Annotated in this window: 47 protein-coding genes and 4 pseudogenes (1 of these 51 running past the window's edge); 15 read left to right on the plus strand and 36 right to left on the minus strand. The window is 72.3% G+C overall.

Features of this window, described 5'->3' with window-relative positions; genetic code table 11:
* Positions 1-402: 402 nt before the first annotated feature.
* From B085_RS0131520 to B085_RS51155, 5 genes and pseudogenes are all read right to left on the minus strand, one after another.
* Complete coding sequence (locus B085_RS0131520; RefSeq protein ID WP_026251647.1) at positions 403-2,088, minus strand: ribonuclease J; 1,686 nt, start codon at positions 2,086-2,088, stop codon at positions 403-405.
* Between the two features lie 123 nt (positions 2,089-2,211).
* Positions 2,212-3,111 (minus strand): 4-hydroxy-tetrahydrodipicolinate synthase, encoded by a 900-nt coding sequence (dapA, locus tag B085_RS0131525; RefSeq protein WP_018562602.1) that lies wholly within the window; start codon positions 3,109-3,111, stop codon positions 2,212-2,214.
* Positions 3,112-3,279: 168 nt separating this feature from the next.
* Positions 3,280-3,729 (minus strand): annotated as a pseudogene (gene thyX / locus B085_RS51145) (FAD-dependent thymidylate synthase); the annotation flags it as partial.
* Between the two features lie 3 nt (positions 3,730-3,732).
* Positions 3,733-4,659: pseudogene (locus B085_RS51150) on the minus strand (HNH endonuclease); the annotation flags it as partial.
* Positions 4,639-4,926: pseudogene (locus tag B085_RS51155) on the minus strand (FAD-dependent thymidylate synthase); the annotation flags it as partial. The pseudogenes B085_RS51155 and B085_RS51150, both read right to left, overlap by 21 nt.
* A gap of 167 nt (positions 4,927-5,093) precedes the next feature.
* On the opposite strand from B085_RS51155, the gene B085_RS0131535 reads away from it, so the two are divergent.
* Together B085_RS0131535 and argB are read left to right on the plus strand one after the other, a co-directional pair.
* Complete coding sequence (locus B085_RS0131535) at positions 5,094-5,642, plus strand: hypothetical protein (protein WP_018562604.1); 549 nt, start codon at positions 5,094-5,096, stop codon at positions 5,640-5,642.
* Between the two features lie 220 nt (positions 5,643-5,862).
* Positions 5,863-6,747 (plus strand): acetylglutamate kinase, encoded by an 885-nt coding sequence (gene argB / locus B085_RS0131540; protein WP_018562605.1) that lies wholly within the window; start codon positions 5,863-5,865, stop codon positions 6,745-6,747.
* Positions 6,748-6,764: 17 nt separating this feature from the next.
* Here argB and B085_RS0131545 read toward each other — a convergent pair whose 3' ends face one another.
* The 6 genes from B085_RS0131545 to eccD all read right to left on the minus strand — a co-directional run bounded on the left by B085_RS0131545 (position 6,765) and on the right by eccD (position 13,914).
* On the minus strand, positions 6,765-7,217 hold the full coding sequence (locus B085_RS0131545) for a hypothetical protein (protein WP_018562606.1): 453 nt from the start codon (positions 7,215-7,217) through the stop codon (positions 6,765-6,767).
* A 40-nt stretch (positions 7,218-7,257) separates the two neighbouring features.
* Positions 7,258-8,010: a 4-hydroxy-tetrahydrodipicolinate reductase gene (gene dapB / locus B085_RS0131550; RefSeq protein ID WP_018562607.1), complete on the minus strand. Its 753-nt coding sequence runs from the start codon at positions 8,008-8,010 to the stop codon at positions 7,258-7,260.
* Between the two features lie 51 nt (positions 8,011-8,061).
* On the minus strand, positions 8,062-9,438 hold the full coding sequence (locus B085_RS0131555; RefSeq protein ID WP_018562608.1) for a M16 family metallopeptidase: 1,377 nt from the start codon (positions 9,436-9,438) through the stop codon (positions 8,062-8,064).
* Entirely contained in the window at positions 9,435-11,660 is a 2,226-nt protein-coding gene (locus B085_RS0131560) for a polyribonucleotide nucleotidyltransferase (protein WP_018562609.1), read from the minus strand. The genes B085_RS0131555 and B085_RS0131560 overlap by 4 nt, the downstream gene beginning before the upstream one ends.
* Positions 11,661-11,951: 291 nt before the next feature.
* Positions 11,952-12,239: a 30S ribosomal protein S15 gene (gene rpsO / locus B085_RS0131565; protein WP_018562610.1), complete on the minus strand. Its 288-nt coding sequence runs from the start codon at positions 12,237-12,239 to the stop codon at positions 11,952-11,954.
* Between the two features lie 205 nt (positions 12,240-12,444).
* Entirely contained in the window at positions 12,445-13,914 is a 1,470-nt protein-coding gene (gene eccD, locus B085_RS0131570; protein WP_026251649.1) for a type VII secretion integral membrane protein EccD, read from the minus strand.
* Positions 13,915-14,208: 294 nt separating this feature from the next.
* Between eccD and B085_RS0131575 the strand changes: the two genes are divergently transcribed.
* Positions 14,209-18,159 (plus strand): type VII secretion protein EccC, encoded by a 3,951-nt coding sequence (locus tag B085_RS0131575; RefSeq protein ID WP_018562612.1) that lies wholly within the window; start codon positions 14,209-14,211, stop codon positions 18,157-18,159.
* A 90-nt stretch (positions 18,160-18,249) separates the two neighbouring features.
* Here the strand turns inward: B085_RS0131575 and B085_RS44395 are convergent, their stop codons facing one another.
* Entirely contained in the window at positions 18,250-18,672 is a 423-nt protein-coding gene (locus tag B085_RS44395; RefSeq protein WP_018562613.1) for a hypothetical protein, read from the minus strand.
* Between the two features lie 233 nt (positions 18,673-18,905).
* On the opposite strand from B085_RS44395, the gene B085_RS0131585 reads away from it, so the two are divergent.
* A complete protein-coding gene (locus B085_RS0131585; RefSeq protein WP_018562614.1) occupies positions 18,906-19,415 on the plus strand; it encodes a cupin domain-containing protein in 510 nt (169 codons plus the stop codon).
* Positions 19,416-19,459: 44 nt separating this feature from the next.
* On the opposite strand, the pseudogene B085_RS51740 reads toward B085_RS0131585, so the two are convergent.
* Both B085_RS51740 and B085_RS0131590 read right to left on the minus strand, forming a co-directional pair.
* A pseudogene (locus tag B085_RS51740) lies at positions 19,460-19,807 on the minus strand (VOC family protein); the annotation flags it as partial.
* Positions 19,735-20,241 carry a GNAT family N-acetyltransferase gene (locus tag B085_RS0131590; RefSeq protein WP_018562615.1) on the minus strand — a complete coding sequence of 169 codons (507 nt, stop codon included), beginning with the start codon at positions 20,239-20,241 and terminating at the stop codon, positions 19,735-19,737. The pseudogene B085_RS51740 and the gene B085_RS0131590, both read right to left, overlap by 73 nt.
* Before the next feature lie 135 nt (positions 20,242-20,376).
* On the opposite strand from B085_RS0131590, the gene B085_RS0131595 reads away from it, so the two are divergent.
* Both B085_RS0131595 and B085_RS0131600 read left to right on the plus strand, forming a co-directional pair.
* Positions 20,377-20,781: an SRPBCC family protein gene (locus B085_RS0131595; protein WP_037732880.1), complete on the plus strand. Its 405-nt coding sequence runs from the start codon at positions 20,377-20,379 to the stop codon at positions 20,779-20,781.
* Between the two features lie 18 nt (positions 20,782-20,799).
* A complete protein-coding gene (locus B085_RS0131600) occupies positions 20,800-21,495 on the plus strand; it encodes an alpha/beta fold hydrolase (protein ID WP_018562617.1) in 696 nt (231 codons plus the stop codon).
* Between the two features lie 205 nt (positions 21,496-21,700).
* Here B085_RS0131600 and B085_RS49695 read toward each other — a convergent pair whose 3' ends face one another.
* Genes B085_RS49695 through B085_RS0131625 form a run of 5 tightly spaced genes read right to left on the minus strand, consistent with a single transcriptional unit; the run spans position 21,701 to position 24,970 of the window.
* Positions 21,701-21,853 (minus strand): hypothetical protein, encoded by a 153-nt coding sequence (locus B085_RS49695; RefSeq protein WP_158689861.1) that lies wholly within the window; start codon positions 21,851-21,853, stop codon positions 21,701-21,703.
* A gap of 8 nt (positions 21,854-21,861) precedes the next feature.
* Complete coding sequence (locus tag B085_RS45990) at positions 21,862-22,488, minus strand: hypothetical protein (RefSeq protein ID WP_018562619.1); 627 nt, start codon at positions 22,486-22,488, stop codon at positions 21,862-21,864.
* 21 nt (positions 22,489-22,509) lie between these two features.
* Positions 22,510-23,190 (minus strand): hypothetical protein, encoded by a 681-nt coding sequence (locus B085_RS0131615; protein ID WP_018562620.1) that lies wholly within the window; start codon positions 23,188-23,190, stop codon positions 22,510-22,512.
* Entirely contained in the window at positions 23,190-24,623 is a 1,434-nt protein-coding gene (locus tag B085_RS0131620; RefSeq protein WP_018562621.1) for a putative T7SS-secreted protein, read from the minus strand. The genes B085_RS0131615 and B085_RS0131620 overlap by 1 nt, the downstream gene beginning before the upstream one ends.
* Positions 24,620-24,970 carry a type VII secretion target gene (locus tag B085_RS0131625; protein ID WP_018562622.1) on the minus strand — a complete coding sequence of 117 codons (351 nt, stop codon included), beginning with the start codon at positions 24,968-24,970 and terminating at the stop codon, positions 24,620-24,622. Before B085_RS0131625 ends, B085_RS0131620 begins: the two co-directional genes overlap by 4 nt.
* A 321-nt stretch (positions 24,971-25,291) precedes the next feature.
* Between B085_RS0131625 and B085_RS0131630 the strand changes: the two genes are divergently transcribed.
* The 3 genes from B085_RS0131630 to B085_RS0131640 all read left to right on the plus strand — a co-directional run bounded on the left by B085_RS0131630 (position 25,292) and on the right by B085_RS0131640 (position 29,183).
* Positions 25,292-25,729, plus strand: a complete 438-nt coding sequence (locus tag B085_RS0131630) for a hypothetical protein (protein ID WP_018562623.1) — start codon at positions 25,292-25,294, stop codon at positions 25,727-25,729.
* 95 nt (positions 25,730-25,824) lie between these two features.
* A complete protein-coding gene (locus B085_RS0131635; RefSeq protein WP_018562624.1) occupies positions 25,825-28,065 on the plus strand; it encodes a WXG100 family type VII secretion target in 2,241 nt (746 codons plus the stop codon).
* Between the two features lie 56 nt (positions 28,066-28,121).
* Positions 28,122-29,183 carry a hypothetical protein gene (locus B085_RS0131640; protein ID WP_018562625.1) on the plus strand — a complete coding sequence of 354 codons (1,062 nt, stop codon included), beginning with the start codon at positions 28,122-28,124 and terminating at the stop codon, positions 29,181-29,183.
* Between the two features lie 85 nt (positions 29,184-29,268).
* On the opposite strand, the gene B085_RS0131645 is transcribed toward B085_RS0131640, so the two are convergent.
* From B085_RS0131645 to eccB, 7 genes are all read right to left on the minus strand, one after another.
* Entirely contained in the window at positions 29,269-30,600 is a 1,332-nt protein-coding gene (locus tag B085_RS0131645) for a S8 family serine peptidase (protein ID WP_051102221.1), read from the minus strand.
* An 86-nt stretch (positions 30,601-30,686) separates the two neighbouring features.
* Positions 30,687-32,144, minus strand: coding sequence for a hypothetical protein (locus B085_RS0131650; protein ID WP_026251650.1), 1,458 nt, complete (start codon positions 32,142-32,144; stop codon positions 30,687-30,689).
* Positions 32,145-32,196: 52 nt separating this feature from the next.
* Positions 32,197-32,514, minus strand: a complete 318-nt coding sequence (locus tag B085_RS0131655) for a hypothetical protein (RefSeq protein WP_018562627.1) — start codon at positions 32,512-32,514, stop codon at positions 32,197-32,199.
* Between the two features lie 22 nt (positions 32,515-32,536).
* On the minus strand, positions 32,537-33,802 hold the full coding sequence (gene mycP, locus B085_RS0131660) for a type VII secretion-associated serine protease mycosin (RefSeq protein ID WP_018562628.1): 1,266 nt from the start codon (positions 33,800-33,802) through the stop codon (positions 32,537-32,539).
* A gap of 115 nt (positions 33,803-33,917) precedes the next feature.
* On the minus strand, positions 33,918-34,208 hold the full coding sequence (locus B085_RS0131665) for a WXG100 family type VII secretion target (protein ID WP_018562629.1): 291 nt from the start codon (positions 34,206-34,208) through the stop codon (positions 33,918-33,920).
* A 74-nt stretch (positions 34,209-34,282) separates the two neighbouring features.
* The gene (locus B085_RS0131670; protein WP_026251651.1) at positions 34,283-34,609 is read right to left on the minus strand and encodes a WXG100 family type VII secretion target; all 327 of its coding nucleotides are present in this window, start codon (positions 34,607-34,609) and stop codon (positions 34,283-34,285) included.
* A 229-nt stretch (positions 34,610-34,838) separates the two neighbouring features.
* A complete protein-coding gene (gene eccB / locus B085_RS0131675; protein ID WP_018562631.1) occupies positions 34,839-36,371 on the minus strand; it encodes a type VII secretion protein EccB in 1,533 nt (510 codons plus the stop codon).
* Positions 36,372-36,637: 266 nt separating this feature from the next.
* Here eccB and eccE point away from each other — a divergent pair, with 266 nt between their 5' ends.
* From eccE to B085_RS0131690, 3 genes are all read left to right on the plus strand, one after another.
* Entirely contained in the window at positions 36,638-37,975 is a 1,338-nt protein-coding gene (gene eccE, locus B085_RS0131680; RefSeq protein ID WP_018562632.1) for a type VII secretion protein EccE, read from the plus strand.
* A complete protein-coding gene (locus tag B085_RS0131685) occupies positions 37,975-38,820 on the plus strand; it encodes a hypothetical protein (RefSeq protein ID WP_018562633.1) in 846 nt (281 codons plus the stop codon). The genes eccE and B085_RS0131685 overlap by 1 nt, the downstream gene beginning before the upstream one ends.
* Positions 38,821-39,138: 318 nt before the next feature.
* Entirely contained in the window at positions 39,139-41,673 is a 2,535-nt protein-coding gene (locus tag B085_RS0131690; protein WP_018562634.1) for an SCO5717 family growth-regulating ATPase, read from the plus strand.
* A 75-nt stretch (positions 41,674-41,748) separates the two neighbouring features.
* Here B085_RS0131690 and B085_RS0131695 read toward each other — a convergent pair whose 3' ends face one another.
* The 9 genes from B085_RS0131695 to rimP all read right to left on the minus strand — a co-directional run bounded on the left by B085_RS0131695 (position 41,749) and on the right by rimP (position 53,949).
* The gene (locus tag B085_RS0131695; RefSeq protein WP_037732878.1) at positions 41,749-42,705 is read right to left on the minus strand and encodes a bifunctional riboflavin kinase/FAD synthetase; all 957 of its coding nucleotides are present in this window, start codon (positions 42,703-42,705) and stop codon (positions 41,749-41,751) included.
* Between the two features lie 180 nt (positions 42,706-42,885).
* Positions 42,886-46,521: a hypothetical protein gene (locus B085_RS0131700; RefSeq protein ID WP_018562636.1), complete on the minus strand. Its 3,636-nt coding sequence runs from the start codon at positions 46,519-46,521 to the stop codon at positions 42,886-42,888.
* A gap of 454 nt (positions 46,522-46,975) precedes the next feature.
* Positions 46,976-47,857, minus strand: coding sequence for a tRNA pseudouridine(55) synthase TruB (gene truB / locus B085_RS0131705; RefSeq protein WP_018562637.1), 882 nt, complete (start codon positions 47,855-47,857; stop codon positions 46,976-46,978).
* Positions 47,854-48,318 carry a 30S ribosome-binding factor RbfA gene (gene rbfA / locus B085_RS0131710; protein ID WP_018562638.1) on the minus strand — a complete coding sequence of 155 codons (465 nt, stop codon included), beginning with the start codon at positions 48,316-48,318 and terminating at the stop codon, positions 47,854-47,856. The genes truB and rbfA overlap by 4 nt, the downstream gene beginning before the upstream one ends.
* A 42-nt stretch (positions 48,319-48,360) precedes the next feature.
* Positions 48,361-48,654, minus strand: coding sequence for a DUF503 domain-containing protein (locus tag B085_RS0131715; RefSeq protein ID WP_018562639.1), 294 nt, complete (start codon positions 48,652-48,654; stop codon positions 48,361-48,363).
* Positions 48,655-48,798: 144 nt separating this feature from the next.
* The gene (infB, locus tag B085_RS47615; protein ID WP_078620162.1) at positions 48,799-51,921 is read right to left on the minus strand and encodes a translation initiation factor IF-2; all 3,123 of its coding nucleotides are present in this window, start codon (positions 51,919-51,921) and stop codon (positions 48,799-48,801) included.
* A gap of 154 nt (positions 51,922-52,075) precedes the next feature.
* On the minus strand, positions 52,076-52,357 hold the full coding sequence (locus B085_RS47620) for a YlxR family protein (RefSeq protein WP_078620163.1): 282 nt from the start codon (positions 52,355-52,357) through the stop codon (positions 52,076-52,078).
* A 78-nt stretch (positions 52,358-52,435) separates the two neighbouring features.
* Entirely contained in the window at positions 52,436-53,422 is a 987-nt protein-coding gene (gene nusA / locus B085_RS0131725; protein WP_018562641.1) for a transcription termination factor NusA, read from the minus strand.
* A gap of 2 nt (positions 53,423-53,424) precedes the next feature.
* Positions 53,425-53,949, minus strand: coding sequence for a ribosome maturation factor RimP (gene rimP / locus B085_RS0131730; protein ID WP_018562642.1), 525 nt, complete (start codon positions 53,947-53,949; stop codon positions 53,425-53,427).
* Between the two features lie 148 nt (positions 53,950-54,097).
* On the opposite strand from rimP, the gene B085_RS0131735 reads away from it, so the two are divergent.
* Genes B085_RS0131735 through B085_RS0131745 form a run of 3 tightly spaced genes read left to right on the plus strand, consistent with a single transcriptional unit; the run spans position 54,098 to position 56,060 of the window.
* Positions 54,098-54,646, plus strand: coding sequence for a hypothetical protein (locus tag B085_RS0131735; protein ID WP_234018709.1), 549 nt, complete (start codon positions 54,098-54,100; stop codon positions 54,644-54,646).
* 8 nt (positions 54,647-54,654) lie between these two features.
* Positions 54,655-55,101, plus strand: a complete 447-nt coding sequence (locus tag B085_RS0131740; protein ID WP_018562644.1) for a ferritin-like domain-containing protein — start codon at positions 54,655-54,657, stop codon at positions 55,099-55,101.
* A 23-nt stretch (positions 55,102-55,124) separates the two neighbouring features.
* The gene (locus B085_RS0131745; RefSeq protein WP_018562645.1) at positions 55,125-56,060 is read left to right on the plus strand and encodes an aminoglycoside phosphotransferase family protein; all 936 of its coding nucleotides are present in this window, start codon (positions 55,125-55,127) and stop codon (positions 56,058-56,060) included.
* 1,037 nt (positions 56,061-57,097) lie between these two features.
* Here the strand turns inward: B085_RS0131745 and B085_RS0131750 are convergent.
* On the minus strand, positions 57,098-57,671 hold the 3' end of the coding sequence (locus B085_RS0131750; protein WP_018562646.1) for a proline--tRNA ligase. 1,115 nt of this gene lie beyond the right edge of the window; 574 of the gene's 1,689 nt are visible here — the last part of the coding sequence; its start codon lies off the right edge, out of view; it ends in the stop codon at positions 57,098-57,100.

Genomic DNA, 57,671 nt, shown 5'->3' on the forward strand with positions numbered 1-57,671 from the left:
TGACTTTTGGCACGCTGTTGAGTTCTCAAGGAACGGAAGCTTCCTTCGAGACCGTTTCACCGGCCCCTCCGGGCTTTCCCTTCGTTGTCTCCAGCTTAGCAGATCCGATTTCCTTCTCTGCCACCCTCTGGAGGGGGTTCCGCCGTCCTGCTTTCGCTTTTCGACGTTCCCGACTTTATCAGACTCTTTCGTGCCCGATTCCCGCCGGTGGGGATTTCCTGCTTTTGCGTTTCTGCCTTTCGGCTTTCGCGCTCCCCGACTTTAGCAGATGCTTTCCGCCGGATTTACCGAACCGCTCCGAGGGCGCACGTCTCCGTGGCGTTCTCGTCGCGGGGGTTGTGCCAACGTACTGGAGCGGGGCACCCCGATGCAAATCGAGGGTGCCCCGCTCCTGGTGGTGCGTCAGACCTCCACGACCACCGGGAGGATCATCGGGCGCCGGCGGTAGTTGTCGGAGACCCACTTGCCGATCGCGCGACGGATGAGCTGCTGCAACTGGCGGACCTCGGCGACGCCGTCGGAGGCGGCGCGGGCGAGGGACTCCTCGATCTTGGGGAGGACCTCGTTGAAGGCCTCGTCGTCGATGCCGGAGCCGCGGGCCTGGATGAACGGGCCACCCACGACCTTGCCGGTGGTGCTGTCGACGACGATGAACACCGAGACGATGCCCTCCTCGCCGAGGATGCGGCGGTCCTTGAGGGAGGACTCGGTGACGTCGCCGACCGAGAGGCCGTCCACGTACACATAGCCCGCCTGCACCTTGCCGGTGACCTTCGCGACGCCGTCGACGAGGTCGACGACCAGCCCGTCCTCGGCGAGGACGCAGCGCTCCTTCGGGACACCGGTGGCCCGGCCGAGTTCGGCGTTGGCGCGCAGGTGCCGCCATTCGCCGTGGACCGGCATGAGGTTGCGGGGCTTGCAGATGTTGTAGAAGTACAGCAGCTCGCCGGCGGAGGCGTGGCCGGAGACGTGCACCTTGGCGTTGCCCTTGTGCACGACGTTGGCACCCCAGCGGGTGAGGCCGTTGATCACCCGGTAGACCGCGTTCTCGTTGCCCGGGATGAGTGACGAGGCGAGGACGACGGTGTCGCCCTCGACGATGCGGATCTGGTGGTCGCGGTTGGCCATCCGGGACAGCGCCGCCATGGGTTCGCCCTGGGAGCCGGTGCACACCAGGACGATCTTCTCGTCGGGGAGGTCGTCGAGCGTCTTGACGTCCACGATGAGGCCCGGTGGGACCCGCAGATAGCCCAGGTCCCGGGCGATGCCCATGTTGCGGACCATGGAGCGGCCGATGAAGGCGACCTTGCGGCCGCGTTCGTGGGCGGCGTCCAGGACCTGCTGGATGCGGTGGACGTGGCTGGCGAAGCTGGCCACGATGATCCGCTTGTCGGCCTTGGCGAAGACCTGGCGCAGCACCGGCGAGATGTCCCGCTCGTGCGGGATGAAGCCGGGGACCTCCGCGTTGGTGGAGTCCGAGAGCAACAGGTCGATGCCCTCCTGCGACAGGCGCGCGAAGGCGTGCAGGTCGGTGAGCCGGCCGTCGAGCGGCAGCTGGTCCATCTTGAAGTCGCCGGTGTGCACGACCATGCCCGCCGGGGTGCGGATGGCGACCGCGAGGGCGTCGGGGATGGAGTGGTTGACCGCGATGAACTCGCAGTCGAAGGGCCCGATGCGCTCGCGCTGCCCCTCGGCGACCTCGAGTGTGTAGGGGCGGATGCGGTGCTCGGCGAGCTTGGCCTCGATGAGGGCGAGGGTCAGCTTCGAGCCGATCAGCGGGATGTCGTCCTTCTCCCGAAGGAGGAAGGGGACGGCGCCGATGTGGTCCTCGTGCCCGTGCGTGAGGACGATGCCGACGACGTCGTCCAGGCGGTCGCGGATCGAGGTGAAGTCCGGGAGGATCAGGTCCACTCCGGGCTGCTCCTCCTCCGGGAAGAGCACCCCGCAGTCGACGATCAGCAGTCGGCCTCCGTACTCGAAGACCGTCATGTTGCGGCCGATCTCTCCGAGACCGCCTAGCGGTGTGATGCGCAGACCGCCTTCGGGCAGCGCGGGGGGTGGGCCGAGCTCAGGGTGCGGATGGCTCAAAGTCTCTCCTCACCACGCACGCCACAGGCCCCGGGCGGAAGCCCGGGGACACCGTGCGCGCGTGACAGTGTGCGTTCTCTTGCGTTGTCCTCATGGGGCGATATTCAGTTCTTAAGTCTTTGGTTACAGCTGTACCCCGCCGGCGGCGAGATCCTGCTTCAGCTGTGCCGTCGCCGCCTCGTCGAGCTCCACGAGCGGGAGCCGCAGCGGGCCGGCGGGCAGCCCCTGCAGGGCCAGGGCGGCCTTGGTGGTGATGACGCCCTGGGTACGGAAGACGCCGCTGAAGACCGGGAGCAGCTTCTGGTGGATCTCCGTCGCCTTGTGGGTGTCTCCCGAGAGATACGCCTCGAGGAGGGCCCGCAGTTCAGGGCTGACCAGATGTCCCACGACGGAGACGAACCCGACGGCGCCGACGGAGAGAAGCGGCAGGTTGAGCATGTCGTCGCCGGAGTACCAGGCGAGGCCGCTGCGGCCCATGGCCCAGCTCGCGGCGCCGAGGTCGCCCTTGGCGTCCTTGTTGGCGACGATCCGGGGGTGCTCGGCGAGCCGGACGAGGGTCTCGGTCTCGATGGGGACGCCGCTGCGGCCGGGGATGTCGTAGAGCATCACCGGCAGGCCGGTGGCGTCCGCGACGGCGGTGAAGTGCCGGTACAGGCCCTCCTGAGGGGGCTTGTTGTAGTACGGGGTGACCGCGAGCAGGCCGTGGGCGCCGGCGCGCTCCGCCTGGCGGGCCAGCTCGAGGGTGTGGTGGGTGTCGTTGGTGCCGACGCCCGCGACGACGAACGCGCGGTCGCCGACCGCCTCCAGTACGGCCCGGACGAGCTGCTCTTTCTCCACGTCGCTGGTGGTCGGCGACTCACCGGTGGTGCCGTTGACGACCAGGCCGTCGTTGCCTGCCTCGACGAGGTGGGCGGCGAGGTGCTGCGCGCCGTCGAGGTCGAGGGCGCCGTCCGCGGTGAACGGCGTGACCATTGCGGTCAGGACCCGCCCGAAGGGGGTCTGCGGGGTGGAGGTCGGAGCCATGGGTCCAACGCTACTCGGTGCCGGTGCCGGGACACCCCCTCGGGACCTGCGATGAGGACTCCGGCGCTGCCTGCTCGGGGGTTCAAGCAGCACCGGAATCCGTTTCTGAAGACTAGACGAATTGCATGAAACCCGGCAATCGGAAGATTCCGGATGAGTGGTGACCTGCTACGGAGCGATCCGGCCGTTGCCGTTGAAGGCGGCGTGCGTGAGCGGCATGAGCTTCGCCCATTCGGCTTCCATCCGCTCCCCGACCATCTCGATCTCCCGCTGCGGGAACGACGGCACCTTGGCGAGCTCGTGCTGGGTGCGCAGGCCGAGGAAGTGCATCAGCGAGCGCGCGTTGCAGGTGGCGTACATCGACGAGAACAGGCCGACGGGCAGCGTGGCCCGGGCGACCTCGCGGGCGACGCCGGCCGCCAGCATCTTCTGGTACGCGTCGTAGGACTGCCGGTAGGAGGCCTCCATGGCGTCCACGACGGACTGGTGCTGCTCCGTGGACCCGTGTACGAACTCGTACTTCCCGGGGCGGCCCTGCTGGACCAGCTTGCGGTCCTCACCGGGGACGTAGAAGACGGGCTGGAGCTCCCGGTAGCGACCGGACTCCTCGTTGTACGAGTTGTGCACGACGATGCCATTGGCGACGAAGTTGTGCCACGGACCCTCGACGGACAGGTCGTAGGTCATCTCCTCGCCGTCCTGGACGATCTCCAGGATCCGCTCGGGCACCGCGGTCGCGATCTTGCCGCCGCGCTTCGCGAGTGCCTGCTCCTCGCCGCTCTTGCGGGTGTGGCAGTCCTCGCAGGCCGGAGCGAGGTTGCCGGTGTCCAGCGCGAGCCCCAGGTCGGCGGCGACGGGAACACGGTGGTCCAGAGCGAGCGATTCCCGCGGGAAGGACCGCGAGCACATGTAGCAGGTGTCCGTCTCCTTGATCAGCCGCTCGCGTTGCATGGACGTCCACACGCCGATACCGCGGCGGAGGCTCGGCGGCACCAGGGCCTGGGACGGCCGGGGGGCCGTCGTGGCGACCATGACGGCATCTCCTGCCGCGAGTTCCCCGGCCTTCGCCCAGCCCTCCGGGGTGAGGATCGCGTGGTCCACGGAACACCGCAGGACCCGGCCGGACGCCGTCGTGATCTTGATGAGCTGCTTGACCCCGGACTCGATGACGTCGACGATGCGAGCCCGCTGGGCGAGGAGCGTCTCCTCGTCGTAGCAGCGCACGTGGTTGCGGCGGACGGACTCGAGCTTGCGCAGACGCGTGCTCGGGTGCTGTTCACGGAACTCGGCCACGGCGCTGTCGGCGGCGTCACGGCTCTCATAGAGCCCCAGGTAGTGGTTCTTGTCGCCGCGCCGGACCTGGGCCATCCACTTGCCCGCCTTGGCGTGCCACGACACCCCTCCGGCGGATGCGGGCAGCCGGTCCTCCACGCCGGCGTGCCAGAGGCGGTGCAGTTCCTTGATCGACCGCCGCCGCAGATTGCCCGCCTCGCTTTCCAGCGTGATCTCCGTGTCACCCGCGAGGCACCATCCGACGCGGTGGCGCATGAACTCGCGGAAGACGAAGATCGGGGCGCTGACGAAGAAGGTCATCGAGTTGTGCTCGAAGGGGCTGCCGTGGCGGTCCCGCATGAGGAAGTTGATCAGGCCCTTCGAGCGCTCCGGGTCCTTGGTCAGCTCCGCCAGGGACTGCTCGCCGGCCGTGGAGACCCGGGCGGCCCAGAGCACGTCGGAATCGGCGGCGCTGTGCTTGACGAGCTCGACGGTCACGTCGTCGCGGAACTGCACGGAATCGTCGGCGGAGGTGTCGGTCACCGGGCGTCCTTCCTCACGGAGCTTGGGGCGGCGACCAGCCTATGCGCCCGTTCCGACATCGCCCGACACCCGTCGACACCGCCCCCACTCCCCGCAAAGCGGAGCAAGGCAGACGACCGGCGGACCACTGCTGGCCGGTCCCGGCGGGGCCCGCTAGCCTCACCGATGTGTCTCTGCCCTTCCTCGCCGCCGACAGCGGCCACGACGAGTACGCCGCGGACGCCGCCCTTCCGCACCGGGTCCAGGACGGGTGGGTCCGTCCCTACCGCCCGGGCCCCTGGCGGGTCGCCGCGGCGGCGATGCTGCTCATGCTCGCCTCGTACCTGCTCATCGCAGCGGTGATCATGGGGCTTTCGGGCAACGGGCCCGGTGTGGCGACGACGCTCGGCGCGGCGGTCCTGGCGATCGGCTGCGCGCTGCGCCTGCTGCGCGTGGGGTTCTGGGTGAGCACGCGCGGCCTGCGGCAGGTGGGGCTCCTGTACACCACGACGCTGCCGTGGGACCGGGTCGGATCCGTCCGTACGGCCCAGCAGCCGGTGAAGTGGCTGGGGCTGCCGCGGACCGTGCAGGGCCAGGCCCTGGTCGTCGCGCGGTCGAACGGCCAGTTGCTGCGGCCGCTGCTCACCGACCACAACGCGGACTTCCTGGGCCGTACGGAGGCCTTCGACCAGGCGGCGGACGCCATAGAGGGCTGGGCCGCCGAGCTGGGCCGGTAAGGCCCGCCAGGGCGGCTGTGGGCCCTCAGGGCGCCTGCGGGGGCCCGGCGGGAGGCTGACGCCGCGGCCGGGCTCCAGGCTGGCGCCTGCCGGTCCGCTCCGAGGCACACGTGGCGGCGCACCGCGGGAACCCCGCGGGTGACAGACGGGCGTCATCGGGCGTTCGCCTGCGGCTGTTAGCGTCCGGCCGATCTGGCCCGTCGAGGACCTGGAGCGACAGTTGTTCGCACCGCCCCATCCGAGCACGCTCCTCAGCCGCCCCGGGCCGCTGCCCGCGCTGGAACCGCTGCGGGGCCGCACCGTCGTCGTGAAGTTCGGCGGGCACGCCATGACCGACGGGCCGTTGCTGCGTTCCTTCGCCGAGGACGTGGTGCGCCTGCGGCGGACCGGGGTGCGGGCCGTCGTGGTGCACGGGGGCGGTCCGCAGATCAGCGCGCAGCTCGACCGGCTGGGCGTGCCGGCGAGGTTCCTGGGCGGTCAGCGCGTCACCACCCCGGAGACGCTGGACGTGGTGCGGATGGTGCTCGCCGGCAAGGTGCAGCGGGAGCTGGTGCGGTTGCTCAACGAGCACGGCCCGTACGCCGTCGGGCTCACCGGCGAGGACGCGCACACCCTCACCGTGGTGCGCCGGTACGCCGAGGTCGGCGGGGAGCTGCTGGACATCGGCCTGGTCGGGGACGTGACGGAGGTCAACACCGCGGCCCTGGACGTGTTGCTGGACCACGGCCACGTCCCCGTGGTCTCGCCGCTCGGCCGCGGGACGGACGGCGAGGTCTACAACGTCAACGCGGACGCGGCCGCCGGCGCGCTGGCCGCCGCGCTGGGCGCGGAGGCCCTGGTGGTGCTGACCGACGTGCCCGGGGTGTACGCGGACTGGCCGCGCCGGGAGCGGGTGCTGGACCGGCTCACCGCCACCGAGCTGGAACTGGTGCTGCCGTCCCTAGGGGGCGGCATGGTGCCGAAGATGGAGAGCTGCCTGCGCGCGGTCCGCGCCGGGGTCCGCACCGCACGGGTGCTGGACGGCCGCGTCCCGCACGCCCTGCTGCGCGCGCTGACCGGCGCCCCCGGCGAGGCCGGGGCCGGGACGGCCGTCCTGCAGGGCTGAGGCGCACCGGACCCCGCTCAGGGGGCCAGCGGCGCCTTCCCCCGCAGGGCGATCGCCCGCTGCATGGCCTTTCGTGCCCGCGGGGTGTCGCGGGCGTCGTGGTAGGCGACCGCGAGCCGGAACCAGGTCCGCCAGTCCTCCGGCGCCGCCTCGGTCTCGGCCTTGCGCCTGGCGAAGACCGCGTCGGCGGAGGCCCGGTCGACGCGCCCGCTCGGGGTGCGCACCAGCTCGTCCTCCGGGAGGCCTCCCTCGGCCTCCAGTTCCCGGGCCAGCCGGTCCGCGTTGCGCGCGAACTGCGTCGTACGGACCAGGAACCAGACGCCGACCAGGGGCAGCACGAGCACGGCCACGCCGAACACCACCGTGACCGGGCGGCCGTCCTGGATCAGCCAGACGCCGCGGGCGCCGGCCAGCACGAAGTAGACGACCAGGACGGCCGCGAGGACGAAGTAGGTGATCTTTGCGCGCATGATGGGCGGACCCGGCTCTCAGTCTGTCGTCTCTCGGCGGTCAGTCGAGGTCCATGAAGTGCTCCAGGCCGAAGGTGAGCCCCGGCGTGGAGACGACCCTGCGCACGCCGAGCAGGACGCCCGGCATGAAGGAGGCGCGGTTCATGGAGTCGTGGCGGATGGTGAGGACCTCTCCGGCGTCGCCGAAGAGCACCTCCTGGTGGGCGACGAGACCGCGCAGCCGCACCGCGTGCACGGGCACGCCCTCGACGTCGGCGCCGCGCGCCCCGTCCAGGGCGGTCGCCGTGGCGTCCGGCTGCTCGCCGAGCCCGGCCTCGCGGCGGGCGTCGGCGATGAGCTGCGCGGTGCGGACGGCGGTGCCGCTGGGCGCGTCGACCTTGTCCGGGTGGTGGAGTTCGACGATCTCGGCGGACTCGAAGAAGCGGGCGGCCTGGCGGGCGAAGCGCATCGCCAGGACCGCCCCGATGCCGAAGTTCGGTGCGATGAGCACACCGGTGCCCGGGGCCTGGCCGAGCCAGCCGCGCAGGGTGTCCAGGCGCTCGTCGGTCCAGCCGGTGGTACCGACGACGGCGTGGATGCCGTGCCGCAGGCAGAAGTCGAGGTTGCCCATCACCGAGCCCGGAGTGGTCAGTTCGACGGCGACCTGGGCCCCGTTCTCGGCGAGGGACTCCAGCTTGTCCTCGCGGCCGATCGCCGCCACCAGCTCCAGGCCGTCCGCGGCCTCGACGGCCTTGACCGCCTCGGCGCCCATACGGCCGCGGGCCCCGATCACACCCACACGGATCTTGCTCATCGTTCCAGTCCTCCGGTCCATACGTTCGAGACGGTCGGTACGGCTCAGGGCTCAGGCGACGGACTCGTGCAGCCGGGCGGCCTGCCGGTCCTTCAGCGGGCCTATGACGGCCAGCGAGGGACGCTGTCCCAGGACGTCGCGGGCGACCGCGCGCACCTCGTCGGGGGTGACCGCGGCGATCCTCTCCAGTGTGGCGTCCACCGACATCTGCTCGCCCCAGCACAGCTCGCTCTTGCCGATCCGGTTCATCAGCGCGCCGGTGTCCTCCAGGCTGAGCACGGTCGAGCCGGAGAACTGGCCGATGGCCCGGTGCAGTTCCTCGTCGCTCAGCCCGTGCTCGGCGACCTGGTCCAGTTCCTCGCGGCAGATCTTGAGGACCTCGTGGACGCGGCGCGGCTGGCAGCCGGCGTACACGCCGAACAGACCGGAGTCCGCGAAGGACGAGGTGTACGAGTAGACGCTGTAGGCGAGTCCGCGCTTCTCGCGGACCTCCTGGAACAGCCGGGAGCTCATTCCGCCGCCGAGGGCGGTGTTGAGCACGCCCAGCGCCCAGCGCCGGTCGTCGTGCCGGGACAGGCCCGGCATGCCGAGCACGACGTGGGCCTGCTCGGTGCGGCGCTCCAGGAGCTCCACCCGGCCCTGGCCGCGTATCGTGCGGGCGCCGCCGCGCGGCGGGCGGGGCACGGCGTCCGCGTCGCGGAGGGCGCCCGCGTCCTCGAAGGCCTTGCGGACCTGGCGGACGACGGTGGCGTGGTCGACGTTGCCCGCGGCGGCGACGACCAGCCGCGTCGGGTCGTAGTGCTTCCGGTAGAAGCGGGCGACCTGGTCGCGGGTGAGGGCGTTGATGGTGTCGACGGTGCCGAGGACGGGGCGGCCGAGCGGGGAGTCGCCCAGCATGGCGGTGGCGAACAGATCGTGGACCTGGTCACCGGGGTCGTCCTCGGTCATCGCGATCTCCTCCAGGACGACGCCGCGCTCGGCGTCGATGTCCTCCTGGCGGATCAGGGAACCGGTCAGCATGTCGCTGACCACGTCGATGGCGAGCGGCAGGTCGGTGTCGAGGACGCGCGCGTAGTAGCACGTGTACTCCTTGGCCGTGAAGGCGTTCATCTCGCCGCCGACGGCGTCGATCGCCGAGGAGATCTCCAGCGCGCTGCGCCGCGCGGTGCCCTTGAAGAGCAGGTGCTCGAGGTAGTGCGTGGCGCCGTTCAGGGCCGGGGTCTCGTCGCGTGAGCCGACGCCGACCCAGATGCCGAAGGTCGCGGAGCGCACCGTCGGCAGGGTCTCGGTGACCACGCGCAGGCCGCCGGGGAGCACGCTGCGCCGCACCGTGCCGATGCCGTCGGTGCCGGGGAGCAGGGTCTGCGTGCGGACGGCCCGCCCCTTGGTGGTGGGGCGGGCCGTCACACGAGTGGTGCGGGTGGTCACTTCTCGGACGCGTCCTCGGCCTTGTCGTCGGCCGCGGCCTCTTCGCCCTCGATGACCGGGATCAGCGAGAGCTTGCCGCGCTGGTCGATCTCGGCGATCTCGACCTGGACCTTGGAGCCCACGGCGAGGACGTCCTCGACGTTCTCGACGCGCTTGCCGCCGGCCAGCTTGCGGATCTGCGAGATGTGCAGCAGGCCGTCCTTGCCCGGGAGCAGGGAGACGAAGGCACCGAAGGTGGTGGTCTTCACGACCGTGCCCAGGTAGCGCTCGCCGACCTCGGGCATCGTCGGGTTGGCGATGCCGTTGATGGTGGCGCGGGCGGCCTCGGCGGACGGGCCGTCGGCGGCACCGATGTAGATGGTGCCGTCGTCCTCGATGGTGATCTCGGCGCCGGTGTCCTCCTGGATCTGGTTGATCATCTTGCCCTTGGGGCCGATGACCTCACCGATCTTGTCCACCGGGATCTTGACGGTGATGATGCGCGGGGCGTTCGGCGACATCTCGTCCGGAGTGTCGATCGCCTCCATCATCACGTCGAGGATGTGCAGACGGGCGTCGCGGGCCTGCTTGAGGGCCGCGGCCAGGACCGACGCCGGGATGCCGTCGAGCTTGGTGTCCAGCTGCAGCGCGGTGACGAACTGCTTGGTGCCGGCGACCTTGAAGTCCATGTCGCCGAAGGCGTCCTCCGCACCGAGGATGTCGGTGAGGGTGACGTAGTGGGTCTCGCCGTCGATCTCCTGGGAGATCAGGCCCATGGCGATGCCGGCGACGGGGGCCTTCAGCGGCACACCGGCGTTCAGCAGCGACATGGTGGAGGCGCAGACCGAGCCCATGGAGGTGGAGCCGTTGGAGCCCAGCGCCTCGGAGACCTGGCGGATGGCGTACGGGAAGTCCTCGCGGGCCGGCAGGACCGGGAGGATCGCCCGCTCGGCCAGCGCGCCGTGGCCGATCTCACGGCGCTTGGGGGAGCCCACGCGGCCGGTCTCGCCGACGGAGTACGGCGGGAAGTTGTAGTTGTGCATGTAGCGCTTGCGCGTCTCGGGCGCCAGCGTGTCCAGCTGCTGCTCCATGCGCAGCATGTTCAGCGTGGTGACACCCAGGATCTGGGTCTCGCCGCGCTCGAACAGCGCCGAGCCGTGCACCCGCGGGATCGCCTCGACCTCGGCGGCCAGGGTGCGGATGTCGGTGACGCCGCGGCCGTCGATGCGGACCTTGTCCTTGATGACGCGCTCGCGGACCAGCTTCTTGGTCAGCGAGCGGTACGCCGCGGAGATCTCCTTCTCGCGGCCCTCGAACTGCGGCAGCAGCTTCTCGGCGGCGAGCGCCTTCACACGGTCCAGCTCGGCCTCGCGGGCCTGCTTGCCGGCGATGGTCAGCGCCTGCTTCAACTCGTCGGCGACCGAGGACTCCAGCGCCTCGAACACGTCGTCCTGGTAGTCCAGGAAGATCGGGAACTCGGCGGTCTCCTTGGCGGCCTTCGCGGCGAGGTCGGCCTGCGCCTTGCACAGCACCTTGATGAAGGGCTTGGAGGCCTCCAGGCCCGCCGCGACGATCTCCTCGGTCGGCGCCTCGGCGCCGCCCTCGACGAGCTTGATCGTCTTGTCGGTGGCCTCGGCCTCGACCATCATGATCGCGACGTCGCCGTCCTCGAGGGTGCGGCCGGCCACGACCATGTCGAAGACGGCCTCCTCCAGCTCGCTGTGGGTCGGGAAGGCGACCCACTGGCCGCGGATCAGCGCGACGCGCACGCCGCCGACCGGGCCGGAGAAGGGCAGGCCGGCGAGCTGCGTGGAGCAGGAGGCGGCGTTGATGGCGACCACGTCGTAGAGGTGGTCGGGGTTGAGCGCCATGACCGTCGCCACGACCTGGATCTCGTTGCGCAGGCCCTTCTTGAAGGACGGGCGCAGCGGGCGGTCGATCAGGCGGCAGGTGAGGATCGCGTCCTCGGAGGGGCGGCCCTCGCGGCGGAAGAAGGAACCGGGGATCCGCCCGGCCGCGTACATGCGCTCCTCGACGTCCACCGTCAGCGGGAAGAAGTCGAGCTGGTCCTTCGGGTGCTTCGAGGCGGTGGTGGCCGACAGCACCATGGTGTCGTCGTCCAGGTACGCCACGGCCGAACCGGCGGCCTGACGGGCCAGGCGGCCCGTCTCGAAGCGGATCGTGCGGGTGCCGAAGCTGCCGTTGTCGATCACGGCCTCGGCGTAGTGGGTCTCGTTCTCCACTATGGGAATTCTCCTCTTTCGTGCCCCCGGGCGTCTTCCCGGGGACCGTCGGTGGAGGGGCGTCCCGCCGGGCCGGTCTTCGATCGAAGCCACCGGGACGTACGTGCTGCCCGGGGGCCACTACCGAGGACCGGCTCTGGTGGCGCTAGGAGGACGCTCCCTCCGCATGCTCTATGGCGTTGTGTATGGGACCAGACTACAAAGTCTCGGCCCCGGTCTCGCGCCCAGCGCGGCCCCGTACGTACGCAAAGGGAGCGGCCCCCGGCTGGGAACCGCTCCCTCTACGGCGTCTCAGCGGGCGCCGGCCGCACCGCGGCGGATGCCGAGGCGGTCGACCAGCGCACGGAAGCGCTGGATGTCCTTCTTGGCCAGGTACTGCAGCAGGCGGCGGCGCTGGCCGACCAGGATCAGCAGACCACGACGGGAGTGGTGGTCGTGCTTGTGGGTCTTGAGGTGCTCGGTCAGGTCCGAGATGCGGCGCGAGAGCAGCGCGACCTGGACCTCGGGGGAGCCGGTGTCGCCCTCCTTGGTGCCGAACTCGGCGATGATCTGCTTCTTCGTCGCGACGTCGAGCGACATACGGTCTCCTTGTGGTGTCGGTGCCTCCGAGCGCCCCTGGTCTGCGTCACAGGAGAAGCTTCGTTGACCCGGAAGGCATGACGCGCCGCGCATGGGCGGACGCATCGGTTACACAGAGTACCACCCCGGGCCCGGTGCGATGTCCGGGGCCGGGGTGGCGGGGGCCGCCGGCGGCAGCGGGCCCTCCGGCCCTGCCGCCCGTCGTTCAGCCGCTGGTCATGCCGCGGGCCTCGGCGTACAGGTCGAGGACGGCGAGGGCGAGCGGGATGAGGGAGAGCAGCACGGTCGCCTCGGCGAGGTCGAGCATCCGGCCCCAGAAGGGGGTGACGCCCTTGCTCGGGACGACGAGGGCGATCGCCACCAGGAGGGCCGCGCCCAGGGCGACCGCCGCGGACAGCCACACGGTGCGGATGTCGAGCGAGGAGTGGTTGCCGCGCAGCAGGTCGGTGAGGACGTCGGCCGGCAGGTTGAGGGAGAGGCCGATGATCAGCAGCCCGACGGTGATCACACCGGCCACCATCAACGTCACGACCTGCGAGGTGTAGCGGAACAGCCGGGCGCGCATCAGGGTCGCCAGGCCCATGGCGAGGGCGAGCAGCTGCGCCCAGGAGCTGTCGGAGAAGCCGAGCACGACGCCGGCGGAGCCGACGATCGCGGCGGCGCAGCCGCCGACCAGACCGAGCAGCAGCTCGTGGCCGCGACGGGCCTGGTTGGTGATCCGGTCGAAGTCGACCGGCTCCTCCTCGCCCTGCCGGTCGCCGTCGCCGCGGTGCCGGGCCTGGACCTGGTCGGGCGAGCGGAAGCCGATGGGCAGCCGGGCGAAGCGGGCGGACCAGCCGGGCAGGAAGCCGATGACGGCGATCATGACGACGGCGGTGACGGCGGCGGCCTCGCGCGGGGCGGCGTCGGTGAGGATCGCCACGAAGGTGGCCACGGTGCCGACGCCGGCGGTGAAGGAGGCCGCGACGAACGGAGCGTCCCCCTGGGGCAGCATCAGCACGAGGAGCACCGCGGCGACGAGCACGACGACGCAGCCGATGAGGAAGTGCAGCCGGCCCGGTCCCCCGTTCCCGTCGAGGCCCATGATCCCGGAGCCGGCGACGAGCAGCAGCGGCAGGGAGGCGAGGCCGAGGGCGACGGCCGAGTGGCGGTCGTCGTACACGCGGGCGCGCACCGAGGCCAGCGCCACCAGTACCAGGCCCGCGGCGCCCGCGAGGATGCCGGACAGGCCGTGCATGTCGTGCTTGACCGGCTCGGAGAACCAGAGCACGAAGGCCATCAGGGCGAGCAGGATGACGCCGGCGGTCAGGCCCACGCCGCGCATGAGGCCGTCGTTCCAGCTGCGCCGGTCGGTCTCGACCGCGGCGGCGACGGCGTCGACGACGTCGTCGAACACGGCGGGCGGCAGTGAGTCCGCGAACGGGCGCAGCAGCAGCAACTCACCGTCGTGCACACGCTGTTCGGCCAGGGACAGGGTGCCGTCGAGGACACGTCCGTCCCGGCGGACCAAGTTGTAGCCGGTGGGGGCGGCTTCGCCGGGGGTCTGGCCCGACAGGCGCAGTATCTCCGGATGGATGTCGGAGAGCGGCACGTCCTCCGGGAGTGCCACATCGATCCGGCTGTTCGGCGCCGCCACCGTGACTCTGCAGAATCCCGTCGCTGAGATCGTGCTCACCTGGAGTGGTCCCCCTCGTCCGGTGATGGGTGGGTTGGGCTGGGGTCCGCGCGGCCGTCCAGGGTCGGACCCCCGTCCGCGCCTCGCGATCCGTCACCCTACCGGGTACCTCAAGTCCCTTGCCCCTCGCCCGTCCCAGTGCCTTTGAACTGTCATGCCCAGTAGGATCGCCACCTGCCTGTGGTCCGATGCCCGCCCCGCGCGGGGCGCAGCGCGACCGGGACGTGTCATACGGGGGACCGTCACCACGGGGGCGGCCCGAAACTGCGATTCGCGTGAAGGACTGGTGCATCGGTGAGCGTGGTCGTCATCAAGCGCCCGCCGCGGGTTTACCCGCCGGAGGTGCCTAATGAGGAGGTACGGCTCGAAGCCCCGCCCGAACTGCCGCGCGGCGAGGACCAGGGCCTGCTGATGAACCTGCTGCCGATGCTCGGCATGGGTTCCTCGGCGGCGTTCTTCTTCCTGCCCACGGGGTCGGGGACCTCCGGCGGGTTCATGAAGGTCATGGGCGTGCTCATGCTGGGCTCCACCGTGGCGATGGTGGTGGCCCAGATCGTGCGCGCCCGCAAGGGGCCGTCGGGGCAGATGGCGGAGGCCCGCCGGGACTACCTGAAGTACCTGGCGCAGGTGCGCCGCGGGGTGCGCAAGACCGCCCGCCGGCAGCGCGACGCCCAGTATTACCTGCATCCCGCGCCCGAACAGCTGTGGGCGCTGGTCGCCGAGTCCTCACGGGTGTGGGAACGCCGTTTCACCGACCCGGACTTCGCGCAGGTGCGGGTGGGCCTCGGCCCGCAGCAGCTGTCGACGCCGCTGGTGGCGCCGGAGACCGCCCCGGTGGACGAACTGGAGCCGCTGACCGCGCACTCGATGCAGCAGTTCATCGCGGCGCACGGCTCGCTGGACAACCTGCCGCTGGCGGTGGGGCTGCGTTCCTTCTACCACGTGACCGTCTCCGGGGACCCGGAGACCGTCTACGGGCAGACCCGCTCCATCGTGGGCCAGCTGTGCTCCCTGCACTCGCCGGAGGACCTGGTCGTCGCCATCGTGGCGGCTCCCGGCGCCCAGCCGGAGTGGGAGTGGGTCAAGTGGCTGCCCCACGCGCAGCACAAGGAGCACGACGGGGCGGGCTCGCGCCGTCTGATATGCGGTGACCTGGGCGAGGTCGAGGACCTGCTGGCGGACGAGCTGGAGGGCAGGCCGCGCTTCAACCGCGAGGGCCAGCCGGTGCTGGACCAGCCCCACGTGGTGATCGTGCTGGACGGCGGCGGTGTGCCGGCGGACTCGGTGATCGCGTCGGCCGAGGGACTGCAGGGCGTCACGATCCTGGAGGTCGTCCCCGGCGAACTGGACGAGGCGCGCGGCTCGCTGTCGATCCAGGTGTGGCGCGACCAGCTGTACCTGGAGGCGGGGGCCGGCACCTTCACCGGCGTGCCCGACGTGCTGTCCCCGGTGCAGGCGGAGTCGCTGGCACGGCAGCTCGCGCCCCTGCGGCTGGGTGCCGCGGACGCCGACGAACCGCTGCTGGCGAACCTGGACTTCACCGACCTGATGGGCATCGGCGACGCGGCCTCGGTGGACGTGGCGCGGACCTGGCGGCCGCGGACCCTCCACGAGCGGCTGCGGGTGCCCATCGGCCTGGGCGAGACCGGCGAGCCGGTCATGCTGGACGTCAAGGAGGCCTCGCAGGAGGGCATGGGCCCGCACGGCCTGTGCGTCGGCGCCACCGGTTCCGGCAAGTCCGAGCTGCTGCGCACGCTGGTGCTGGGCCTGGCCGTGACGCACTCCTCGGAGACCCTCAACTTCGTGCTCGCCGACTTCAAGGGCGGCGCGACCTTCACCGGCATGGGCACGATGCCCCACGTGTCGGCGGTCATCACCAACCTGGCCGACGAGCTCACCCTGGTGGACCGCATGCGCGACTCCATCACCGGTGAGCTGACCCGCCGCCAGGAGCTGCTGCGGCAGGCCGGCAACTACGCCAACATCACCGACTACGAGAAGGCCCGCGCGGCCGGCGCGGCGCTCGACCCGCTGCCCTCGCTGGTCCTGATCATCGACGAGTTCTCCGAACTGCTCGCCGCCAAGCCGGACTTCATCGAGATGTTCATCCAGATCGGCCGCATCGGCCGGTCGCTGGGTGTGCACATGCTGCTGGCCTCGCAGCGCCTGGAGGAGGGCAAGCTGCGCGGCCTGGACACCTTCCTGTCGTACCGCATCGGTCTGCGGACCTTCTCCGCGGCCGAGTCGCGCACCGCGATCGGCGTGCCCGACGCGTACCACCTGCCCAACGTCCCCGGCGCGGGTATCCTGAAGTACGGCACCGACACGATGGTGCAGTTCAAGGCCGCGTACGTGTCCGGCACCTACCGGACGCCGGGCACCCGCACGGCGAGCGGGGCGCGTGTCGACCGCTCCCCCGTGCTGTTCACCGCCTCGCCCGTGCCCGTGCGCATCGTCACCGAGCCGGAGCCGCAGCAGCGCGCCGGGCAGGTCGACGACGCGCTGGCCGACACGGTGCTCGACGTCATCGTGGGACGGCTGGAGGGCCAGGGTCCGCCCGCCCACCAGGTGTGGCTGCCGCCGCTGGACGAGCCGTTCAGCGTCGACCAGGTGCTGCCGCCGCTGACGGTGAGTGCCGAACGGGGTCTGCACGCGGACGGCTACACCGCCGCCGGCAAGCTGCAGGTGCCGGTCGGCCTGGTCGACAAGCCCTTCGAGCAGCGCCGCGACGTCATGTACGCGGACCTGTCGAGCTCCGGCGGCCACGCGCTGATCGTGGGCGGCCCTCAGTCCGGCAAGTCGACGCTGGTCCGCACCCTGATCGCGTCCTTCGCGCTCACCCACACCCCGGAGGAAGTGCAGTTCTACGCGCTCGACTTCGGCGGCGGCGGCATGCTCGCCCTGGACGGGCTGGCGCACGTCGGCGGGGTCGCCTCCCGGCTGGACGCGGAGAAGGTCCGCCGTACGGTGGCCGAGGTGCACGGCATCCTGAACGCCCGCGAGGAGTTCTTCCGCACCAACGTCATCGACTCGATGGGCACCTTCCGCTCCCGCCGGGCCTCGGGGCACTTCCCCGACCAGCCCTGGGGCGACGTGTTCCTGGTCATCGACGGCTGGAGCACCTTCAAGACCGACTACGAGATGCTCGACCCGGTCATCAACGACATCGCCACCCGCGGTCTGGGCTTCGGCATCCACCTGGTGATCACCGCCACCCGCTACACCGAGATCCGGCCCGCGCTGCGTGACCAGGTACTCAGCCGGCTGGAGCTGCGGCTCGGCGACCCGATGGAGTCCGAGTTCGACCGCAGGCGCGCCGAGAACGTGCCGGTCGGCAAGCCGGGCCGCGGCTTGTCCCCCGAGAAGCTGGACTACCTGGCGGCGCTGCCCCGCATCGACGCCTCCTCCGGTGTGGAGGACCTCTCCGACGGCATGGCGCAGTTCGTGGCCTCGGTCAACGCCGGCTGGTCGGGCCCCACCGCGCCGAAGGTGCGAATGCTGCCGACGATGCTGCCGTCGACGGAGCTGCCCGGTGGCGGCGACTTCTCCGACCGCGGCATCGCGATCGGTGTGGACGAGCTGACCCTGTCGCCGGTGTTCGTCGACTTCGAGACCGACCCGCTGTTCGTCGTCTACGGCGAGAGCGAGTCCGGCAAGTCCTCGCTGCTGCGGTTCCTCGCCCGGCAGGTCAGCGAGCGCTACGAGCCCGGCAAGGCGCTGTTCGTGGTCTCCGACTTCCGCCGGGCGCTGCTCGGCCAGGTCCCGGAGAGCCACATGTACAAGTACTGCGCCTCCGGTCCGCAGCTGCAGGAGGTCATGGAGTCGCTGGCCGGTTCCATGAGCCGCCGGATGCCCGGCCCGGACGTCACGCCCGAGCAGTTGCGCAACCGCAGCTGGTACAGCGAGCCGGACGCCTGGGTCTTCGTGGACGACTACGACCTGGTCGCCACCTCGATGGGCAACCCGATGCAGGTGCTGATGGAGTACCTGCCGTTCGCCCGTGACCTGGGCCTGCGCATCGTGCTGTCGCGCAGCACCTCGGGCGCCTCGCGTTCGTCCTTCGAGCCGTTCCTGACCCGCGTCAAGGAGCTGGGCGCGACCGGCGTGCTGCTGTCCGGCGACCCGGCCGAGGGCCCGATCTTCGGCAACGCCAAGGCGTCCAGGCTGCCCCCGGGCCGTGCGCAGTTCATCACGCGGCGCCGCGGCAACCAGCTGATCCAGACCGGCTTCCTGCCGGAGAGCTGATCCCGTCCCGGCGCGCGGCGCCGGGACACGCGGACACGCGAGCGGGGGCGGGCCCAACGGGCCGCCCCCGCCGTGCTCGGGGCCCCGGCCTCAGTCCCGCGGGGACGGCGGCCGGTAGGCGGGCGGAACGTCGCGGGGGTCGCGCCGCACGGCGGCCGGGCGGTCGCCGCCGGCCGTACCGTCCTCCCGGCCCTCCTCCGCCTCCTCGTGGGACTGCTGCTCGAACCAGCGCCGGGCGCGCTCCTCCTGCGCCGCCCGCTCCTCGGGCGTCAGCAGCTCGTCGGCACGCTTCAGCTCGGCCATGCGGTCGCCGAGCGCGCCGAGGTAGGCGCCGGAGCCCAGTGCCTCACGCATGCCGAGGCGGCCGGAGAGCACATCCCGCGCCATCTCCTTGAGTGTGCCGTCGACTTGGGGATGGTCGGCGAGTGTCCTGAGCGCCTTGTGCAGTCGGCGGGCCTGTGCGGGGTCGTCGGCGACGTCCATCAGGTCCGCGTCGCTGATCTCCTTGCTCATCGGCTCCGTTCCCCCGGTCAAAAGTGTCGTGACGAATGTGTGCATGCCATCGTGCCATCAGCCGGGGGCCAAGGGCACGGGCACGGGCACGGAACCAGGCGCGGGCGCGCGGCCGGCGGCGCGGACACGCTTCGTCAACCTTTCGGCCCTACTTCCCGGAGCGCTGGCCGGAGTTCCCCGATCGGATGTGGCACGGTCTGTCTGACCGATGCCGAAGGAGACGACGAGCGATCATGTCCTACCCCGAGCCCCGTTACCTCGGAGAACAGGGCGAGGTCAGCGCGCTGTTCCGCGCCGCCGACACCGGTGCGGACGTGCTCGCTCCCTCGGGCAACCGCACCCACTACCTGGCCACGCACGCGTCGACGGGCGGCGACTTCGGCCTGTACCGGATCGACATGGGCCCGGGCTCCGCCGGCCCCAGCACCCACTTCCACCGGTCGATCTCGGAGGCCTTCTTCGTCCTGTCCGGGGCGGTGCAGCTCTTCGACGGGGAGCGCTGGATCACCGCCCGCCCCGGGGACTTCCTCCATGTGCCGGCCGGGGGGCTGCACGCCTTCCAGAACGACTCCGACGAGCCGGCGTCGATGCTGCTGCTCTTCGCGCCCGGCGCGCCCCGGGAGGAGTACTTCGAGCGGGCCGGAGAGATGGCGCAGCGCGGGGGTGTGGAGTTCCGCGAGTTCTTGCTGCGCCACGACAGCTTCTTCGTGGAGCCTCCGCAGGTCGGGCCGGAGCCGCTGTGACGGACCGGCCGCGGTCGGCCGAAGCTCTCGTCGACGACGCGGAGGCGGTTGCCCTCGGTGTCGGCCGGGACGACGAGGTCCGGCTCCGGCGGACAGCGGTCCCGGTCGACCCGGCGGGCGCCCAGGGCGACCGGCCGCTCCACCTCCGCCGCCTGCTCGGCGGCGTCGTCCGCGTCCAGGTGGACCCGTTCGGACCCGGCGGTGCTCCCCCACCGGGGTCGCACCGGCTCCTGGCACGATCGTCCCGAGGGCCGGCGTGGATCCGATTCCGGCAGCCGTCGTCGTACGGGAACGGGCCTGCCGGGGTCCGGGACCGGCGTCACGGCGCGTGCAGCTCCAGGCGCCAGTCGTTGCAGCGGATGGGGTGCCCCGGCGGGTACTCGAAGTCGCACTCCTCCACCAGCGTGAAGCCGAGCTTGCGGCAGATCGCGTTCGAGGGGTGGTTGTCGACCTTGGGGAAGGCGTGCAGGAAGCGCGGGCCCTTCTCGGCCGCCGCCCGGGCGATGACGGCCTCCCCGGCGGCCGCCGCGACGCCGCGCCCCTGGAACTCGGGCAGGACGCCCCAGCCGGTCTCGTAGACCGTGCCGCCCCGCCAGGACTTCTCCCAGTAGCCGATGCTCCCGGCCGGCACCCCCTCGGGCAGCAGCACGATGCTGAACATCCCGCCGCCCTCGCTCCCGCCCGTCAGGTACCGCTCGTGGCGTACGAGCAGCTGCTCCTCGGTCTCGGGGCCGCCGAGGTGGCGCATCATCGCGGGCGCGTTCGCCCGCCTGAGCAGCTCGAGGTCGCCCTCCGCCCACGGCTCGATCCGTACCTGCGCGCCCATCTTCCGCTCCCCTCGTCGCTCCTGCCGATCACACCACACGGGACGGACACCGCCACCGATGAGTTTCGCCGGGCCGCCCGGTCCCATCACCGGAGCCGTTCCGCTGTGGCCCGGCCCGACCAGGAGGGCAGCACCATGAACGACATCACCATTACCCGGGTCTTCGACGCGCCGCTCGCCAAGGTGTGGAAGGTGTGGACCGAGCCGGAGTACTTCGCCCAGTGGTTCGGCGCCCCGCTGCCCACCGTCGCCAGCGACGTCCGCCCCGGCGGGGCCTGGCGCGCCACCATCACCACTGCGCAGGGCGAGATGCCGCTGAGCGGGGTGTACCGCGAGGTGGAGGTGCACAAGCGGCTGGTGTGGACGATGGACGTCCCGGGCGCGCCCGAGGTGGTCATGGACGCCGCCTTCACCGACCGCGGGGACCGGACCGAGGTCGTCTACCACCAGCCCGGTGTCCCCGAGGAGCACTGCGCCACGGCCGAGGCCGGTGCCAACCACATCCTGGACAGCTTCGCCTCCGTCCTGGCGAAGTCCTGACGGGAAGGGGCGGCGAACGTGACGCGGACGACCTTCGTCCTGGTCCCCGGGGCGGGCGGCGGCACCTGGTTCTGGCACCTCCTCGTGCCGGAGCTGCGCCGCCGCGGCCACGCCGCGGTCGCGGTGGACCTCCCCACCGGGGACGACCGCGCGGGGCTGCGGGAGTACGCGGACGCGGTCGTCGCCGCCGCGGGCGACCGCGCGCCACTGGTGCTGGTCGCCCAGTCGATGGCCGGCTTCAGCGCGCCCCTCGCCTGCGAACGGCTCGGGGACCGTCTCGTGCTGCTCGTCCTGGTCAACGCGATGGTCCCGGCGCCCGGCGAGACCGCCGGGGAATGGTGGGCCGCCACCGGCCAGCCCGAGGCCCGGCGCGCCCTCGACCTCGCCGAGGGGCGGCCGGTGGACGGGGAGTTCGACCCCCTCGTGACGTTCTTCCACGACCTCCCGGGACACGTGGCGGAAGAGGCCCTGGCCCAGGGGAACCCGCAGTCGGACACCCCCTTCGGCCAGCCCTTCCCGCTGCCCGCCTGGCCGGACGTGCCCACCCGCGTCGTCGTGGGCCGCGACGACCGGCTGTTCCCCGCCGCCTTCCAGCGGCGCGTGGCCCGGGAACGGCTCGGCGTCGAGGCCGACGTCCTGCCGGGCGGGCACCTCGTGGCGCTCGCCGACCCGGACGGGCTGGCGGACCTGCTGGTGGGCTATCTGCCGGGCTGAGGCAGCGGTCGGCGCAGGTGCAGGGCGCCGGGGCTCCACTGCTCCCGCCCGGTCCCGCGCACCTGCGCCGTCCAGCCCGCCGCGACGGCGGCGGCGCGGTCCGGGCGCGGATCCGCCCGGTCGCGTACGCGTCCCACCGGGCCGGGTCGGCGGCCCACCCCAGCCGGAACCGGGGCCAGGTGAGGACGGCGCGCCACGGGTTGAGTCAGGCGAGCGGGGGGCTGAGCCCCGCCGACGCAAGGGCCGAGAGCAGGCCCAGGGCGAGCGCGACCGCGGCCCACACCGGCAGCCACAACCACTGCAGGACGAACTGCGCGAGCAGCCCCGGCCTGTTCCTGCGCGGGGTTGCGAGACGCACCGGGGCGGTCACGCGGTGCCGTGCGAGCGGTGCACCACGGCCTGCGCGTAGGCCAGCCGTACGTCCAGCCGGTCCGTCCGCACCTTGTATCGCTCGGACATCCCGTAGTACTTCAGCGGGGCCGGCGAGCCCACCCCCTGCCGCCAGGCCGTGCGGACGGGCAGCGACCAGGCGGAGTCCCCGGTGCCGCCGACCGCCCAGAACAGGTTCAGGACGAGCCACAGCGGCGACAGCAGCACGAAGACCGCCCACGAGGTCAGCGTCCCGCCGTACCCGGCGAGCACCCGGCCGCCCGGCAGCCTGATCTCCCACCGCGGTCGCCACCGCGCCCGCTTCGCCGGGGTCCCCAGCTCCCCCAGTTCCTCGCCGCCGGGCCCGAGCACCGACAGCCGTCCGCCGGACGACTGCCCGCCCGCCGGCCGTACGACGAAGCCGAGCGTCTCCCGTCCGGCCAGGTCCCGGTACATGGCGAACCGCGGCTTGGCGTCGGCCCCGGAGCGGCCGGCGGGGGCACCGTGCCCGACGTAGACGGTCTCGCCGCCCCGCCGGGGGCGGATGACCTTCTGCAGCTTGAAGCCGGCCTGTCTGCGCTCCTGCTCGGAGGGCGGCCGTACCTGGAACGAAACGACACTCATCCGGTCACGTCCTGTCCTGTGTCACCCGAAGACGGAGCGGGCGTCGCCGCCCGCGCTGGGCTGCTCCGGTGCCCCCTCGGGGACGCCGCCGGAAGCGCCGCGGTCGCGTGCGAAGTGCACGCTCTCCCCGATCTCGGACATCAGCGACACGTACACCGGCAGGTCCGCCAGGCTCGGGGTGCTGAGCGAGAAGACGACGAGGTAGCCGCCGAAGGGCGACGGCACGTAGAGCTCGATGTGCAGGAACGCGAAGGGGGCGGCGACCTGTTCGCCGTCGATCTCCGTCGCGTGGAACGACACCACGGCGGGACCGCACTCCAGGTCCACCTTGTGGACGTCGCGGTGCGGCTCCAGAGAGAGCAACTCGTGCAGCGCCGCCGCCGCGATCCCGGGGTCGCCCGGCTCGGTCTCCTCGATGCGCACCAGGAGGTTGGCCGTGCTGATCCGGTCGTCCTCGGTGGCGAACAGGCCGAGGGCCGCGTGCAGCACCCCGTCGGCGTCCAGCGACCCGGCGACCTCGCGGTACACCGCGGCGGTGGCCTCCCGCTGGAAGTCGGTGCCGCCCGGCCAGATGCGCGCGGCCAGTTCGGACACCTGCGCGTCGAGGGCGTCGGGCGGGAGGTGCAGGGGGATCTCGTGGAAGACGTCCGGGGACTCGAACTCCACCAGCACGCCCGGCGCCTCGTACAGCGACGTGCTCATCAAAGCCTCCCGGCCGCGGGCGTGTCCGAGTTGTTGAACATGTTGTAGACGCCGGTCACGATACCGGGGGCCTGCTGCGCCACCTGCGGTCCCTTGGCCCACCACGACATGGGGTCGAGCGTGCCGTCGGCCCGGATGGCCGCGCCGAGGGAGTTCTTCACGCTCTGCGGGGCGAACTTCTCCACCGCCCAGCTCAGCGCCTTCTCCTTGGCGGACGATCCGACGGTGTCCAGGACGTGGTTGTCCCAGGCCATCTTCATGCGGTTGCCGAAGCCCTCGGCGCTGACCGTCTTGCTGCCCGGCAGTGCCTCCCGCCGCAGCAGGCCGACCTTGCCCTCCAGCTTCTCGACCGTGTAGCCGGCGTTCTTCAGCGCCCGGATCTTGGTCACGTGCTCGATGGAGGCGATGGTCCTGCCGTTCACCTTGTAGAGCTTCATCGGGATCTTGACGCCCTTCATGGCGACCTTCCCCAGCTTGCCGATGGGGATGACGCCCAGACCGTCGCCGATCAGGTCCATCGCGCTGACGTCGGCGCCGCCCAGTTTCGCCGCCCCGTGGGTGGCAAGGGCGCCCAGCGACAGCGCGCCGCCCGCGAGGGCGAAGGCTCCCGCAAGGGGCGGGCACCAGAGCGTGAGCAGGGACAGGACGCCCATCACCGTCGAGGCGATGCTGAGCCAGTCACCGATCTGCTTGAGCAGGTCGGCGTGCTTGACGCACCAGTTCTGGATGTCGTGGCCGACCTTGGTGAAGAAGTCGGCGAGTCCTTCGAAGAAACCGGCGTCGGGCGCCTTGTCGTTGGCTTTGCGCAGCCTGTCCGCGACGCCACGGGCGTCGGACTGGTGGTGCTCCAGCAGTTCCTCGGCCCGCTTGATGATGTCCTCGAGCTCCTGCTGCGCCCTCTCCAGCTGCTTGCCCGCGGAATCGAGGTCCTTGCCCGCCTGGTTCAGCCGGTTCGACGCCGCGTCGATCCTCGCCTGGGCGTCGGCGAGTTCGCTCTGTGTCGCGTAGTACTGGCCGGCCAGGCGCAGCGCCGGGTCCGCGGCCGCCTGGTTGTAGGCGGACGCCGCGCGGTCGTAGGTGCCCTGCCCGGTCTTCTCCCGCTCCTTGGCCGCCTTGGCCTGCGCCTCGTACTCCCGGGCCTTCTGCTGGTAGTCCGCCAGTTTCGAGCGCCACGAGGACAGCTGGAGCGAGGCCTCGCGCAGCGCGTCGCGGCTGTCGCCCACATAGCGCGGCAGGTCGCCGACCTTCTCGGCGAAGGCGCTCGCCGCCTCGCCCTCCCAGGTCTTGCCGCCCTTGGTGATCCCGGTGAGCGTGGTGTAGGCGTTGTCCAGGCCCGCCGCGGCCCGTGACAGCTTGGAGTTGAGGTCCTCGACGCTCTCCAGCTTCCCCGGTGCCGGGTCGAAGCCTATGGCGGGGTACTCCGCCGCCGTCATCGCGCACCCGCCGTGGGCCGCTCCTGCGGGGCCGGGGACGGGGTGGGCTTCGGAGCCGCGCCCTGCGTCATGGCGTCTCGGATGGCCTGCTCGGTGGCCTCGTAGTTGTGCTTGGTGGCCTTGAGCTTCTCCTCGATCTGCGCCGTGCCGTCGGCTATCTTCCCGATGGCGTTGTCCCAGCTGTCGTGGAACTCGTCGCAGGCGTTGTCCAGCGCCTCGCTGCCGGTGCTCTTCGGACCGACGTCCTTCAGCGCGCCCAGCGCCTTGCGCATGTCGTCCTGGCTGTCGTGCAACTGCTTCAGCAGCCGGTCGAGGTCCTGGACCTCGACCTTGAAGTGGTCACCCAATGTGTGTCCCCCGCGTGGACCGCCCGCCGTACCTCAGCACCAGGGCGGTGATGTCAGCCGACCCACCGAGGCTACCGCTCCCCATGTGCCGCTTCACCCCCGCACGGAGGCTTCCCGCAGGATCTCTACGCACCCACGATGCGCGCGCGGTTGCGCGGACGCCGCACGGGACGAAGGGTGCCGGGTGCGCCCCGGACGTGATCCGGTATGTTCGGGTGCAATTGGCATGTCCTCGCTTAGGCGATGGAGCGGCACCGGAGTCAGGGGCCGCGCGCACGGCGGACGTGCCGGGATCGCAGTCAACGGGGATGGGGCAAAGGGATGAGCACTCCCTTCGACGGTTCACAGGACGGCGCGGCCGCGCGGATGCGGCTGAACTCCGTACCGGCGGACCCGGGCGGCGGCGGGACGTCCGCCGGGACGACGAAGGTCGACACCCAGCGGTTGGACGGGGCGGCCAACGCCCTGGTCGAACTGCGCGGTGACACCGAGAACGTCGACAACAAGGCCGACGAGGACACCCTCGGCGCCGTCACGGGCCTCAACAGACACACCGCCCCCGGCCCGCCCGAGGGAGGTTCCTGGGCCACCGCGGGCTCCCTGGTGGGCATGGACGTCCGCTGGGGCGACCAGGTCGCCAACCTCAAGCTCATGCTGCAGGACATCAGCGACAAGCTCCACACCAGCTCCGGCCACTACACCCGCGCCGAGCAGGAGGAACAGGCCCGTCAGGCCTCGATCCACACCCCCTTCGGCTAGACGCCGTCCCGCGCCCCGGGAGGCCGGGGCCACTGTGCACGGCCGCAACGGAAATCCACATCCGCCCGCAGGGACGTACAGGAGCTGACGCACACATGGTGTCCATCCCCTACCTCGACAAGGCCGACCTCGGCCCGCTGGCCGACGCCGCAGCCTCGTGGGGCGCACTGCCCGCCAAGTACGACGCCCTCCAGCGCGAGTTCGAGCAGCGCGTGATCAACCACCTCAAGGGCCACTGGGAGGGCGACGCCGCGACCGCGGCCTTCGCCACGATGAGCCGGGCGCGCGCGGAGTACGAGAACGCCGCCACCGAGGCCGGCCGCATCGCCAAGCTGCTGGCGGACGCCCACACCGAGTTCGCCGCGTTCCAGAAGCAGCTCCATGCCCTGCTCGACGAGGCACGGGCCGACAGTTTCCAAGTCGCCGAGGACGGTGCGATCAAGGACGTCGACTCCCGCTGGGACAGTCCGACCGCCTCCGCCTCCCCAGGCTTCGCCACCGAGCGCAAGGAGAAGCTGGACTCGCTCTCCTCACGCCTGACGCGCGTGCTCGAACTGGCCACCGCCGCCGACGAGGCCGCGAGCGCCGCCCTCGAACGCGACTCCAACGGCGAGAGCCGGTCGTTCAACACCAGCGTGTACACCAGCCTCGACGCCGTCGAGGCCGACCAGGCGGCCGCGCTCATGACGAAGAAGGGGCGGCTGTCCGACGCCGAGCTCACCAAGCTCGACCTGCTGCTGTCGGCGAACAAGAACGATCCTGAGTTCTCCCGGCAGTTCGCGGTGAGGACCGGAGCCGAGAACATGCTGGGCAAGTACAACGAGATCGTCACCCCGCCCGCGGGGACGCATCTGTCCAAGGGCGAACTGGCCCGGCTCAAGGACATCCAGAGGAACCTGGGCACCACCATCGGAACGGCCACCACGTCCGACGACCGCGCCGGCCACCGCGACCCGGCCATCACGAAGTTCCAGGACGACCTGCTCGAGGCCGGCCGCCGCGACTTCAACGCCAACCCCACCGAGACCCCCTACGGTCTCAGCGGATACCAGGTGACCAGCAGTCTGATGAGCCACGGGAAGTGGGACACGGACTTCCTCCAGGCCTACGGCAACGACCTCATCACCGCCGAGAAGAACGGCAGCAACGGCGGGCAGAACCCGGACGCCTACTGGAGCGGCAGCATGACCCGCGCCCTGGGGCCGGCGAACATCGGCGCGCTCGATCCCATGACGGGCTTCATGGACGCCCTGGGCCACAACCCGGCGGCCTCGACCGAGTTCCTCTCCTCCGAGTCGGAGATCGACGGCGAGAAGGTCGACCATCTCGACTACCTGATGAAGGACCGCCACTGGCCGGAAGGCGCGGGATTCACCGGCGACTCGAAGAACCCCAGCGGCTACAACAACCTGGGGCACGCCCTGGAGTCGGCGACGACGGGGCACCCGTACGACACCAACCCGTCGGCGGACACCCCGGCGCACAACGAGAAGCAGGCCCGCCTCATGGAGGAGGTCGTCCACTCCGTCTCCCAGGACTCGGAGCTCGCCCACGACGGGATGCAGGACAGCCTGGGCCGGATGGCGGGCGAGTACATGCCGGACATCCACCAGTCCCTGACGAACGACCGCTCGGGGAACAGGGACCAGTTCTATCCGATCGCGGGCGCCGCGGCGAACCTGAGCGAGCAGGACACCTCCCGCTTCCTCATGACCGTCGGAAAGGACCCGGAAGGCTACGCGGCGATCAACCTCGCCGAGAGCGCGTACACCTCCAACCTCATCGACTACCACCTGCAGCACCCCGAAGCGTTCGACGGGGCCACGGACACCGCGCTGCGGGAGATCGCCAGGTCGTCCGGCGAGGTCCAGGGGAGCATCGCGATCGGCAGGCGCGAGTCGGACATCGGCGACGCCGTGGAGGCCGACAAGGCCTACAACGACGCCATGGGAAGGGCCGGCAGCTACGCGTCCGGGATCGTGGGCACCGGAATCGGTGTCGGCACGTCCTTCATCGCCACACCCGCCGTCGGCGCGGGCGTCGGCGGCGTGGCGACCACCGTCACCGGGGACCTGATCAACCAGATCGTCAGCGGCGCCGAACGCGACACCATGGGCAACGCGGTGTACTCCAGCGGCACCGACTGGGAGGACGCGAAGTACTCCACTTCCGCGGTCCTCCAGGATGCCTACCGGAACTCCGCGGAGGCCCAGGGACAGGGCCGCGTCGCGGACTACCAGAACATCTTGGCGAACGAGGTCGAGGTGGGCTTCCACTCCGCCGACAGCAATCTGGACGGCTACGGGCAGGACAAGAGGGGCACCGGACAGGGCTGACCCCTGGCGTACGCACGGGATCGGCCTCGGACATCGCGACACAGGGATGACGGCACATGAAGTGGGAAGACCGGACGTGGCTCCGGAAGAACGGCGGGCGTCGGCTGATCGTCTCCGCGGTGGTCCTCGCCGCACTCGGCGCGGGGTACTACGGATTCCAGTTGCAGTACCCGGCGGCGAAGGCGGGCCGGGCATGCGGCGGGATGCTGCCCGTCGACCCGGTACTGGATCTCGCCGGGAAGTCGCGGCTGAGCCTGGTCGGAGCAGGCTTCGACGTCGACAGTCGGCAGTTCGACGTGTCCGACGACGTGAAGGAGCCCGGCGGGCTCGCCGTACGGTGCGAGGTGGGCGGCGTCGAGGTCTCCGTCGAGACCACCGCGGGCGCACACAACGCCTACGGCGCCTACACCTTCCAGCGGGAGGAGCAGGTCCTGCCCGTCCCCCTGGACGGGGGGTGGCAGGGCTTCATGGTCACGGGGAACGGTGATGCCACCGCGTCCGTCGTACTCGGCTGCGGGAACTGGGCACCCGAGAGGGGAGGCGGGATCCTGGTGACGGCCACGTCGCCCTCGGGCACCGAGCTCACCGCCGGCGTGCGCCTCGCCCTCGCCCGCACCGTGACTGCCACGGCACAGCGCGCTGCGGACAGCACCGGGTGCGCGGCGGAGCCGGGGGACGCGGACCGGCTGACAGCCCCCGCGGCCGGGGCAACCACCGTGCCGGCCACCGAGGCCAAGGGCACGTGCAAGGGGATGACCTCCGCGACCGAGGTGCGCGAGACACCGGCCGAGGCCGCACCGGTGGAGGAGTGCGTGCTCGCCGGGCACCTGCAACTGGCCGCCGCGTACGGTCCCTTCAACGACAACTCCCAGGCTGTCGCCGCAGGCAGGTACGGAGGCCACGACAAGCCCTCGGGCGTGGACCGCACATCGGTGTGGACATCGGCAGGCTGCCAGGGGGCCCTCGGCGTCGGCTACTACCAGGCGTCGGCCGTCGACGGCAGCAACCGGGACTTCACCAGGACGCCGCTCACCGCGTCCGAGCGGGCCGACCTGCAGCGTTTCGCGGAGCAGTCGGCCGCCCGCCACGGGTGCGGCAGCCCGGTGAAGCTCTCCTGACGGCCGTGGGGGTCCGTTCGCACGGAACGCGGTTCACCGGAGTGGTGGCCGGTCGGCAGTCGGCGCCGTCCGGCCCCCACGTCGACTACTGGTTCGGCCACCGCCCCGGCGCCTGCGACTGCTGCTGGTAGGGGTTGCCGCCGCCCTGCTGGTACTGCGGCTGGTGGGGCGGCTGCCCGTACTGCGGCTGCCCGTTGCCGTCCCAACCGGGGCCACCGGGCCCTCCCGGGCCCCCGTTGTTCCGCTTGCCGCGGCGTGCGATCTTGACGATCAGCAGGATGACGAGGACCACCACGATCAGCCCGGCCAAGCCGACGACCGCGAGGACCAGGCCGTTGTCCGAGGAGGACGAGGACGCGGCGTCATCGCTCGCGGTGGAGTTGTCCTTGGGCGCGGTCGCTCCCGGGGCGCCTTCCTTCAGCGACTCGGGAACGGACAGCGGGCCGTACTTCGAGCCGGCCGGGATCTCCTGCTTGAGTGCGGCCAGCGGCTGGATGAAGCCGTAGCCGTAGTGGTCGTCGGGGAGGTCGGTGCCCTTCGCGGCGGCGGGAAGCCCGGCGGTCTTGGTCAGGCGGTTGGCGATCTGTCCTGCGGTGAGGTCGGGAAACTTGGCGCGCAATAGGGCGGCGGCAGCCGAGACGAAAGCAGTCGCGTTCGAGGTACCGTCACCGATGCCGTATCCCGCGGCGTTGCTGTTCCCGCCGGAGCTGATGATCCTCGTGGCGGGGGCGGTCACCAGGACGTCCGGGCCGTAATTGGATCCGCTCCACACCACGCCCCGGTTGTCCACACCTCCCACCGCGAGCACTCCCGGATAGCTCGCGGGATACATGGGCGCATCCGGTCCCTTCCCGTCGTTGCCGCTACCCGCCACGACGAGTACGTCGTGCTGCAGGGCATAGGCGACCGCGGCGGCCTCGTCGGCGCTGCGCTGAGGCCCGGCAAGGGAGATGTTGATGACCGAGGCACCATGGTCCACCGCGTACCGGATCGGGGCGCCGGGGTCGCCGCCACCCGTGCCGTCATCCCGAATGGAGAGGATCCTGGCTTTCGGCGCGAGCCCCATGACGCCGTCGGAGTTGCCCGCGCCGTGACCGTGGCCCGCGATGAGCGAGGCCATTCCGGTGCCGTGGCTCTCCCCGGCCTCCGGGGTGGTGGCGCCGCCGTCGATGAAGTCCTTGCCCTCGATCACACTGCCCTTCACATCGGGGTGCTGGGCGTCCACACCCTCGTCGATGACGGCGACGGTGACGCCGGCCCCCTGCGAGATCTTCCAGATGCCCTCCGATTCGAAGGCCTCGAGCGGCCACTGTTTGTCGCGAACATCGTCCGCGGACGCCTGGGTTGCCGAGGAGAGCACTAGCGCAGCTGCCAGTACCGTGCCCCCAGCGGTCCGCAGTGCACGTGTGAAACCCATCCCGTTCGTCCTCCTCAGACAACTTGGGGGCGCGGCGTTCCAGCCGCGCCCCCACACCTTGCCAGACGGTGCCGCGTACCCGCCGTCTACTCGATGACCCGCGGAGCGTTGTTGCGCTCGGGCGTCCAGGTCTCCTCGTCCTCGACCAGGTAGTCGGGCCGCTCGCCCTCGCGCCGCTCTTCCTCTTCCGTGCGGTCGGTCTGACCGCGACCCATCATGCGGTTCGCACCCCTGCCTGTGTTGCCGCCGCTGCCGGCGCCGGCCGCGCCGCGACTCTTGTGCAGGCCCGAACCGCCCGGTGTACCACGGGTGCCCGAACCGGTGCCCTTGGCGGCGCCGACGACACCGCCGCCGCGACGAGCGAGGCTGCCGCCGCGCCCGGCGGCCGACCCGCCCCTGCCGCCCGCACCCGCGCCCGCGCCGCCGGCACCGGGCATACCGCCGCGGCCCCCTGCTCCGGCACGGCCCGCCGCGCTGCCTGCGCCGCCGCCTCGATTGCCCCGGGCACCGCCGGCACCCCCGATACCGCCGGGCAACCCTGCCGTCCCGCCGCCGGCACCCCCGGCGCCACCACCGATCGCGCCGCCCACGCCGACTCCTCCGCCGGCGCCGCCTACGCCGCCACCGGCCCCGGCCGTTCCGCCGGTCGGTGGGGTGAAACCGTCGATCGCAGTGCCCACTTGAGGTTTGGTGCTGGTGGGCGGCTTCTGCACACCGCCCGTGATGCCCGTTTCACGCGGTGACCGCACCTGCTTGGTTCCCCCGGTCCCGCCGGTGGGGACCGTCGTTCCGCCTCTGCCGGTGGCCGACGCCTTGGGGCTCGACGAAGGTTGCGAAGGGGAGGTCGGCACGACGACGGGAACCGGAGGATTGCCGCCGGGATCCCCGGGGTAGTCCTCTTTGTCACTGATGGGACGCTTACTCCAGGTCCCCATGGTCTTGGTCTGCGACGTGTACGCGAGGGCCAGGGTCTCCATCTTGGCGGCCATCTTCAGCTGGGCTTCCTTGCCCGCCGAGAGACTGCCCTCATGATTGTCCAGGGCGCTCTGCGCGCCGCGGTTGCCGCGGATCTCCTGCTGCCAGTCCTCGTTGCGGTCGAACCCGTCGGTGAGCTTGTCGCCCATACTCGCGAGCGTGCTCGGCTTCTCCATACTGTCGACCTCCGCCTTGACAGGTCGCAGCACGTTGGCGGCGCTCTGCATTGCGGTGGAGGTGTAGTGGGCGTAGGTCGCCGTGTCATTGATCTGCGTGGAGATCATCTTGGCCTTGGCGGCAAAGCCCTCTGCAGCGCTCCCCTCCCAGTGCTGGAGGATGTGGTCGACGGCCTTGTCGAAGACCGCGCGCACGCTGTCGTCGCCCTTCACCAGCATGTCGCGAACGCGGCCCCAGCCTTGGGCCACGCCCTCCACGGTGTCCGGGTTGGCATTGGCGAGCATGGCCTTCATCTCGTCCATGTTCTTGCCTGTGGCGAAGGGCGTCTTCACCTCGCCGGCGAAGCACATCTTCTCCGCCTCGTGGTAGTCGTAGGACAGCTCGTCACCCATGATTGGCAACCCCCTGGTGGATCCGCTCTTCCTTCATGGCTACACGCATCGCTCAGCCACCGGACATGCTGGTCTGGCTGTCGAATTCCGCGTTCGAGTAGTGCCCGTGGACCCTCTTGGTGTTCTTCCCGAACCGGTCCATGACGTCGTGAACGGCGTTGATGATGTCCTCCAGGTAGACCTTCATCGCGTCGTGGGCGTCGGTCAGCTCCTTCGCCTCGACGAACTCGGCGGAGCCCAGCGCGCCCCGCGGCAGAAACGTCTGGTTCACCGCGCAGGACTTCGCGCTGCCCATGCTGCTGAGTACGCCGTTGAGCTTGGTGATCGTGTCCTCGAGCTCACTCAGATCGACCTTGTACTGGTCACTCATCGTGTCGCTTCCCCGTTCCTACTCATGTGGTGATCCCTCGCTTGCGACGCCAGTCGCCCAGCACCACGCCGCCGCCCACCAGCAGCGCGACACCGCCGGCGGCGCCGCCGACCGTGTAGACGGCGTAGCGCTCGGTGCGTTCCTGGGGGCTCTCGCCGAGGATGACGGTCGCGGCCTCGATCTTCTCGTGGGCCCCGGCGTTGACCACGGGGTCCGGTGTCGGGGCGTCCTTCGGGGTGGTGGCGTCGTCGTTGACGGCGGCCACGGGGTCGATGACGCCCCAGCCGACGAAGTCGTCGCGACCCGGCTTGCTGCGGTCCGCGGTCTGCTCGATCTGGGTGATGACCTGGCGGTACGTCCAGTCGGGGTGCTTGGCCCGGATGAGGGCGGCGACGCCGGCGACGTACGGCGCGGAGAAGCTGGTGCCCTGGTCGATGCAGTGGCCGCCGAGGGGGACGGTGGAGACCATGTCGACGCCGGGGGCGGCGACGCCCACGAAGGGTCCGGGCTGCGAGAAGTTGGCGCGGGCGTTGTCGCGGTCGGAGGCGCCCACCGCGAGGACGCCGTCGTAGGAGGCGGGGTAGGTCAGCTTGACCTCGCCGCTCGCGCCGTCGTTGCCGGCGGAGGCGACGATCAGGGCGTCGCGGTCCTTGGCGTACTCGACGGCCTGCTCCAGCGCGGAGTCGGGCGGCATCGCCGAGGCGGTGTCCTGCGAGATGTTGATGACCTTGGCACCCTTGTTCACGGCGTGCCTGATCGCCTCGGCCATCGTCCTGACCGTACCGCCGCCCTGGTTGTCGTTCTGGCGGATGGCGAGGATCGACGCGCGCGGGGCGATACCGACGAATCCGGTGTCCCTGGCGGGCCGGGCGGCGATGATGCCGGCGACCTTGGTGCCGTGGCCGACCAGGTCCTTGGTGCCGTCGCCCTTGTCGTCGATCAGGTCCTTGCCGGCGCCGAACTTGATGGCGGTGGCGAGTTGCCTGTTGCCCTTGTCGACGCCCGTGTCGATGACGGCGACGACCACCCCGAGGCCCTGGGTGTCCTTCCACAACTGGTCCAGGACGATGCGCTGCAGCGACCAGGGCCTGCCCTTGATCACGTCGGACGGGAACGAGCACTGGGTGTCGTCGATCTGGAACCACTCGTTGTCGCCGTCGTCGGCGAGGACCGTGCGTACGTCACCGACGGCCGGTGCGTGGGGGACACCGGAGGCCGGCAGGCCGAAGGCGGCGAGCGCCGCTGCTGCGGCGATTGCGGCGTGGCGCCCCACGGCGTGCGATCCCACTGGTGTTCCGTCCTCCCGTTGTGTGCGGTTCGTGGTCAAACCGCCGACGAGGGCGAGCACGTACGTCTCCCGTACACGCCCGCCCTCATCACGTCCTACGCGGCCAGGCGCGCGGTCAGCCCCAGATCTGCCGGTTCTTGTTCTCGGTGGCCTGGTAGTTCTGCGCGGCCGTGTCGAGGGCACGGGCGATGGCCTCCAGCGTCTGGTGCATGGACGCGGCGCGCTGGTCCCACTCGGTCTGCTTGGCGCGGTAGGCCTCCTGCGCGGAGCCCTCCCACGTCGTCGCGATCTTCTTCACGCCGGCCTCGAGGTCGTCCAGCTGGCGCTTGATGTTGTTGGCCGTCGTCCGCACGTCGGTCGCGGCCTGGGAGATGGTCTGGAAGTTGACCAGGATCTGCCCGGACATGTGATGTCTCCTCAGATGTTGGATTCGGAGGCGTGATCCGGCCGGCGCGGCGTCAGGTCACCGCGCGGGGACGGTCATCCGAACGGGTTGCCACCCTGCGCCGAGATGCCCTGGATGGACGCGCGCTGCTCCTCTTCCGAGGCGGAGTAGTTCTTGGTGCTCGCGTCCACGGCTTCCTTGATGTCGCCCAGGATCTGGTTGATCTTGTTGGCGTCCTGGTTCACCTGCGACTGCAGGTTGTTGTACGCCGTGGCGGCGGAACCCTTCCACCCGGAGGTGATCGTGTCGATCACGGTCTGGAGGCGGCGGATCTCGCCCTGGATCGAGGAGTTGACCGTGGAGATGCGGTTGCTGAACGCAACCATCTCCTCCTCGGTCATGGTGAACTGCTGTCCAGCCATGTGTCGCGTCCCCCATGAGACGTAGAAGATCGGATTCGACGTACATCGGAAGATGTCGCCGCTCTTCAACTCTAGCCAATAGCAGTGACAAGGCGAACAGATACCCGGTTCCGTATCGGGATCCTGACCTTCATCACCAAACCCTCACGGTGCCACGGGTGTTGATGGCTTGGCCAATGGATTGTCCAATACTCAATCAATACCCGTGAGCGTCCGCGGAAATACCTGTTCAGGAGCCCTGAGCCTGCTTCGCCGCGTTCACGTCGAGCGTCGGCCCGCTCGCGAGAAGGTCCGACCAGATCCGCGGTACCGGCACCGGGGAGTTCTTCGCGTAGCCGAGCTTGGTCTGCACGACGCCGACCGCGTCGTCCTGCTTCGCGGCGCCGCCGCTGTCACTGTCGCCGGTCGTCGGCACCGAGTAGCGCAGGCCGGTGTCGGTGACCAGGAAGATGGACCCGATGCGCTTGTCGGTACCGTCGTACGCCTTGTAGAAGATGCCGCTACCTGGCGAGACGTAGGTGTTCGTACCGCTCTGCGCCACGTCCCGGGGGAACTTCTTCCCTGCCCACATGGTCATCGCCGGCATCTTGGTGAGCTTGTCGTCCACGCCGCTGTACACGCTGCAGGCGACCCTGCGGCCGTCCTTCTCGTCCTGGGTGTTGGCCTGCGTGACCGCCTTCTCGGGCCAGCCGAGCTCGTCCATGAAGGTCTCGCTCGCCCGGGCCGAGGTGACTTCGCCCACGTTGACGGAGACCGCCTCCGGCGACCCGCTGTACAGGGACCTCGCCTGAGTGCTGTTCAGCAGCAGTTTCGCCATGAAGTCGGTGACGCGGACGACCCGGTCCCGCTGCACCACGTACTGGTCGTCGTTGGCCTTCAGCACCAGGCCGACCTTGGCGTGCTCGGGGCTCAGGCCCGGGGCGGTGGACGCCTCGCCCATGCCGTCGACCGTCGGGAAGGTGATGCCGGCGCCCGGCACGTTGTTCAGGGTCGACAGGAAGTCGGCGTCGACCTTCTGCGGCTGGGCGGAGGCGCCGAAGATGACCTGGCGCAGGGTGTTGACCAAGTCCTTCTGCTGCTTCCAGCCGGGGCCGCCCAGCAGGTAGGTGAAGCCCCGGTCCGTCACCAGGTACTGGGCGCCGCCCGGCACCTCGATGTACATGGCCTCGTCGTCGCGGAGCCGGTTCCCGCCCCCGACGAGGGCCGCCTCCTTGGGCTTCTGCTGGTTGACGACGAGCACCGCCCGCTGCGCCGAACGGTCCGTGCCGCCGCCCGGGGTCTCGCACAGCGCCCACGTCTTGGGCTTGCCCGCGTCGGCCTGACCGGGCAGCCGGTCCGGGGCGTAGGGGATGCCGATGGTGGTGCCCAGCGTCATCCCGCTGTTGTCGAGCACCGACTCCTTGACCTTGATGACCTCGAACTTCTCGGGGTCCAGGAGCAGTCGGGCGGAGGCGAGGTTGAGCACGGGGTGCAGCTGGGCCTCGCCGTTGGTCTTCAGCACGACATAACGCGTGGTGGACTCGTCGCCGACGATGACCTTCTGGGCCGGGGTGTCCCAGCCCTTGGGCGCGGCGGGCTTCAATATGCCCCAGAATCCGAAGCCGACGACGACCAGCAGGCCCACGACGAGGCTCGGGGCGACGGTCTTCAGCGGACGCGGGGCGGCCTCCTCCGAACCGTGCGGGGAGGGCTGGAGGAACGCGGCCACCGTGCGCCTGCGCGCGAACGAGTAGGCGTTCAGCTCATCCCGACGTGTCGCCATCCCTGCGTCAACTCCCCGTATGTCGCTGCTTGTCGTGGCGCTCCCCGGGCCCGTCCGTCCGCTGCGGTGACGGCTGTGGCGAAGGGGACCCCTACTATGCCGTGTGACGATCGCACCGTACGGTACGGGGTAGCGCGATCGGCCCGCCAGCGGCGCCCTGAGCGTCCCGCGCCGGCCGGGCGAGCGGACGCGAGCGAGCGCCGGCCGGCGCGGGACGCCGCCCACGCGGCACAGGTACCGGCAGTAGCAGAAGGGTTGTACGGGGGATGACCACCGCGACCAGGTCCCGGCGCAGTCCGGGCGACGAGCCAGCGCAGCAGCACACCGGGCCCCCCGGGGACACCCCGGACGGCGCCCCCGCGGCACGGGCCGGAGCCGCGGCGCCGGTGATGACCCGCAGGCCCGGGAGCATAGGCCCGGTGCGGGTGCAGCAGCTCGTACTGATCGAGCTGGCACTCGCACTGCTGCTGGGCGGATGGCTGATCCACGAGGTGGTCGGGCCGGTCGTGGCCGCGGTCGTCGCCGTGCCGCTCGTGCTGTTCGGCCTGCTGCGCCGGCGCGGCCGCCCGATGCCGGACTGGATGTCCGCCGCCCGGGCGCTGAAGGCCCGTCAGCGGCGCAACGCCGTCGGCGTCCCGCAGGGGACCGACCCCGGATTCGTGCCGGCCGTGGAATGCGATCCGGCGCTGCGCACCTACGGGTACACCGACGAGCGCGAGCAGCGCGAGATCGGCATGGTCGGCGACGGCACCTTCCTGACCGCGGTGGTCCAGGTGCAGGCCGTCGACGAGCCGCTGCGTCCGGCACGCGGCGTCCGCTCGCTCCCCCTGGACCTGCTGAACGGCCTGCTGACGGTGGACGACATCCGGCTCGCGTCGGTGCAGGTCGTCCAGCACACCCAGCCCGCCCCCGCCCCGCACCTGCCCCCGCAGGCGGTGGCCGCCCGCTCCTACGCGCCGCTGCAGGCGCAGAGCCGGACGCCGGGGCTGCGGCTCACCTGGATCGCGATCAAGCTCGACCCCGAACTGTGCCCGGAGGCGGTCCAGGCGCGCGGCGGCGGCATGGCCGGGGCGCGGCGCGCCCTGCTGCGAGCCGCCGACCACCTGGTGAGCCGGCTGGTGGGAACCGGCCTCGAGGCCCGGGTGCTGTCCGAGCCCGAGATCGTCGCCGCGGTGGCGACGTCCAGTTGTGTGAACCCGCTCGCCACGACGGGCGGCGCGGCCCTCGACGGCAGCCGCCAGGCGCGCCGCACCTCGGAGAGCGCGCGGGCGTGGCGGTGCGACGACCGCTGGCACTCCACCTACTGGGTGGGCCGCTGGCCGCAGTTGGGCTCCGGAGCCACCGCGCTGCCCGACCTGGTCGGCCTGCTGACCTCCTCCCCCGCGCTGGCCAGCACCTTCTCGCTGGTCCTGTCACCCGGCGGCAGCCGGGCCACGCTGCTGTCGGGATACGTACGGCTGACCGGTCGCAGTGAGAACGAACTCGTCGAGGCACGTCGCCGGTTGGAGGACAGTGCACACGCGTCCCGGCTGAGCCTGGTGCGGCTGGACCGCGAGCAGGTACCCGGCATCCTCGCCACGCTGCCCCTGGGAGGTACCCGCTGATGTCGGCTCCGACCGTTCCCGCCTTCGGCGGCCAGCGCCCCGGTGCGGGCTCCGGCTTCCCCGCCGGCGCCGAACCGCGCCCCTCGCACCTGCCGCAGGGCTCCGACCCGCGCGGCTCCTCGCTCGCCGGCACCGGACGGCGCACGCTGCGTGCCGCGTTCGGGCTGCTCGGGCCGCGCCGCGACCGGCACACCCTGTCACCCGGGCAACTCGCCGGGCTGTCCCTGCCGATCGGTGACGACGGTGTCGTCATCGGGATCGACGCCGCCGGCGGGCCCGCCGTGCTGGCGCTGAGCCGCCCGGCGCGGCTCGACGTGGTGCTGGTCGGCAGCATGTGGCTGGCGCAGGTGCTGTCGCTGCGCGCGGCCGCGACCGGCGCACGGGTCGCGGTGGAGACCGCCCGTCCCCAGTCGTGGGCGCCGATGGCGCAGGCGGCGGGCGGCGGCCAGCAGTGCGTGACGGTCCACGAGGTGGGGCGGATCGCCCCGCAGGGACCCTCGGTGCACAGCCCCGTCGTCATCGTCCGCGACTGCGGCGCCCGTCCTCCGCGCAGCCGGGTGGCGGCGCAGTCCTGGCAGTCGGTGATGACGCTGCTGCCGTACCTCGGGCCGTCGGCCCCGCGGTTGCTCGCCGGCGCCGACGTGGTCGGGCTGCAGCGGGTCTCACCCCAGGAGGCCGAGGTCATCGGCCAGATCATGGGGCTCTCGGAGGCCGACGTGACCGCGTTGCCGACGCTCGGCGACAACGTGACGATGTGGTGCACGCGCAAGCACCGGCAGTTCGTCATGACGCAGCCCACCGACGCGGAGTCCGGCCTGCTCGGGCCGGCGCGGCGCGTGGACTGATCCCGGGGCGGCCCGTCGGAACGTTCGGGACGCGCTCGTGCCGCGGCGGTTTCCGGGCCGCGGCACGGGGCATGGGGCACAGGGGTCCCCGGATCCGCAGCGGTCGCGTCAACTCGCGGACGGCGCTGCCCTCGTGCGGGGCGAACAGGGCATGACGACGGCGCGCCTGCCGTGATGCCCGCGGCGCTTGCCCTACCCGCGGGCCGGGTGATTAGGCTCTTCCGGAGTTCCCGCGGCCGTGCCGTGGAAACTCGGAGACGGGGGAATCGCGTCCGTTCCGACGGACCGGGCGCGTACATCAGTTGACCAGGAGGCACAGTGAGCAGCGATCAGGACGACATCCGCACGGGCGGGGCCGTCCCGGACGGGGATCAGTCCGACGCGGACCTCACGGGCGAGTTCCAGATCGACTACGCGCCGCCCTCCTGGTACACGCAGCAGGCGGGAGGAGGCACGCCGCCTCCCCCGGCCCCGGGCCCCGCGGTGAACCCGCCGCCGCCCGTCGGTCCCCCGGTCGCCGCTCCGGTGACCCCGCCCGTCGGTCCCCCGGTGGGGCCACCGGTCGGCCCGCCGGTCGGTCCACCGGTGGCGGTCGCGGCGGCGGCATCGCAGGAGCCGCAGCACCCCCGGCAGCCACCCGCACCTGCTCCGGCGCCCGCGGAACCGCAGCCGGCCCCGGCGGTCCCCGACGCCGCCCGCGAGGCCGCCGCGGCGGCGGTCTTCGCCGACCCCGGACCCGCCGGACCTGAGGAACCGCGGCCGGAGGAGGCGCAGCCGGCGGAGGAGCCCGCGCCGGTCGCGACCGAGGCGGCGCCCGCTCCCGCGGAGCCGGACCCCGCGCCCCGGCCCGAGCGGACGCCCGAGGCGGAGGCCGCGACCACCCCTGAGCAGCAGTCCGAGCCGCAGGCCGGGCCCCAGCCGCCCGTCACCCCGGCCCCGCCCGCCCCGGCGCCGCGGTCCCAGGTGCCGCCCCTGCCGCCGGAGTACCAGCCGGCCACCCCGCAGGAGGCGCCGCAGCAGGGGTACGGCTACCCGCAGCCGCCGCACCAGGGCGCGCCCTGGGGCGACCCCAACACGCCCGCACCGCACCAGCCGTACGGTTACGGCTACCCCCAGCCGGCCCCGCCGCAGCACGGTTACGGCTACCCGCAGCCGCCGCACCAGGGCGCGCCCTGGGGCGACCCCAACACGCAGCAGCCTCCCCAGCCGCAGCCCCAACCGCCCTACCCGCAGCAGGGATACGGCTATCCGCAGCCCGGGCCCGGCCCGCACGCCCAGCCGCAAACCCCGCAGCCTCAGCCGCCCATGCCGCCGTACGGACAGCCGGGCCCGCACCAGCCCCCGGTTCCTCCGCCCGGTCCCGGTCCGTTCCCACAGCAGGGGCAGCAGCCGATGCCGCCCTACGCCGACGGTGCGAACCCCCCGCCGCCGCAGCAATACGGCTACCCGCAGCCCGGGCCCGGCCCCTACGCCCAGCCCCAGCCGCCCCAGCCGCCGGTGCAGCCGCAGCCCCAGCCCCAGCCCCACAACCAGCCGCCTGTCCCGCCCCAGCAACAGCAGCAGCCCACCCCGCCCGTGGACCCGCGCACGGCCGCCGGCTGGGGCGGCCCCGGCCCGGAGCAGCAGCAGCGCGTCATGCACGGCGCGCCGCTCGGCTACAACGCGGCCGTGGAGCTGTCCTCGGACCGGCTGCTGCGCCAGCAGCCGAAGGCGCGCAAGAACAACAACCAGCCGTCGCGCTTCAAGATCGGGGCCAAGAAGGAGGAGCAGGAGCGCCAGCGCAAGCTGGAACTGATCCGCACCCCGGTGCTCTCCTGCTACCGGATCGCGGTCATCAGCCTCAAGGGCGGCGTCGGCAAGACGACGACCACCACCGCCCTGGGAGCCACGCTCGCGTCCGAGCGCCAGGACAAGATCCTGGCCATCGACGCCAACCCGGACGCCGGCACCCTCGGCCGCCGGGTGCGCAGGGAGACCGGCGCGACCATCCGCGACCTGGTCCAGGCGCTGCCGCAGCTCAACAGCTACATGGACATCCGCCGCTTCACCTCGCAGGCGCCCTCCGGTCTGGAGATCATCGCCAACGACGTGGACCCGGCCGTCTCCACCACCTTCAACGACGAGGACTACCGCCGTGCGGTGGCCCTGCTCGGCCAGCAGTACCCGATCATCCTCACCGACTCCGGCACCGGTCTGCTCTACAGCGCCATGCGCGGCGTGCTCGACCTGGCCGATCAGCTGATCATCGTCTCGACTCCGTCGGTGGACGGTGCCAGCAGCGCCAGCACGACCCTGGACTGGCTCGGTGCGCACGGCTACGCCGACCTCGTGCAGCGCAGCCTCACGGTGATCTCGGGGGTCCGCGAGACCGGCAAGATGATCAAGGTGGACGACATCGTCGCGCACTTCGAGACCCGCTGCCGCGGCGTGCTCGTCGTGCCCTTCGACGAGCACCTCGCCGCGGGCGCCGAGGTCGACCTCGACATGATGCGGCCGAAGACCCGGGAGGCGTACTTCCACCTGGCGTCGCTGGTCGCCGAGGACTTCGTCCGCGCACAGCAGGCGCAGGGCGTCTACCCGCCTCCGCGGCCGATGCCGCAGCAGCAGGGCGGCTACCCGCAACAGCACGGGCAGCAGCCGTACCCGGCCCAGCAGCCGATGCCCCAGCAGCAGGGCGGCTACCCGCCGCAGCAGCCGCCGTACGGACAGCCCGCGCCCCCGCCCCCGCCCCCGCAGGGCGGCATGCCGCAGGGCTGGACCCAGCAGCCGCCCCCGCCCCCGCAGGAGGCGCAGCCCGGGCAGCAGCCCCCGGCGCCGGGGCAGATCCCGCCCGGCTGGACCCAGCAGCAGTGACGGAAAGGGCCCGTCCCGCCATCGTGGCGGGACGGGCCCTTTCTCCGGTCGGTCGGCGGCGCTCCGGCCGCGGGCTCAGCCGGTGGCGTCGTCGGCGTCGACCAGCTCCCGGGCGCGCTTGACGTCGTCGGCCATCCGCTCCAGGAGCGCGTCGATCGTGTCGAACTTCTCCATGCCGCGCAGGTAGGCGAGGAAGTCGACGGCGACGTGCAGCCCGTACAGGTCCAGCCCGACGCGGTCGATGGCGTACGCCTCGACGGTGCGGGCGGTCCCGTCGAAGGTGGGGTTGGTGCCGACGGAGATCGCGGCGGGCATGGCCTCGCCCTCCACGTGCAGCCAGCCGGCGTAGACCCCGTCGGCGGGGATCGCGGTGTGCGGCAGCGTCTCGACGTTCGCCGTCGGGTAGCCGAGGTCCCGGCCTCGCTGGGCGCCGCGGACGACCACGCCCTCGACCCGGTGCGGCCGGCCGAGGATCTCTCGCGCGCCCGCCACGTCGCCCTCGGCGACCAGGCGGCGGGTCATGCTGGAGGAGAACGGCAGGCCGCCGCCCGCCTCGCCCGTCAGGTAGAGGTCGACGACGTCCACCTCGTAGTCGTACTTGAGCCCCATCGCGGACAGGAACTCCACGTCACCGGCGGCCTTGTGCCCGAAGCGGAAGTTCGGTCCCTCGACGACCGCCCGCGCGTGGAGCGCGTCCACGAGCACGGTGCGGATGAAGTCGCCCGGCGAGAGCTGCGAGAACTCGGTCGTGAACGGAAGGATCAGCAGGGCGTCCACGCCCAGCTCAGCCATCAGCTCGGCGCGGCGATGGTGGGCCGCCAGCAGCGGCGGGTGGCTGCCGGGGCGGACGACCTCGCTGGGGTGCGGGTCGAAGGTGACGACCACGGACGCGGCGCCCAGCTCGCGGGCGCGCTCGACAGCCCTGCCGATGATCAGCTGGTGCCCACGGTGGACGCCGTCGTACGAGCCGATGGTGACGACGCTGCGTCCCCAGTCCTCGGGGACGTCCTCCAAGCCTCGCCAGCGCTGCACAGTGACCGCTCCTCGACCGCCGATGGTTCTTCGATGTGCAGGTCCAAGCCTGCCATGCCGCGGACCCCACCGGCGCGGCGCCCCCGGTGACGGGGCCGTTCCGGATCCCGCCCCGCCCCTTCCGGCGGCGTTCCGCCCGCGGCAGCCCGCCCGGGACGCCGGGACCCCGGAGCCGGACGGTCACAGGACCGCCGCTTCCGCGGGGGCCAGCTGGTCGCACATGCGCCGGGCGCTGGGGCCGATGACCGCGTCCCACGCCCCGGGGCCCGCGACGCCGAGGCCGTCCGCGGCCAGCCACCCGCGCACCTGCCGGCCGAATCCGGGCGACCCGCTCACCAGCTGCACCAGCCGCCGGTCGAAGAGGGCCGCGCCCTCGGGCGTACGGCAGAGCAGGAGGCCGACGCGGTGCACCAGGTCGCGGGTCGCCGGGGCCGGCCGCCGGGCGCACCCGTCGGCGGCCGCGGTGAGGAGGGCGTCCAGCACGGCCGGGTCGCGCTCCTGGTCCAGCAGGACCTCCAGCAGCTCCCGGCGCAGCGGGCGCGAGGCAGGGCCGCCCGGAGCGGCCAGCACGGGCGCCAGCACTCTGCGCACCTGCGGCGGATGCTCCCGCAGCAGGCCGGTGACGAGGGGCAGGAGCACCGCGCGGGCGGCCGGGCCGTGCTCCAGGCGGCGGTCGAGGTAGGCCGCCGCGTGCCGGGCGTCCTCCGGGCGGTGACCGAGGTGGTCCCACACCAGGGCGGCGGCGCGGCGGGACAGCGCCGGGGTGGACACCTCGGCCAGCTCGCGCAGGACCTCGGCGACGCCGGGGCCGGGTTCGCGCAGGCGGGAGTGGAAGGCGGCGAGCACCTGCTCCGGATGCGTGGGCAGGGCCGCGGCGAGCGCCGATGCGGGCAGCAGCGGATCTCCCGCCACGAAGCCGTCCAGGGCGGCGCGCAGATGGAGCGAGCGGGTCGCCGGATCCCGCACCAGGAGGCCCAGGGCGGCTCCGTGCAGGGCGCGGTCGGCCGGTCTGGCCAGGATCGCGAGGGCCGCGTAGCGCAGCAGCTCGCGGTCGGCGGCGAGCACGGCGTGCGGGGCGGCCAGCAGGCCGTAGGTGGCCGCGGCGGTGTGCCGTTCCGGCCGGTCGTCGTGGGCCCAGCGGTCGACGGCGCGGCACACCGCGGACGGTTCGTCCTCGGCGAGGGCCGCCAGCAGTTCCCGGGCCCGGGCGTGGTCGGTGGCGGCCAGCGCCTCGGCGAGGTCGTCCACCGCCTGCCGCCGGTGGGTGTGGAGCAGGGCCTGCGCCGCGGTGGCGACCGTCGGCCGGGGGCCGCGGGGCCCGGACTGCAGCAGCCGTTCGTCGGTGAACCAGTCGCACAGCGCGGGCAGCGACGGCCGCGGCGCCCCGGTCAGCACCTCCCCGGCCGCCGTCAGGAACCGCTCCCGCGTGCCGTCCGCGGCGCGCGGCGGCCCGTCGGCGGGCAGCAGCAGCCGCAGCAGCGCCAGGCGCTCCTCCGGCGGGAGCCGCAGCCGCCGCCAGAACCACGGCCCGAACTCCCCCAGACCCGCGCCCTCGTGGAAGCCCCCGGCCTCGATCGAGCGGGCGGTGACGCGCTCCGCCAGCAGCCGCAGCACGTCACGGTACGGCGTCGCGTCCGGCACCCCGAGCAGGGTCTCGCCCAGCAGGTGCGCCGCCCACCACAGCGCGTCGGCACGCCGGGCCGCCGCCCGCCCCGCGTCGTCGCCCCCGCCGCGCGGCCGGGGCACCCCGTCCAGCAGGTCGGGCGCGGCGGCGTCGCGGTCGAGCACGAGGACCAGTTGCCGCAGCCGGCGCGCGAGGGTCTCCGGCCCCGAGCGGCGGGCCGTGAGCAGCAGAGCCTGCACGACGGGGCCGATGCGGTGCCGCGGCACGGGAAGACAGCGGGGCACGGAGGGCGGGGCGAGCGGCGGTGCGGGCGGCACCGGCGGCACGGCGCGGTGCCGCGGCCGCGCAGCGGCCCGGGCGGGCAGCCGTACGGGGGCGTCGGCACAACCGTCCCGGTCACCGGTCGACCAGCGGTGGACGAGGGCGTACAGCGCCCCGTCCAGGTCGAGTTGGCAGCCCTGCAGCCACTCGCCGAACTCCTCGTGCGCGAAGCGGTACCCGGCGCCGGCCGGCACCACGAGCGCCTCCGTGAGCACCGCGGCCGCCCAGCCGGCGCGCCACGGGAACAGCTCCTCGAAGGACGCCCGGTCCAGTTCCCCCTGCCCGGTGCCCAGGCAGCGCCGAGCCGCCTCGTGCGCCTGCCCGGCGACCCGCGCGGCGAGCCGCCGTACCTCCGTCGGCCGCGCGGGGGCCGTGGCGGCCGCGATGCGGCCCGCGATCCGCAGGCACAGCAGGTCCAGATGGGCCGCGAAGACCTCCGTACGGCCCGGCCGTCCCATGAGACCGCCGCCTGCGTCCCGGACCTCGGCCAGCAGCCGCAGCGCCAGCGGGTGCGCCGCGTCCTGCTCGGCGAGGGCACCGGCGGGCAGCCCGTGGCGCTCCCGGACCAGCCGCGCGGGCTCCTCCGGCAGGGCTCCGAGGCGCAGGCACGCGGGCAGCGCCCGTGCACCCGGCGGGGTGCCGGCGTCGTGGAGCACACCGGGCGGGAAGAGCGCGCCGGCCTGCTCCCAGTACTCGGGGCGGCACGCCACGATCAGCCGCGCCCCGGCGGAGCGCAGCCAGCGCGCCGTCTCCGCGCTCCACCCGGGCAGCGCGTGGGCGAGCAGCGGCGGCATCTCCTCGGGAGCGTCCAGCACGACGAGCAGCGGTCGCCCCACGGCGCGCGCCAGGCGGGCGACGGCATCGGGCGACGCGTCGGCCGGTGCGCGCTCCGGCGCCGTCCCGGCGTGCACGATGCGCCCCGCCGCGGCCAGCGCCCGCTCCACGGCCTCCCTCAACCCCGGCTCGTCCGCACGGAGTTCGGCCCCACGCAGCCACACCGTGGGCGCCGGGTCCGGGCCCGCGGCACGCCGCGCGGCCAGCGCCTCCAGCTCGGTCGTACGGCCACTGCCGGGGGCACCCACCAGCCCGAGGACGGTGGCGCACCCCTCGCCCGTGAAGCGCGCCAGCTCCGCCTCCGTGTCGGGGCGCACGACGGCCTCGCGCCAGGCCCGCGGCCCGGCCGCGGAAGCGACGGAGGTCCCGGTCAGCTGCAGCGCCCCGGCGATGTTCAGGTGCGGCCCGTACGCGGGCACGGTCGCCGCGTTGCGCGCCAGCGCCTCCCCGAGCGCCCCGCCCTGCGCGGGCGCCCGCAACGGCACCGCGAATCCGCCCGCGCGCCGCCCCGCGTGCAGCGCGGTCACGACGACACCGTGCACGGCACCGGTCTCCGCGTCGATCACCGGCTCCCCCGAGGCGACCGCGCGCAGCGGCTCGTCGTCCCCGCGCGCGCCGGCGAGTTCGTACGCCGCGTCGAGCAGGTGGAAGCGGTCCGTCGCGGTGTACGTCACCGGCGCCGTCCCCGCGATCGCGGCCTCCACCCAGCCCGTGCCGCGCAGCCGCACCGCCCTCCCGGGCCCCGTGCTCCGCTCGAACCCGGCCACGGGCAGCGGCGGTACGTCCAGCCCCTCCGTCGCCACGAGCGCGAGCCCCAGCTCCGGCAGCGGCGTGATCGCGTGCGCCTCGACGAGGGTCGTCTGTTCCCCGTGTGCGTGCAGCACGAGCCGCACGAGTCCGTCCACGGCCTCATGGCTCGTCACGAGCGTCCCGCGCCCGTCCCGCGCCTCTACGAGGAACCCCGTCCCCCGCGGCCGTCCGGCCAGGTCACGGACGCGCACCAGCGCCCTGTCAACATCGGCGGGCAGCACCGCCATCTGCGCACCTCCCCGCCACAGTGCCCGTTTCGACCGTAGACGTCCGTTGATCGACAGAACAGATCCCACGTCGAAAGCGCCCCCAAGCGCTCCCTCTCTTCACTCCGAGCGCCTGCCCGTTGGAGTGAATCGATCTTGCGGGGTGGATAGGGACGGGAGGAGGGGGATCGTGCAGCGCGGGCCGCCAGGGGGGAGGGCCCGCGCTTCACGGTTGCCCCCGAAGTCGTCCGGGGCACCCCGTGTCGCCGCGTGCACGCGGTGCGTTCGCACCCGGGGTGCGCCACTCGCGGCCCGGTTGTTGTGTGCGGGTCGTCTGCGCCTGTGGGCGGCTGCGCCGGGCTGCCCGGTTGTTGTGTGCGGGTTGTTTGCGCCTGCGGCGGGCTGTCCCCCGCCGCAGGCGCAAACAACCCGCACACAACAACGCGCCGCAACCACAACCCACCCGCACCGCCCCTCAGCCGAGGTTGGCGAGAATCCTCGCCTGCCCCTCCCGCCCTTCCACCAGCGCCAAGAACTCCCCCTCCGGCCCGAACACCGCCGTGGGCACCGCCCCCAGCGACGGCGGCGCGTCCAGCCGCACCCCGTTGCCCAGCAGTCGCGCCTGGCGGTCGTCCACGTCCCACCGGGGGAACGCCGCCGCCGCGGCCTCCGCGATGGGCAGCACCGCGAACGCCTCCGTGAGCTGCTCCAGCGTGCGGGCGATATCGGCCCCGTAGGGCCCGACACGGGTGCGCCGCAGCGCGGTGAGGTGGCCGCCGACGCCGAGGCCGGCGCCCAGGTCGCGGGCGAGGGCCCGGATGTACGTGCCGGAGGAGCACTCGACGGTGACGTCGACGTCGACCACGTCACCGCCGTCGTGCCGCACGTGCCGGACGTCCCGTACCGCGAACGCCGAGACCGTCACCGGCCGCGCCGGAAGCTCGAAGTCCTCGCCGCCGCGCACGCGGGCGTACGACCGGACCCCGTTGACCTTGATCGCGCTCACCTTCGACGGCACCTGCATGATGTCCCCGGTCAGCGGCACGATGCCCGCGTCGATGGCCTCGCGGGTGACTGCGCCCGCGGGGACCGAGGCCGTGACCTCGCCCTCCGCGTCGTCGGTGATCGTGCTCTGGCCGAGCCGGATGGTCGCCTCGTACTCCTTGCGCGTGAGCGCGAGGTGCCCGAGCAGCCGGGTGGCCTTCTCGACGCCGATGACGAGGACGCCGGTGGCCATGGGGTCGAGCGTGCCGGCGTGCCCCACGCGCCGTGTCCCGGCCAGCCTGCGCAGCCGGGCCACGACGTCGTGCGAGGTCATCCCGCCCGGCTTGTCGACGATGACAAGCCCGTCCTTCATCGGGCGCCGTCCTCCGCCTCGTCGTCGGCGTCGTCCTCGTCCTCCGCCGGCTTGCGGTAGGGGTCGGCTTCGCCGGCGTAGGAGGCGTCCGTGGCGGTCTTGCGGACCTCCTCGTCGGCCTCGCGGGCCTTCGCGAGCAGGTCCTCGATCGTGCGCGCGTTCTCCGGGACCGCGTCGGCGACGAACGTCAGGGTGGGCGTGAAGCGCACGCCGGTCTGCCGTCCGACCTCCGAGCGGAGGACGCCCTTGGCGCTCTCCAGCGCCGCCGCCGAGGCGGCCCGCTCCTCGTCGTCGCCGAAGACCGTGTAGAAGACGGTCGCCTCCCGCAGGTCACCGGTGACCCGGGTGTCCGTGATCGTCACATAGCCCAGCCGCGGGTCCTTGATCCGCCTCTGGAGCGTCTCCGCGACCACGACCCGGATGCGGTCCGCCAGCTTGCGCGCCCGCGCGGTGTCGGTCATGCGTGCTCTTCTCTCTTCTCATCACGCTTCGGTACGTGAGTGTCAGTCGTCGTCCCCGTGCACCCGCTGTCGCGCCGACAGCAGGTCCACCTCGGGACGCGAGGCCATCCAGCGCTCGCAGCGTCCGAGGACGTCCTTGATGTGCCCGGGGTCCCCGGACACGACCGCCACGCCGATCTCGGCTCTGCGGTAGAGGTCGTGGTGGTCGACCTCGGCGACGCTCACCGCGAACTTGCGGTGGAGCTCGGCCACGATCGGCCGGATGACGGACCGCTTCTCCTTCAGCGAGCGGACGTCGCCGAGAAGCAGGTCGAAGGACAGCGTCCCTACATACATGGGCATCAGGTCAAGCCGACCTGTGGGGCCTCGTCGTGAACGGTGCGAACACCGTGAACAGCAATCACCACAGTAAAGGCAACGGCCGGGGCCGATCGACGGAATTTACGCTCCGCCAACCGGCCCCGGTCAGGTGTACCCCGATCAGACGCGAGGCTTCTCGCGCATCTCGTAGGTCGCGATGACATCGTCGATCTTGATGTCGTTGTAGTTGCCGAGGTTGATACCGCCCTCGAAACCTTCACGAATCTCGGTGACGTCGTCCTTGAAGCGCCGCAGACCCTCGATGTTGAGGTTCTCCGCGACGACCTTGCCGTCGCGCAGCAGGCGCGCCTTGGTGTTGCGCTTGACCTCGCCGGAGCGGATGAGCACACCGGCGATGTTGCCGAGCTTGGAGGAGCGGAAGACCTCGCGGATCTCGGCGGTGCCGAGCTCCACCTCCTCGTACTCGGGCTTGAGCATGCCCTTGAGCGCGGCCTCGATCTCGTCGATGACCTGGTAGATCACCGAGTAGTAGCGGACGTCGACGCCCTCACGCTCGGCCAGCGACGTGGCGCGGCCCTCGGCCCGCACGTTGAAGCCGATGATGATCGCGTCGGAGCCCGCCGCCAGGGTGACGTCGGTCTCGGTGACCGCACCGACACCCCGGTGGAGGATGCGCAGGTCCACGTCCTCGCCGACGTCGAGCTGGAGCAGCGAGGACTCCAGGGCCTCGACCGAACCGGACGCGTCGCCCTTGATGATGAGGTTGAGCTGCTGGACCTCGCCGGCCTTGAGCACCTTGTCCAGGTCCTCCAGGCTGACCCGGCGGCGGGACTTGGCGAAGGCCGCGTTCCGCTCGCGGGCGGCACGCTTCTCGGCGATCTGCCGGGCCGTACGGTCCTCGTCGACCACCAGGAAGTTGTCGCCGGCACCCGGCACGTTCGTCAGACCGAGCACCAGGACCGGGGTCGAGGGGCCCGCCTCGTCGACGGTGTTGCCGGTGTCGTCGAGCATCGCCCGGACACGGCCGTACGCGTCGCCGACCACCATGGTGTCGCCGACCCGCAGGGTGCCGCGCTGGACCAGGACGGTCGCCACGGCGCCGCGGCCGCGGTCGAGGTGGGCCTCGATCGCGATGCCCTGGGCGTCCTGCTCCGGGTTGGCGCGCAGGTCGAGCGCGGCGTCCGCGGTCAGGACCACGGCCTCCAGGAGGCTGTCGATGTTCAGGCCCTGCTTGGCGGAGATGTCGACGAACATCGTCTCGCCGCCGTACTCCTCGGCCACCAGGCCGAACTCGGTCAGCTGACCGCGCACCTTCGTCGGGTCGGCGCCCTCGACGTCGATCTTGTTGACCGCGACCACGATCGGCACGTCGGCCGCCTTGGCGTGGTTCAGCGCCTCGATCGTCTGGGGCATGACGCCGTCGTTCGCCGCCACCACGAGGATCGCGATGTCGGTGGACTTGGCACCACGGGCACGCATGGCGGTGAACGCCTCGTGACCGGGGGTGTCGATGAAGGTGATGGCCCGGTGCTCGCCGTTGACCTCGGTGGCCACCTGGTAGGCACCGATGTGCTGGGTGATGCCGCCGGCCTCGCCCGCGACCACGTTGGTCTTGCGGATCGCGTCGAGGAGGCGGGTCTTGCCGTGGTCGACGTGACCCATGACGGTCACGACCGGCGGACGCGCGACGAGCGCTTCCTCGCCGCCCTCGTTCTCGCCGAACTCGATGTCGAAGGACTCGAGCAGCTCGCGGTCCTCCTCCTCCGGGCTGACGATCTGGAGGGTGTAGTTCATCTCGTCGGCGAGCAGCTGCAGCGTGTCGTCGGAGACGGACTGGGTCGCGGTGACCATCTCGCCGAGGTTGAGCATCACCTGGACGAGCGACGCCGGGTTGGCGCCGATCTTCTCGGCGAAGTCGGTCAGCGAGGCACCACGGGAGAGGCGCACGGTGTCGCCGTTGCCGCGGGGCAGCAGCACGCCGCCCACGGACGGGGCCTGCATGGCCTCGTACTCCTGGCGCTTCGCGCGCTTCGACTTGCGGCCACGGGCCGGACGGCCACCGGGGCCACGGCCGAAGGCACCCTGTGTTCCACCGCGGCCACCCGGACCACCGGGACGACCGCCGAAGCCGCCGCCACCGGGACGACCGGCGAAGCCACCGCCGCCACCGCCGCCGGCGCCGCCACCGGGACGCGGGCCGCCGAAGCCGCCGCCGCCACCGGGACGGCCTGCACCGCCACCGCCGCCGGGACGACCGGCGAAGCCACCGCCGCCGGGACGGCCCGCGCCGCCGCCGGGACGCGCGCCGGGGCCGCCGCCGGGACGACCGGGACCGCCCGGACGACCCGGGGCACCGCCGGCAGCGGGACGCTGCGGCATCATGCCGGGGTTCGGACGGGGGCCGCCGCCCTGCGGACGGGGCATGCCGCCCGGGGTCGGACGCGGACCGCCGGGAGCGCCGCCGCCGGGGCGGGGAGCGCCGCCGGGACGCGGACCGGCCGCGCCCGGAGCGCCACCGGGGCGCGGACCGGACTGACCGGGACCGCCGGCGGGACGCGGCGCCTGCGGGCGCGGCATGCCGGTGGAACCGGAGGTGAAGGGGTTGTTGCCCGGACGGGGACCGGCCGGACGGGCCGCGCGGTCACCACCCGGACGGGGCGCACGCTCGCCGCCGGGGCGCGGGGCACCGGGGCCACCCTGGCCACGGCCGCCGTCGCGCTGGCCGGGACCGGCCGGACGGGCGCCGGGACGCGGGCCCGGGGCGCCGGGACGGCCGGCGGCGGGACGCTCCTGGGCGGGACGCTCGGCCTGGGCCGGACGCTCCTGAGCCGGACGCTCCGGGGCCGGGGCGGGGGCCGGCGGGGCGGAGAACTCCGCCTGCGGCACCGGGGTGACCGGCGCGGGCTTGGCCGGGGCCGGCTTGGGACCCGGGGTCGGGCGCGGGCCCGGCGTGGGCGCGCCACCGGCGGGCTTGGCAATGGGGGCAGGTCCCGCGGCCGGCTTCGGGGCCGGGGCAGCGGGACGGGCCGACGCACCCGGAGTGGGGGTGGACGGCTTTGCGGGCGCAGCCTTGCGCGGCGCCGCGGGCCTGGCAGCCGAGGGCTTCGAGGCGGAACCGCCGCCGGAACCCTGCAGTGCGTCAGTCAGCTTGCGAACAACCGGCGCCTCGATCGTCGAGGACGCCGAACGGACGAATTCACCAAGTTCTTGGAGCTTGGCCATGACGACCTTGCTCTCAACTCCGAACTCCTTGGCGAGTTCGTATACCCGGACCTTAGCCACTTCGCTCCTTCATGAGGTCCGGGGTGGTCGTCCGCCGGACCGTCGCTACTTCATGGGCGTACTCATCGCGTGCTCATCGAGTGCTCATCGCAATCTCGACCTACTTCCAACTCGCGGGGTACTGACCGCACGGTCGCCCGTACGGTCTTCCTGCCTACTCACGGTGTGCCTGCTCGACGTAACCGCGAAGATCCGCGGTGTCCAGCGTTTCCCTGGCCCGGAAGGCCCGTGGGAACGCCCGGCGGCGGACCGCCAGGTCGAGACAGACGGTGTCGGGGTGCACATAGGCACCCCGACCGGGCAGCGTACCGCGAAGATCGGGGACATATGACTCCCCGACCACCGCCACACGCAGCAGATCGCGCTTGGCCGCTCGCTCCCTGCACCCGATGCACGTGCGCTCCGGGCGTGCTGGGCCATGCGTCCGGCCAGACATCCTTAGTCTACCTCCCCGCGCCGACCTCACCCCTCCGGGTTATTCGACGCACGGTTGTTCCTCGGTCACCCGCGGGTGCTACTGCTCCACCTGCTCGGTGTCGGGCCGGATGTCGATCCGCCAGCCCGTGAGCCGTGCGGCCAGGCGGGCGTTCTGCCCTTCCTTGCCGATCGCCAGCGACAGCTGGTAGTCCGGCACGGTCACCCGCGCGGAGCGGGCGCCCATGTCGACGATCTCCACCTTGCTCACCCGAGCGGGTGACAGGGCGTTGGCGACCATCTCCGCCGGGTCGTCCGACCAGTCGACGATGTCGATCTTCTCGCCGTTCAGCTCGGCCATCACGGCGCGCACCCGGGCGCCCATCGGGCCGATGCAGGCGCCCTTGGCGTTCAGGCCCGAGCGGCCGGAACGGACGGCGATCTTCGTGCGGTGGCCGGCCTCGCGGGCGATGGCGGAGATCTCGACGGAACCGTCCGCGATCTCCGGGACCTCCAGCGCGAAGAGCTTCTTCACCAGGTTGGGGTGGGTGCGCGAGAGCGTCACCGACGGACCGCGCACACCCTTGGCCACCCGGACGACGTACGAGCGCAGGCGCGTGCCGTGCTTGTAGTCCTCGCCCGGCACCTGCTCCTGCACCGGCAGGATCGCCTCGAGCCTGCCGATGTCCACCAGCACGTTCTTGGGGTCCTTGCCCTGCTGGACCACACCGGTGACGATGTCGCCCTCGCGGCCGGCGTACTCGCCGAAGGTGATCTCCTCCTCCGCGTCCCGCAGCCGCTGCAGGATGACCTGCTTGGCCGTGGTCGCGGCGATCCGCCCGAAGCCGCTGGGCGTGTCGTCGAACTCCCGGGCCTCGGAGCCCTCGGGGGTCTCCGACGGGTCCTCCTTGGCCCACACGGTGACATGACCGTTCGTACGGTCAAGCTGCACACGCGCGTTGCGGCGGCTGCCCGGCTCGCGGTGGTACGCGATGAGGAGCGCCGACTCGATCGCCTCGACCAGCAGGTCGAAGGAGATCTCCTTCTCCCGGACCAGACCCCGCAGGGCACTCATGTCGATGTCCACGGCTACGCCTCCTCAGTGCTCTCGTCGCCGTCAGTATCGGCACCGGCCGGGTCCTTGCGACTGAATTCGATCTCCACCCGTGCCTTGGCGATCTCGCCGAAGGCGACACGGGCGGGCTTGGGCTTGCGTCCCTTGACACCCGGGACCTCCAGGTCGAGCCCTTCCTCGTCGACCGCGAGGATCCGCGCGACCAACTGCTCGCCGCCGGACGTCGTCAGCTTGACCAGCCGGCCCTTGTTGCGCCGGAAGTGGCGCGGCTCGGTGAGCGGGCGGTCCAGACCCGGCGAGGAGACCTCCAGCAGGTACGCCGCCCCGCCCATGGCGTCGGCGTCGTCGAGCACCTGCGAGATCTCCCGGCTCAGCTCGGCGATCGTGTCCAGCGGGACACCCTCGTCGGAGTCCACGATCACCTGGAGCTGCCGGCGGCTGCCCGCGGCCGTCACCTTGACCTCTTCCAGTTCGAGCCCCGTCTTCACGACGAGCGGCTCGAGCAGCGCGCGCAGCCTCTCGCTCTGGGTGGTGCTCATCCGGGTGACTCCTCGGCCGCGTGTGCTGTTGTGATGGAAGGTCGCGTGTCGGGCCAAAGCCTATCGGTTCAGGTCCCGTATCGACGATTCGGCGCCGCGGAGGGCGCCGTCACGGCCGTCGGGCGCCGCGCGGGTACCCTCACGTCAGGTGATCACGGGAAGGGGCACTGTGCCGCTCAGCAACATTCCCCGCCGGCGCGCGGTCCGCGCCGTCCTCGTCCTGCCGGCCGCGGCCGGACTGCTCGGCGGATGCTCCGACGGGACACGGCCGCAGGGGACCTCCGCGAAGGGCTCGCCGTCCGCCGACGCGAGCGTGGCGCTGCGCAGGCGGGCCGCCCGGGACAGCGCGGCACTGCTCGCGCGGTACGACGCCACACTCGCGGCGCACCCGGACCTGGGTGCGCGGCTGCGGCCGCTGCGGGCCGAAGTGGCCGGTCACGCCGAGGCGTTCGCCTCGAACGGGCGGGCGGCGTCGCCGTCCGCCGCGCCTTCGCCGTCGCTCTCCCCGTCGCCGTCGGCCCCGCCCTCCGTCCCGGCGCGGGCCGGGGACGCGCTGTCCGCGCTGGCGGCGGCCGAGCGCGCGCTCTGCGACGCCCGGGCCGCCGCGCTCCTGGACGCGCCGCCCGAACTCGCCCGCCTGCTCGCCTCGGTGGCCGCCTGCGGCGCCGGGCACGTCCTGCTGCTCAAGGAGCACTGACCCGACCCATGGCACAGCAAGCGCTGCTCAAGGCCGTCCAGGCCGCACTCTCCGCCGAGCACGCGGCGGTGTACGGCTACGGCATCGTCGGCGCCCGCGTCGGCGGCGAACTGGGCGGGCAGGCCCAGCAGGCGTACGACGCGCACCGCGCCCGCCGCGACACGCTGCGCCGCACCGTCGGCGACCTCGGCGGCGAACCCGTCGCCGCAGAGCCCGCGTACGCCCTGCCGTTCGAGGTGCCGGACGGTCCGGCGGCGGTGCGGCTCGCCGCGGAACTGGAGGACCGGGTCGCCGGGGTCTACGCGGACCTCGTGCGTGCCGCCGACGCCGATCTGCGCCGCGAGGCGGCCGACGCGCTGCGCGAGGCGGCGGTCCGTGCCGTGCGCTGGCGCGGGGGGAGCGTAGCCTTCCCGGGGCTGGCCGAACGCGCGCGGACAGCCGCGGAGAAGGTTTAGCACCAGGAGGGACGTACCCACGCATGGTCTCGGCACCACAGCCCCAGCACCTGGAACCGCCCGAGCGGCTGGTCCGCACGGTCAGCGCCTGGGAGGGCGAGGCGGGCCGCGCCTGGCTCGCCGGCCTCCCCCGGCGCGTCGCGGACCTCCTCGCGCGCTGGGAACTGCGGCCCGAGCGGGTGCTCTCCCCCGGCGGCCAGATCAGCATGGTCGTCCTCGTACGGCAGGCCGACGACACCCCCGCGACCCTCAAGGTCGGCCTCGTCACGGACGAGACCCGGCACGAGCACGCCGCGCTCGCCCACTGGGACGGCCGCGGCGCGGTCCGCCTGCTGCGGGCCGAACCCGCCGCGGGGGCGCTCCTGTTGGAGCGCCTGCACAGCGACGTGTCGCTGCGCTCGCTGCCCGAGCAGAAGGCGATGCTGGAGGCGTGCGCCACCTTGCGGCGGCTCTGGGTCCCCCCGGGTGAGGGGCACCCGTTCACGCCGGTCGCCGAGCACACGGCACGCCTGGCGGCGGCACTGCGGGAGCGGCGCGGGCAGCCGTACGTCCCGGAGGAGGCCCGCGCCCTGGTCGACGAGGCCCTCGCGGTCCGCGACGAACTCTGCGCGGCCGCCCCGGGCGAGGCCGTACTGCTGCACGGCGACTACCACCACGGCAACGTGCTCGCCGCGGACCGGGTGCCGTGGCTGGCCATCGACCCCAAGCCGGTCGCGGGCGAGCCCGCGTACGACCTGGCGTGGCTCGTCCGCGACCGCCTCGAGACGCTGGTCGCCACGCCCGGGTCCCAGTCCGCGGCCCGGCGCAGGGTCGCCAAGCTCTCCGACTCCCTCGACGTCGACCGGGACCGGGTCCGCGGGTGGGCGCTGTTCCGTGCGGTCGAGGCGGGCGTGTGGGCGTTGGCGGTCGGAGACCGCGAATCGGGGGAGCTGCACCTGGAGTTCGCGAGCTGGCTGTAGTTCCGACCGGGGTGTCGTCGTGCGGCCCGGTCGTCGTGTGCGGCACCGTCGTGGCTCCGGGCGGCTGCGCCGGGCCGCCCGGTTGTCGTGTGCCGGTGCGTTGCCCCTGCGGTTGGGTTCCCCAGCGGCCGGTTGCCGTGTGCGGGGTTGTTTGCGCCTGCGGGCGGCTGCGCCGGGCTGCCCGGTAGTCGTGTGCGGGTCGCTCGCGCCTGCGGTCCGGGTGCCCCGGGCTGCCCGGGCGTCATGTGCGGGTACGTTGCCCCTGCGGTTGGGTTCCCCGGCGGCCGGTAGTCGTGTGCGGGTCGCTCGCCCCTGCGGGCGGGTTCCCCGGGCTGCCCGGGCGTCATGTGCGGGTACGTTGCCCCTGCGGTTGGGTTCCCCCGGCGGCCGGTAGTCGTGTGCGGGTCGCTCGCGCCTGCGGGCGGGTTCCCCCGGCGGCCGGTTGCCGTGTGCGGGGTTGTTTGCGCCTGCGGTCCGTGCCCCGGGCTGCCCGGTTGTCGTGTGCGGTTTGTTTGCGCCTGCGGCGGGCTGTCCCCCGCCCTCCCACCCTCCCCCAGCCTTCGGCCGGGGGGACCCCCACCTCCCCCGCCCCCTCCGTATCGTCAGGCGGCTGACGGCCGGAGGGGGGTCAAAAGGCGGTCCGTGCTCGCCGCACACGTCCATCTGAACCCCCCACCGGCCGTCAGGCCCTCCGCGAGCCAGAGGGGCTTTCTAGGAACTCGGGCCGATGCCAGTGCCGGCTCGGCCGCTCACCGGAGGGCAGAGGTATGCCACTCCCCGGCCACCGGTGCGCGCACCTTCGCTCGGTCTCCGTGCTGGGGGGCCTCCTGCTGGGGGCAGTTTCCTGCGGTGTGGGGAGAGGTGGGCCGCTATCACCCCCACCGGCCGTTGGTCGCCGAACGATACGGAGGGGCGGGGGAGTTGGGGGCACCCCCGGCCGAAGGCTGGGGGAGGGCGGGAGGGCGGGGGACAGCCCGCCGCAGGCGCGAACAACACGCACACGACAACCGGCCGCAACCACAACCCACCCGCACCCGCTACGCGGAAAGGCGGGAAACCGCGTCCCCCACCGAAAGCTCCTCCCGCTCCCCGGACCGGCGGTCCTTGACCTCGACGACCCCGTCCGCCGCCCCCCGCCCCACGACAAGAATCGTCGGCACCCCGAGCAGCTCCGCGTCGGTGAACTTCACGCCCGGCGAGACGCCCGCACGGTCGTCGACGATGACCCGGACCCCGGCGGCGTGCAGCTTCTCCGCGACCTCGAGGGCCAGCTCCGTCTGCAGCGCCTTGCCGGCCGCCACCACGTGGACGTCGGCCGGGGCGACCTCGCGCGGCCAGCACAGGCCCTGCCCGTCGGCGGTCTGCTCGGCGAGCGCGGCGACGGCGCGGGAGACGCCGATGCCGTAGGAGCCCATGGTGACCCGGGCCGGCTTGCCGTTCTGGCCGAGGACGTCGAGCCCGAAGGCATCGGCGTACTTGCGGCCCAGCTGGAAGATGTGGCCGATCTCGATGGCCCGGTCCAGCTTCAGGCCGGCGCCACAGCGCGGGCAGGGGTCGCCGGGCTCGACGGTGACGACGTCGAGGTACTCGTCGACCTCGAAGTCGCGGCCG

This window comes from Streptomyces sp. BoleA5 (genome assembly GCF_000373665.1).
GTDB lineage: Bacteria > Actinomycetota > Actinomycetes > Streptomycetales > Streptomycetaceae > Actinacidiphila.

Bases quoted from the DNA above. Each gene is read 5' to 3' on its own strand.
- dapA (WP_018562602.1), bottom strand. From the start codon at position 3,111: ATGGCTCCGACCTCCACCCCGCAGACCCCCTTCGGGCGGGTCCTGACC.
- B085_RS0131545 (WP_018562606.1), bottom strand. From the start codon at position 7,217: ATGCGCGCAAAGATCACCTACTTCGTCCTCGCGGCCGTCCTGGTCGTC.
- dapB (WP_018562607.1), bottom strand. From the start codon at position 8,010: ATGAGCAAGATCCGTGTGGGTGTGATCGGGGCCCGCGGCCGTATGGGC.
- rpsO (WP_018562610.1), bottom strand. From the start codon at position 12,239: ATGTCGCTCGACGTCGCGACGAAGAAGCAGATCATCGCCGAGTTCGGC.
- B085_RS44395 (WP_018562613.1), bottom strand. From the start codon at position 18,672: ATGAGCAAGGAGATCAGCGACGCGGACCTGATGGACGTCGCCGACGAC.
- B085_RS0131585 (WP_018562614.1), top strand. From the start codon at position 18,906: ATGTCCTACCCCGAGCCCCGTTACCTCGGAGAACAGGGCGAGGTCAGC.
- B085_RS0131590 (WP_018562615.1), bottom strand. From the start codon at position 20,241: ATGGGCGCGCAGGTACGGATCGAGCCGTGGGCGGAGGGCGACCTCGAG.
- B085_RS0131595 (WP_037732880.1), top strand. From the start codon at position 20,377: ATGAACGACATCACCATTACCCGGGTCTTCGACGCGCCGCTCGCCAAG.
- B085_RS45990 (WP_018562619.1), bottom strand. From the start codon at position 22,488: ATGAGTGTCGTTTCGTTCCAGGTACGGCCGCCCTCCGAGCAGGAGCGC.
- B085_RS0131615 (WP_018562620.1), bottom strand. From the start codon at position 23,190: ATGAGCACGTCGCTGTACGAGGCGCCGGGCGTGCTGGTGGAGTTCGAG.
- B085_RS0131620 (WP_018562621.1), bottom strand. From the start codon at position 24,623: ATGACGGCGGCGGAGTACCCCGCCATAGGCTTCGACCCGGCACCGGGG.
- B085_RS0131630 (WP_018562623.1), top strand. From the start codon at position 25,292: ATGAGCACTCCCTTCGACGGTTCACAGGACGGCGCGGCCGCGCGGATG.
- B085_RS0131635 (WP_018562624.1), top strand. From the start codon at position 25,825: ATGGTGTCCATCCCCTACCTCGACAAGGCCGACCTCGGCCCGCTGGCC.
- B085_RS0131640 (WP_018562625.1), top strand. From the start codon at position 28,122: ATGAAGTGGGAAGACCGGACGTGGCTCCGGAAGAACGGCGGGCGTCGG.
- B085_RS0131645 (WP_051102221.1), bottom strand. From the start codon at position 30,600: ATGGGTTTCACACGTGCACTGCGGACCGCTGGGGGCACGGTACTGGCA.
- B085_RS0131650 (WP_026251650.1), bottom strand. From the start codon at position 32,144: ATGGGTGACGAGCTGTCCTACGACTACCACGAGGCGGAGAAGATGTGC.
- B085_RS0131655 (WP_018562627.1), bottom strand. From the start codon at position 32,514: ATGAGTGACCAGTACAAGGTCGATCTGAGTGAGCTCGAGGACACGATC.
- B085_RS0131665 (WP_018562629.1), bottom strand. From the start codon at position 34,208: ATGTCCGGGCAGATCCTGGTCAACTTCCAGACCATCTCCCAGGCCGCG.
- B085_RS0131670 (WP_026251651.1), bottom strand. From the start codon at position 34,609: ATGGCTGGACAGCAGTTCACCATGACCGAGGAGGAGATGGTTGCGTTC.
- eccB (WP_018562631.1), bottom strand. From the start codon at position 36,371: ATGGCGACACGTCGGGATGAGCTGAACGCCTACTCGTTCGCGCGCAGG.
- eccE (WP_018562632.1), top strand. From the start codon at position 36,638: ATGACCACCGCGACCAGGTCCCGGCGCAGTCCGGGCGACGAGCCAGCG.
- B085_RS0131685 (WP_018562633.1), top strand. From the start codon at position 37,975: ATGTCGGCTCCGACCGTTCCCGCCTTCGGCGGCCAGCGCCCCGGTGCG.
- B085_RS0131700 (WP_018562636.1), bottom strand. From the start codon at position 46,521: ATGGCGGTGCTGCCCGCCGATGTTGACAGGGCGCTGGTGCGCGTCCGT.
- truB (WP_018562637.1), bottom strand. From the start codon at position 47,857: ATGAAGGACGGGCTTGTCATCGTCGACAAGCCGGGCGGGATGACCTCG.
- rbfA (WP_018562638.1), bottom strand. From the start codon at position 48,318: ATGACCGACACCGCGCGGGCGCGCAAGCTGGCGGACCGCATCCGGGTC.
- B085_RS0131715 (WP_018562639.1), bottom strand. From the start codon at position 48,654: ATGTATGTAGGGACGCTGTCCTTCGACCTGCTTCTCGGCGACGTCCGC.
- B085_RS47620 (WP_078620163.1), bottom strand. From the start codon at position 52,357: ATGTCTGGCCGGACGCATGGCCCAGCACGCCCGGAGCGCACGTGCATC.
- rimP (WP_018562642.1), bottom strand. From the start codon at position 53,949: ATGAGCACCACCCAGAGCGAGAGGCTGCGCGCGCTGCTCGAGCCGCTC.
- B085_RS0131740 (WP_018562644.1), top strand. From the start codon at position 54,655: ATGGCACAGCAAGCGCTGCTCAAGGCCGTCCAGGCCGCACTCTCCGCC.
- B085_RS0131745 (WP_018562645.1), top strand. From the start codon at position 55,125: ATGGTCTCGGCACCACAGCCCCAGCACCTGGAACCGCCCGAGCGGCTG.